The following is a 56,897-nucleotide window of genomic DNA, read 5'->3' as shown; positions in this document are numbered from 1 at the left end:
CGGCCCGGTGAGGCTCGGCGCGCCTTTGCGGATACGGATCTGCATCTCGGCGCCCAGGCTGAGGAGATCGCAGCCTCCGAACTGCAGCCGCTCGGATTGCGCGCGCATGGTGCCGGTGAACCCGTCGGTCAGCAGCCCCTTGCCGCGCAGGCCGAGCACGACCAGCCCCGCGTCGCTCGCCAGCCGCAGTTGCGCGTCCGCCACCTCCACGCTGAGCCGAGGCAGGGAAAAGGGTTTGCCCGACGCCGGCGGCATCAGCCGGTCGAGCGACCCGAACGAGACGGTGCCGCCGACGATGCGGCCCTTCAGGCGCACCGTCCCCGCCTTTGCGACCAGCAGTTCGGCGCGCCAGGGAGTGAGCGCCGTGCGCAATTCGATCCAGTCGGCAGTGAGGTCGGGATTGCGCGGGTCGCCGATCGAGACGTTGGTCAGCCGCTGACGCCAGGGGGAGAGTTGCTCGATCGTGTAGCGTGCAGCCACCCCCCGCTTTGCCAGTTCGCGGTCGACAAAGCCCTGCGCGATCGTGCGCCGCTGCAGCCACACCGTCGCCACACTCGCCGACACCAGGACGAGCAGCGCCACCGCGACGCGACGCCGTCGCTTCGCCCGCGCTGCTGCACTGCTCCGCCGCGCCTCGGCGTCGGTGTCGTCTTCGCTTCGGTTCACGCCCGCTCCAGCCGCCTGACCGTGCGGCCCCTAGCCATAGCTCTCCGATCCTGCAAAGGTTCCTTGGGTCGCGCGTCGCTCAGGCGAGGTCTCGCGTCATCTCCACCATGGTGCGGTGAAAGCCCGCCGACGCGAACAGCGCCTGTGCCTCGACATTGCGCTCGGCGGTGAACAGTACGAGCCGCGGCAGCGTGTGCGGGGCCAGCGCCGCCATCGCCGCGTCCAGCAGCGCACGGCCGATGCCCTGACGGCGATGGTCGGGCGCGACGATCAGGTCGTAGATTACCCCTGCCGGCCCGCGCAGCGCCATATAGTCGCTCCCTTCGACCCCGGCATAGACATAGCCGAGCACGGCATCGCCTGCGGCCGCCACCCGCAGCACGGATTCCGGACGATCGATCTGCCGGATGAGGAAGCCGCCATAGGCTTGGGGTGTTTCCGGCGTGGGCGCGATGAAGCGGCGCGCGTCGAAGGCGTGATGCACCGCGACCATCTGCGCGCCGAGCTGCCCAAGCTGCGCCCGGTCCGCGGCCAGTGCCGCGCGGATCGTGAAGGATGCTGGTTGCGGATCGGTCACGCGTCTTCTCCCGGGCCGCGGATTTCGGCACCCTCGCCCCCTTGGAACAACGCAGCAAGCTCCTCAAGATCGAGGTCCCGTTCCAAATTGTGGAGCACCTCGTCCTCGATCTCGCCTTGGCGGTGCAGACGGATCAGTTTCTTGCGCCCCGCCGCCACGGCCGCCAGCACGATGTCGAAATGGGCGCGAATGCCCGGCATGTAGGTACTCGCATCGCCGGCATAGCGTTCGGTCACATGATCGCGCTTGCGATATTCCTCGAGCAGGCGCGGGTGGGCCAGCTTGCCCTCCTCGTCATAAGCTCGCGCCTCCACCTCGGCGCGCTTGGCACGGGCAATCGCGGCCTCGGCCTGGACAAGCGTGACATTGGGCGGCGGATCGCGGTCCTTGGGTCCGATGGTCTTGATCACCCACCGCAAGCTGGCTCCCTGCAGCACCACGGTCGCCAGGATCACTGCGAAGGCGCTGACCAGCATCAGGTCGCGGCCCGGCATCTCGTTCGGCAGCGACAGCGCAACGGCCAGCGTAACGACGCCGCGCATCCCCGCCCAGGACAGGATCGTTGCCTGCCGCCAGCCGAGCGGCCGCACCTGCGAGACGCCGGTCCGCTTGAGCGTGCCGAGCAACAGCTCGCTGCCGAACACCCAGACGAAGCGGGTCAGCAGCACCGTGACGACGATGCCGATCACCGGCAGTGCCATCGAGGTGAATACCCGCTCCAGCCCGACGCGGTCGAGCACGCCGCGCAGCGAGAAGCCGATCAGGATGAACACCAGCGCCTCGAGGCTGAACACGAGGGTCCGCCAGAAGGCACTGCCCTGCATCCGCACCCGCGCGGGGAGCACTTCGTGCTGGTACCAGCCGAGCACGATCCCGGCAGCGACAACCGCGATGACGCCGGAGACGTGCACCGCCTCGCCGGCAAGATAGGCCGCCCAACTGAGCAGGGTCGCCGTGGCGACCATCAGCGTCTGATCCGGCAGGCGGCGCAGGACGAAGGTGCCGCCGAAGCCGACGGCGGTGCCGACGACCACGCCGCCGATCGCCAGCAGCAGAAAGCTCGTGCCCGCGTCGAGCACGTTGAAGCTCCCGGTGAGCGTCGCGGCGACGGCGAAGCGGAACAGCACCAGCCCGCTAGCATCGTTGATCAGGCTCTCGCCTTCCAGCAGCGCCTGCAGCCTGCGCGGCAGCTTCACCCGCTGCAGCACCGATCGCGCGGCGACTGCGTCGGGCGGCGAGACGATCGCCCCCAGCGCGAAACATGCGGCCCAGGGCAGCCCCGGCACCAGCAGGTGCAGCACCAGCCCGACGACCAGCGTGGTGAACAGCACCGCGCCCACGGCCAGCGAGAGAATGCCCGGCAAATGGCGCCGCAATCGTCCGAACGCGGCATAATAGGCGCCGTCCATCAGCAGCGGCGGCAGGAACAATACCAGTACCAGCTCGGGATCGAGCGACACCTTGGGCAGGTTGGGCAGAAAGGCGAGCGCCCCGCCGCCGAGCAGCAGTGCCGCCGAGGGCAGGAACGACAGCCGTTCGGCAATCCAGTGCAGCGCGATCACGGCTGCGAACAGCACGAGGACGAGTTCAAACGTGTCGACCGGATGCATCGTCTTCCCCCTGCGGTCCGCACCGCGGCCGGAACCTATAGCGACAGCGCGGCAATAGGTTCCGGCGACAAGGTTAGCCGCTGCATCTGCGGGCGGCAAATACGGGGCTCAGGCGGAAGCCGCCACCGCCCGCAGCCCCAGCCAGCGCCGCACACCCGGCAGGTGCACGAGCACCAGCCGCTCGACCGCCAGCACCGCGAGCAGGCTGATCCCCATGAGCGGCAGGAATAGCCCGAGCGCGATGACGAGCGCGAAGAACGCCAGCGCCGCCGGGCGGGCCTCACCGGCCCGCGGCGCGCCGAGCACGCCCTCGGGTCGCCGGCGCCACCAGAGCACCACGCTGCTCAGCGCGAGCAGGATCAGCCCCAGCGCCGTCAGCAAATTGAGCAGCTGGTTGAGCCAGCCGAATGCCTGCCCCTCGTGGATCGCCACGCCATAGCCGACCAGCCGGTCGACCAGCCGCCGCTGGGCGAAGTCCTTGCGCGAGAGGAGTTTGCCCGTCTCGCCGTCGAGCGTCAGGTCCGTGCGCAGCGGGCGGTTGGCGGCATCGGACTTGGCGGTCCAGGGCTGGCCGGGGCCGGTCGGCGGCGAGACCAGCACCGGCGTCGCCAGCCGCAGCGGGCCGAGCGTGGCGATCAGCCGGTCGAGCGGCACCAGCGAGACCGCCGGGTGCGCCATCGCCATGCCGTGATGCTCGGCATGCTCGCCCATCATCGCACGGGTGCCGGCATCGGCGGCGGCGCGCTGGCGGAGTTCGTCGGCGCGGCCGGTGGTCCAGTCCTGCTTGACCGGATGGCCCTCCACCACCCCGCGCACGGCCTTCAGATACCCGCCCCAGCTCTTCGCCCAAGGCAACCCCGAGATAAGCAGGAACAGCGCGAAGGCGGAGACCCAGAAGCCGGTCACCGCATGGAGATCCCGCCAGAAGCGCCGCCCGCCTGCGGTCAGCCGCGGATAGACGATGCCGCCCAGTCCTGCGCGGCGCGGCCACCACAGGAAAAGGCCCGAGAGCAGCATCACTATCGTCCAGGAGGCGGCCAGTTCGACTAGGTAGGAACCCAGCGTGCCGGCGAGCAGCTCGCCGTGCAGCCGGAACACCACCCGCATCAGCCGTTGGTCCTCGTCGACTGCCTTGAGCACCGCCAGCGTCTGGGGGTGGACATAGACGCGGGTCTCCGTCTGCCCCTTGCCGACGATGATCTGCACCGCCTCGCGATCGGTCTCGGGCAGCTGGTAGCGGTGGAGCACCGATCCCGGCACCGCCCGCACCGCCGCCGCCGCCTGGTCCGCCGCGGAGGCGCGCGGACCGGTGATGGCGAGGTTGGCATAGGGCGCGTCGATCAGCGCCTCCACCTGCGGGCGGAACAGATAGATCGAGCCGGTGACCGCCAGCCACAGCACGAAGGGAATGCAGAACAAGCCGGCGTAGAAGTGCCAGCGCCATACGGTTGCGGTGTTCGGCCAGTGCCGACGACGGGCGTGTTGCATGGTCCCCTCCCCCATCAGAACCGGGCCTTCACGCCGGCATAGACCGTGCGCGGCTGCCCCGCGTAGACCGAGCCGGTGGTGTTGGCGAGCACCGATGCCGGGTTCTCCGCGCCCGAGGCCGCAAGGCTGTTCGCGATCACCGAGGCGGCACCGACATAGGTGACGTCGAACAGGTTCTGCACCGATGCGTAGAAGCTGAGCCGCGATAGCGGACCGCCGCCCTTTGGCGGGTCATAGTGAAAGTTCAGGTTGACCAGCGTCGCCGAGGGCATCGCCAGCAGGTTGCTGTTGTCGACGAAAAAGCGGTCGCGGTAGGAAAGCTCGGCAAAGCCGCCCAGCCCGCGCAACGGCCCGGCAGGCTGGTCATAGCCCAACCGGGCGTTGAGGAAATTGGGGATCACCCCCGGGATCGCCTTGCCGTTGCGGTCGAGCAGCTTGGATACCGAACCGGCGGTCAACCGCTCCTGGAAGTCGGTATAGTACTGGTCATTATAGCTGTAGCTTGCATCGAACTTGGCGCCGGGGAGCAGCCCCGGCAGCGGCTTCCAGCTTACCCCCAGCTCGACGCCGCGATGCACCGAGCGCGGCACGTTCGACGTATAGGCGAGCAGATTCACCCCGGCCGACTGGCTGACCAGCTCGTTGGTGAACCATTCGTAATAGCCGGTCAGTTCGGCCTTGAAGTTGCTGCCGAGTGCCACCTCCGCGCCGAGATCGACGCCGGTGTTGCGCTGCGCCTTGAGGCTGGCGTTGTTGCCCGCAACGCCAGCCGGCGTGACGAACAGGTTGCCGGCTTGCGGGATGCCGTAGCCCGTCCCCACCCGCGCATGCAGCCGCACCGCGTCGAGCGCCTGCCAGAACAGCGCCGCCTCCGGCGCGACGTTGGTAAAGTGGCGATCGGCCGGGATGTAGGCGAGTACGGGGTTCGCGCCGACCGGGTAGGTATAGGCGGTCTGGCGCACATCGAGGATCGAGCGCTCGGCACCGATCCCCGCGATCGCCTGCAATCGGCCGGTGAGCTGCAGCTCTTCGCGGGCGCGCACCCCCATGTTGCGGACGTCGCCGAACACCGTCTGGGTCAGCGCGCCGAACCCGTTGCGACCGGCAGGCATCTTGTTGAAGCTGTAGCTCTGATTATCGAGGTAATTGTAGAAGACACCCAGGAAACTGGTCGACGCCATCCCCGCAATCCGGCCGTGATGGGTCACGTCCGAGGTGAGGTTGTAGCTGTCGAGCGTCCCCTTGAACGGCGTTGCGCTGGTCGGCTGGTTGACGACGCGGCTGTCGAAGGTCGCCTGGGTGCGCCAGGTGGTGTTCGGTCCGAGATCATGCTCGTAGCGGGTGCCGATGATCGTGCGTCGGTCGTTGCGGGCGAGATTGCCCTCGTCCGCGGTTTGGGCGACCCGCGCGCCGTTGATGCCGTTGACCAGCACCGAGATGGTCCCGCAGCCCGGCGCCGCGCTCGCCGCCGCCTGACAGCCCTGCTGATAGGGATTGGCGAGATACTGGTTGTACGACAGCCGGGTCGAGAGGCGGAAATCGCCTTCATTGTAGATCAGCTTCACCGCCACGCGGTCGCGGTCACCTAGCTCGAACCTAGCAAGCGCGTTGATCGTTCCGGTCTCGTAGCCGGTATGCCCCGTGGCGCCGTCGCCGCGGACATAGCTGCCGAACACCGCGATGTCGTGGCCGGAGGTCGCATGCCCGATCGTCGCAAAAAGATTGGCGTAGCCGTCGCCGCCCGCGTCGAACCCCGCCTCGACGCCCTGGATCTCGCGACCCGAGCGCGTGCGGAAATTGACCGCGCCGCCCAGCGCGTAATTGCCGTAGCGCGCCGAGGACGGCCCGCGCACCACGTCGACCGCGCCATATGCATGCGGATCGGTGAGGTCGAAGCGGGCCAGGCCGTCGGGCTGGGTGACGGGGAAATCGTCCTCGAACACCTGCAGGTTGCGCGCCCCGAAACCGTTGCGCGCATTCGACCCGCGCACCGAGACGCCCACGTCGCGCGGGCCGTTGCCTTGGGTGACGGCGATGCCGGGCGAGAGCCGAACGATGTCGGCGATGGTCGTGGCCGGCGTGTTGCGGAAGGCGGCGGCGTCGACCGTCGTCACCGTCTGGCCGCTCACCGCTGTGGTGAGGGACAGCGCCTTGCCGGTGACGAAGATTTCGTCGGTGCCGGGCGGCGCGACAGCCGCCGGTGCGGCGTGCGGCTTCGGTGCGGCTGCATCGAGCCTGGCCAGTTCGGCATCGATCGCCGCGCGCTGCCGGAGCAGTTCGGCACGGCGTGCGCCGTCATTGGTCTGCGCGGACGCGGCAGATGCGCAGAGGACGGCCGAAACGGCCGCCGAAAACAGATAGTTGGACATGAAATCTTCCTGATCCGAACGCGTCCGCGCAACGGCGCGAACGCTTGAAAGGGTAACGAGGGATCAGGCGGCGAGTGGTGGCCCGCGTAAGGGTGGGCGGAGATAGACGCGGACGATCCTGGGCAGGATCGTCGCAGTACGGATCGCGCGTTCAAGGACGAAGGCGATCGCCAGCGCGAGCAGGGCCGGATCGACCGCGGCGAGGCCCGGCATCGCGAGGCCGGCAAAGGCGCAGGGCATTTCGGTCTTGGGCTGGTGCTCGTCGGGGTTCGAGCGGTCGTCCTTCATCGGGATGGCCATCGGCATCGCCATCGGTTTCGGCCCGTATCCCGAGCAGAAACCGAGCACGATCGTGCCGCCCGACTGCATCGGCATGAACCCGGCCGGCAACACCGCCTTCATCAGCAGCGCGGCCGCGATCAGGCAGCCGCACAGCAGGCGATGCTCGAGCAGGAGGCGGCGCAGGACGGACACGAGGCTCGACCTATCGCGGTGCGATCAGTTTGTCGAACGCTTCCGGGTGAGCCCCGCAGTCCGCTGGGGACCAGGCGTCAGCCCTGACCGCCCGCCCTGCCCTCGATCCACGCCGCCGCCGCCGACAGGCGCGCGCGTACGCGCTCCGGCCCCATCACGGTCATCACCTCGAACAGATCCGGCGTGTTGGGCTTGCCGGCCAGCGCCAGGCGCAGCACGCCCGCGATGGCGCTAAACTGGCCCTGATAGCGCTCCGGCTCCGCCTTGTACGCCTTCCCGTTCGCCGCATAGCCATGCTTCTCGCCGATGGCGCGGACCCATTCCAGCCACGCATCGCGGTCGACCGCCGGATCGAAGCCTTCCGCCACTTCGCGCAGGATCGCGGCCAGGCCGGGTGCGAGCGCGTCCCACAGCGGCTGGTTGGCCTCGTCGCGCGGCACGAAGAGATCGTCGAAGAAATAGGCGGTGTCGCTCGGCACGTCGGACCATTTGACGATGTCCTTGCGGGCCCGCGCCGCGCCGCGCTCGATGCTCAGGATCGCCCGAACGTAGTCGGCATGCGCCGCCAGCCGCTCGGCGAAGGGCTGGTCGTGGACCTGCGCCCAGGCCAGCGCCGCGTCATAGACCTGCGCCGCGGTCATCGCACCGATCACCTCGCGGCTGATGCTCGACAGCTTGACCAGGTCGAACAGCGCGCCGCTGCGGTTCAGGCGCTCCACCTGGAGCGGGAAGCTTTCCGAATCCGCGGTCGGATTGGCCTTGCGCCAGTCCTCGAACTTGCCGTCGGCGAGGTTGAGCAGATACTCGATCACCGCCTGGCGCGGATAGCCTTCGACCGAATACCAGTCGACCGCCGCTTCCGGATCGTGGCGCTTGCTCAGCTTGCGGCGCGACGAGCCGACATTCTTCTCGATCGGCGCGATATGCGCATAGCGCGGCCGCTGCCAGCCGAGCAGGTCGAACAGCTGGGCGTGGACCGGATAGGAGGACAGCCACTCGTCGCCGCGGATCACGTCGGTGGTGCCCATCAGGTGATCGTCGACGACATGCGCGAGATGGTAGGTCGGCAGACCGTCCGCCTTGAGCAGCACGATGTCCTGGTTGTTCGCAGGCACGTTGAGCTTGCCGCGGATCAGGTCGGGCAGCTCGACACGGCCATTGCCCTCGGCCGCCGGGGCCTTCAGGCGGATGACGAAGCTGCGGCCCTCGGCCAGCGCCGCCTGCACGTCCTCGAGGCTGCGGTTCCGCCAGATCGCCCAGCTGCCATAATAGCCGGGCGGGATCTTGCGCAGGTTCTGCTCGGTGCGCATCGCCTCCAGTTCTTCCGGCGTCGCGAAGCAGGCATAGGCATGGCCGCGCACGAGGAGATCGCGCACCACGCTCTGGTACAGTTCCTGGCGCTCGCTCTGGCGGTACGGGCCGTAGGCGCCGGTCTCGGTGCCGTCCAGCGACGGGCCTTCGTCGAACAGGATGCCGAAGTCGTTCAGCGCGCCGAGGATCAGCTCGACGGCGCCGGGCACCTCGCGCTTGCGATCAGTATCCTCGATGCGGAGGTAGAACAGCCCGCCCGACTGGTGCGCGGTGCGCTCCGAGATCAGCGACACATAGAGGCCGCCGATATGGATGAATCCGGTCGGGCTCGGGCCGAACCGCGTCACGCGCGCGCCCTCCGGCAGCGACCGCGCCGGATAGCGCTGGTGAATCTCGTCCATCGACAGCGTGGCCGACGGAGTCAGCACCGCGAGGGGAAGCGCAGTTTCGGGAGTTTGATCGGTGGCAGAGGACACGCGGGAGACTTTCAAGAATTCGGTGGGGTCGTCAGATACATCGCCGAGGCGGCTGACGTCGACACGCCTCCTATCGCCTTCTCCATCGGACGGGAAGTACCTAGGGACGCCCGCCCCCTTCCCCGCTTTCGGCTGCCGTCGTCCATCCGCGTGGCGTTCGTGGCGCGCTCGACGCCACGGCCAATCTGATGCTGGTTCGCGCACGGATGCAGTTCGGCATTGGCGGTACCGCCGTGGCCTGGAGACCGAAGGACGCGGTTCCCTCGGCCAGGTTCTGCGTCCCTCTCCGGGCGACCAGCAAGCGCGGTGAACACCCTATTTCCGGCAATGACTTGCACCCCATTCCTGAAATTGACGAAGCGGCCCATGCTATTTGACAAAACGGTTTATGTATTCGATCACTGGCCGGCGCCAGCGGACGAACCGTCACGTTCAAAGGAACGGGCTCCCTTCCGCAGTGAAGCCGCAAGGAGAGGCCTGGGGAATGCTGCACGCCCGCTCAAAAACCGCCGTACGCCGGCATGCTGCGCGGATCGCGCTGATCGGCACTGCCGCCTGGGCAGCGTGGACGCCCACCACCCCTGCCGACGCCCCCCTGCTCTCGCCCAGGAGGAGCCGCCTTGTGCGCAGTCTGATCCACGCCTTCGCTTTGGCGGCCCTGCCTGTATCCGTCGCCGCCCAGCAGGCGTCGGCCCCGCGATCCGACGCGATCTATACCGGCGCCATCACGACCCGCTGGGGCGACGCAGTGACGCCCGACAATGCCTGGCGCAGCTATCCGCGTCCGCAATTCCAGCGAACCGACTGGCAGAACCTCAACGGCCTTTGGGACTATGCGATCACCCCCGCCGCCGCACCGCAGCCGATGCGGATGGACGGACAGATCCTCGTTCCTTTCCCCGTCGAATCCCGGCTCTCACGGGTGGCGCGCAAGGTCACGCCGGACGATCGCATCTGGTATCGCCGCAGCTTCACCGTGCCCAAGGACTGGGCCGGGCAGCATGTGATGCTCAACTTCGGCGCGGTCGATCACGAGGCGCGCATCTGGGTCAACGGCGGAATGGTCGGCGCCCACCAGGGCGGGTTCGACAGCTTCGGCTTCGACATCACCCCGTTTCTGAAGCCCGGCGCCAACGAACTCGTGGTGCAGGTCGCCGATCCGACCAGCGCCGGCAGCCAGCCGCGCGGCAAGCAGATCCTCGAGCCCGACGGCATCTGGTACACCGCGGTCAGCGGCATCTGGCAGACGGTTTGGCTGGAACCCGTACCCGAGCGCCGCATCGCGGATATCCGCGCCACCCCGAATATCGATAGCGGCACGGTCGACGTCGATGTCGCGCTCAGCGCCAGCGCGGCGGATACCGACGCGGTGCGGCTCAGCGTACGCTCGGGCGGCAGGACGATCGCGTCCACGATCGTGCGCGCCAACCGCCGGGCCAGCATCGCGGTGCCCGACGCGCATCTCTGGTCACCGGAAGATCCGTTCCTTTATGACCTCGTCGCCGAGCTGGTGACGGTGCGCGACCCCTATGCCGGCCAACCGGAGCGCGATCGCCGCGCCTATGATGCCCGCTTCACCCGTGGAGAGCTCGACACCTACGCCGCAGCCGCAGTCACCGCCCCCCCGCGCGACCGGGTGACTGCCTATTTCGCCATGCGCAAGATCTCGGTCGGCCCGGGTAGCGTCCCCGGCCAGCCGGCGCTGCTGCTCAACAACAAGCCCTATTTCCAGAACGGCGTGCTCGACCAGGGCTGGTGGCCCGACGGGCTGCTCACCCACCCAGCGAAGTCGCGATGCGCTACGACCTGGAGTTCCTGAAGAAGGCGGGCTTCAACATGGTCCGCAAGCACATCAAGGTCGAGCCCGCGCGATACTATTACGACGCCGATCACATGGGCATGCTGATCTGGCAGGACATGCCCTCGGGCGGCGGCGAGGACCAGTTCGTCACCGGGTCCAGCCAGAGCCAGGCGGTCCTCTCGTCGGAGGTGATGGCGCAGCAGCAGGTAGAGCTGTCGCGGATGATCGGCCATCTCCGCGCCTTTCCCTCGATCGTGCTGTGGGTGGTCAACAACGAAGGCTGGGGCCAGTATGACTCCGCCACCCTCGCCCGCTTCGTGAAGGGCATGGACCCGAGCCGACTGGTCAATGCCGACAGCGGCTGGCTCGACGTCGCGCCGGGCGCCTCGGACGTGTTCGACATCCACACCTATGAGGACGTGCCCCACGTCCCCACCCGCCAGAGCGAGCGCGCCATCGTGATCGGCGAATATGGCGGCGTCGGTCAACCGATCGAGGGCCATCTCTGGCGGAACGACAAGCGCTGGAGCTACCAGGTGACCAACGACTCCAGCGACTATCTCGCCCGCTATCGGCGCAAGTTCGAGGAAATCGTGCGCCAGGCCAGGGTCCATGGCCTCAGCGCCTCGGTCTATACCCAGACGACCGACGTGGAAGGCGAGATCAACGGGCTGCTCACCTATGACCGCGCCGTCGCCAAGGCGCCGGCCGAGGCATTCGCAACCATGGCGAAGCCGCTTCGGGACGCGTATCGCCCGGCGGCCGGCGCGGACGGCGAGAACCAGTAGCGGCAGATCGGTGCGGCTCGAAGCATGGGGGACGGAGGATCGAGGCGGCGACGACTGCCCCGCATCGCGCGGCGCTTGCGCACGGGGTCGGCAGGAGGACGGCGTGTTTCGCAGGCACCCCGTTTTGTCGGTGGCGGGGGCAGAGTCCGGCCGCCGCAGAACGCGCTTTCAGCTCCAGCGCATATCTCTGGTCGAAGGTTTCGGCCACGACGCCAAGGCTGGTCCGCGCTAGCCGTTGAACGCGCCCGCGCTACGCTGCAACCCCGTGCCCTGCCAGGGTACGAACAGATGCGCTGTCAGACCGACGGGGTCGACATGCTCCGGCCGATCGCGCGCTTCCGGATGGTCGAGCGCAAGCTGGACGAAGCGCAGCGTCTCGCGTTCGTAGAGATCGAGGGCTTTGGCGAAGAGGGCACAATTTGTCCCGGAATGCCGCATACCGGCTTGGGTTGGGGACGCCCGTCGCTTCGGTGCGTTCGGGGAGCGTTGCCCCTTCGTAGGCACGTCTGGCTGGCCACCATGTCCGTCTCATTGCGTCGCGCGCCACGGTCGCTGCGCGGGCTTCGGCAGAACCCGTGTGATCGCATCGACGTCCGGCAGGAATGCGATTAAACCGACACCATGAGACGCGAAGAACTAGTCGATCTGAGCGCGTTCATGGCGGTCGCCGAGGAACAGAACTTCACCAAGGCAGCCGCGAAGCTGGGAACCTCCCAGTCCGCGCTCAGCCACACGGTCCGACGGCTGGAAACGCGCCTCGGCGTGAAGCTGCTGACCCGAACGACGCGAAGCGTCGCACCGACGGAGGCTGGGGAACGGCTGCTGGCAACCTTGCGGCCGGCGCTGGGCGCGATCGGGGACCAACTGGCGGCCATCAGCGAACTTCGCGATCGGCCCTCCGGCACCATCCGCATCACGGCCGGCGATCATGCCGCGCGGACCGTGCTGTGGCCGGTGGTTGCGCAACTGCTGCCCGAATATCCCGAGGTCCATGTCGAGATCAGCGTCGACGGCGCCTTCGCCGACATCGTCGCGGAGCGTTTCGATGCGGGCGTCCGGCTCGGCGAGGCGCTGGCCAAGGACATGATCGCGGTCCGGATCAGTCCGGAGCTTCGCATGGTGGTGGTCGCGTCCCCCGCCTATCTCGCGCACGCCGGAACGCCGCGCACCCCGCAGGATCTCGCCCAGCATCGTTGCATCAACCGCCGCATGCTGGGCTCGGGGGGCCTCTATGCCTGGGAACTGGAGAAGGACGGACACGAACTCCGCGTGCGTGTCGAGGGGCAGCTGACGCTCAACACGAGCGATCTCATCCGCCGCGCGGCGCTCGCCGGCCTTGGACTAGCCTTTGTGATGGAGGACGAAATCGCAGGGGATCTCGCGGCCGGCACCCTGCAATGCGTGCTGGAGGACTGGTGTCCGCCCTTCCCGGGATACCATCTCTATTATACCAGCAAGCGCCAGCCTTCCGCCGCATTTTCGGTATTCGTCAATGCGCTGCGCGCGCAGCTTCGAACGCTGGAAACCAGCCGTTAGGCCGTGCGCGGCGGGGTGGCTTCGCGAGAAGCTGCCCCTTGCGGGAGTATGATCCTGAACACCGCGCCACTGCGGTCGGTCCGGTTCTGCGCGACGATGCTCCCGCGATGCGCCTCGACCAGCTTGGCGGTCAACGTCAGCCCCAGGCCGCTGCCCGGCTTGCCTTCCAGCCGGTCGGCGCGCGAGCGCCAGAAGGGGATGAACATCTGGCGGACGTCCTGCTCGGCAAAGCCGGGCCCCTCGTCCGCAACCTCGATCGTCACGCTGGTGCCGGTCACCGCGCTGGTAACACGGATCGTGCCACCGGGCGGGCTGTGCTTCACGGCATTGGTAAGCAGGTTGAGGACGATCTGACTGAGCCGCACGGGGTCGCCAAACACCCGCCCCCCGGCATAATGCTCGTCGAACCGGACGCCCGCTGCCTCCTTGCCGCCGCGCAGGTCGGCGACGCAGGCGCGCAGCACGTCGTCCACCGCGAGCATGCGCCGGTCCAGCGCCAGCTCGCCGGCATCGGCATGGGCGAGCGTTTTCAGATCCTCGACGATGCGGCCGAGATGCTCGACCTGCCGCAGCAGCCGCTGCGCCTCGGACGGGGTGGCGGGAATCATCTGGTCGGCGATGCCGTGCAGCCGGGCCTTCAGGATGGTGAGCGGCGTGCGCAACTCGTGGGTGACGCCAGCGGTGAAGATGGTCCGCTCGCGCTCATAGGCGTCGATATCGGACGCCATTCGGTTGAAGCTCTCGATCAGCTGGCCGACTTCGCCCGAGACGCCGCCCTGCTCGACCCGGATCGAGCGATCCCCCGCCGCCACCCCGGCCGCAGCCTCCGCAACGGCGATGATGGGGCGGCTGATCCGGCGGGCGAGCAGCACCGCGACCGCACCGCCGCTGACGATCGAGATCACCCCGATGCTGAGCACGAAACCGAAATCGCCCAGGTCCAGCGGCTCCCCGCCATAGCGTTCGAACAGCGCGAAATAGCGCGGGCTTCCCTTGAGCCCATGCGAGACGAGATCGAGCAGTTCCGCCTGCGCCTCGGGCGGCATGTGCTTCATCATCACGTGCAGCTGGAAATAGGCGGCGCCGTAATAGCCGATCAGCCCCACCACCATGGTGATGGCCGTCATGATGCCCGCGAGCATCAGCATCCGCGCGACGATGCTGTTCAGCAGTCGAGCCACAGCCGATACCCCACGCCGCGAACAGGCTCGATCATGTCGGCGCAGCCGGAGGCGGCGAGCTTCTGGCGCAGGTTGGAGACATGGCTGTCGACCACCCGGTCATAGGCCTCGCTGTCGGGCGAAACGGCGTCGAGCAGCTCCGCGCGCGAGAAGGCGCGGCGCGGGTGTCGGGCCATGTGCGCGAGGATGCCGAACTCGCTGGGGGTCAACTGCAGACGGTTTCGCACGTCGCCGTCGACAACCGTCCCGCTGCGCGCATCGAGATCGATCTCGAGCATCCCAAGCGTCAGCACCCGCCGCGCGGAAGCACCGCGCGCGCGCCGCAGCACCGCGCGGATTCGCTCGACCACCTCCGAGGGATTGAAGGGCTTCACCACATAATCGTCGGCACCGATCCGCAGCGAGGACAATTTGGTCACTTCGTCGTCCACCGCGGTCACCATGATCACCGGCGTGTCGACCTTGCGACGCATCGCCGTGAGCACCTCGATCCCGTCGCCGCCGGGCAGGCCGATGTCGAGCAGCACCAGGTCCGGCTGGAACTGGCCATGCTGGCGCAGCGCCTCCTGGAAGGTCGTCGCTCGCGCGACGGTGAACCCGCCATTTTCCACGTACAGCGCCAGCACCTCGGCGATCTCGCGCTCGTCTTCGACAATCAGGATTCGGTCGCTCATTTTCAGCCTCTCGGCGGCCTTATGGCACGGCCGTGTCGAGAAACGGTGAAGCCGGTCTCGATCGTTTCTCGATCGCTTGCGCAATTTCCCTTGATGCCCCGCGGCTAGAGCCAGGGCCGCAGCCGGCGCGCTTTCGCCGGTCCAACAAGGAAAACACCATGTCGCGTACCCTCCCCGTTCTCCTGCTTGCCGGCCTCGGCCTGCTGGCCGTCCACCCGGCACAGGCACAGGCGCAGGACGCCAAGGACAAGGGCATCTACGCCGTAGCCCGCGTCGGCGGCGTGATCCAGCCCGACCAGAAGCTGGATCGCAATGGTCTGCCCACCGTGACGATCGACGAGACGACCAAGTACAAGACCGGCATTACCGGGGAGATCGGCGCCGGCTACGACTTCGGCATGTTCCGCGTCGAGCAGACCGTCGGCTACACCAACCTCAAGCTCGACCGCGACAAGGCGCAGGACGGCGGCTTCAGCGCCAGCGGCCGGGCCAAGATGTTCACCGCGATGGTTAACGCCTATGTCGACATCCCGCTCAGCCGCACCTTCCAGCCCTATGTCGGCGGCGGCATCGGCGTGTCCCGCGTCGACGCAAACCTCTCCCGCGTCAACAACGCGACCCAGATCGGCAGCGGCTATTCGGGCAAGGACTGGGGCATGACCTGGCATGCCGATGCCGGGCTCGGCATCCGGATGAACGACAAGATGACCGTCGAGATCGGCGGGCGCTATTCGCGCACCGACAAGCTGGCGTTCAGCGGCCAGGCGGCAGGCGTTGCCACCACCTACAAACCGCAGCTCAACGCCGTCTCCGGCACCGTCGGCCTCCGCTACAAATTCTGAGCCCCTCCCCGGCGCGGGGCCTGCGCCCCTGCGCCTTTCCCTCGACGAAGGACTGCCGCATGAATCCCAACCTCCTGGGGCTCACCGCCCTCACCGCCCTGCTCGTTTCGCCTGCCGCGCTCGCCCAAGCCGAAAATTGTGGGCCGACCACCCCCAATGCCGTCCGCGGCGAGATCGTCGGTCTGAAGGACCGTTCCGGCCGTCTGCTCGTCGAGCTGTTCGCCCCTGCGGACGACGGCTTCCTCAAGGGCGACACCCGGTCGCAGGAGCACCCCAGCGCGCTGCGCCGCCTGTGGATCACGCCGCCCGCCGCCGGCCCGGTGACGGTCTGCCTCGCAGCCCCCTCGGCCGGCCGCTATGCGTTGCTGGTCACCCATGACCGCGACGGCACCCAGAAATTCAGCGTCGGCAAAGATGGCCTCGCCCTGCCCGGCAACACCCATCTCGGCCGCCACCGGCCGCAGTTGGCCGAGACGCTGATCAACGTGGACGCGGCCAGCCGACCGCTGACGCTGCGCATGCAGTATCTGAAGGGGCTGGCAGGCTTCGCGCCGGCATCCGACCAGTGACCCAGACCGGCGCCCGGCGCGTGCTGCTGGCACTCGTCGCGGTCGCCTTCTTCCTCGCGCTCGACAGCACGGTCCGGGCCGTGCTGCACGACGAAATGGTGAGCGCGATCGCCGCGCTCACCGCCTGCCTGTTGCTGATCTCTTTCCTGCGTCGGGGCAGATCCTCGGGCTAAGCGCGCTCGCCCAGGCGGCGGGCCTTGGTCGTACACCGCGCATCGAGCGGCCCGCCGCAATGCTGCCAGATCGAACCATTACGCATCCGTTGCATTTTCCGCAGCAGCTTCTTTCGGAACCCTCCTTCATGATCTCCTCGCCTTTGCGAACTGCTACCGTCTGTCTCACTGCCTCGCTGCTGGTCGGTACCGCTCTGCCCGCGCGCGCTGCCGCCACCGCATCGCCGCGGATCGATGCCACCTTCACGCCGCATGTCGGCGCGTCCGGCAAGGCGGACGGGGTCGCTATCCGCTACGTCGCCCAGGGACTGATCCCGGGCAAGCCGCTTGACCTGCAATGGGACCTGCTGGCGCCCTCTCCCGGGCGCTCGACCGACGAGGTGCAGGCCCTGATGGTCCGGGATCGCCGGGGCGTGCTGGCGCTGCACAGCACTACCGACGATGCCGCAGGGATGCGGCACTATGTGAGCGATCGCGCGCCGGTGGGCGCCGTCACTGTGCAGTATCGTGTGCCGGTGGCGATGGCGATTCCGCCGGACGGACGCGGACCGCACCGCGAGATGCAGGCGGCCGGCAACGGCATCACCACCAGCGGCGACGGCTTCCTGCTGCTGCCGGCGTGGAAGGGCACGATCACCCTGCAGGCGCACTGGAACCTGCCCAAGGGCTTCTCGGCATCGAGCAGCTTTGGCGACGGGGACTTCACCGCGACGCGCGACATCGCCGACATTCTCGACGCCTTTTACGTCGCGGGCACGCTGCGGCGCTTCCCCGGACCCGATGGCGCGCAGGGCTTCAACGCCGCGGGGCTCGGCCGGACCGACATCGACCTGCAGGCGCTGTTTAGCTGGTCGGCACAGGATTACGACATCGTGCGCCAGGCCTTTGGCGGGGCGAAAGGGCACAGCTTCCGCGCCTTCTACCGCAGCTATGACGGCGGCCGCCCGGACAGCGGCCGCGCAAATGGCGACGGCATCCTGCTTTACCTCATGCCGCGGCATACCGAAGCCGATGCGCTGTTCGACAAGAAATCGCTGATGGCGCACGAGATCGTCCATGTCTGGCAGCCGCGCATGGCGGCGGAAGACGGCGAAGACACGCTGTGGTTCACCGAAGGGTCGGCGAACTATTATGCCGCCGTCCTCCCGTTCGAACACGGGCTGATGACGGCTGCGGAATATGCCGTGCTGATCAACCAATATGCCATGGAATATTACGGGAACGCGCTGCGCAACATTCCCAACGCGGACATCCCGAACAAGATGTGGTCCGCACCCGATGCCTGGACGATCCCCTATGATCGCGGCGCGCTGTATTTCGCCGACCTCGATGCGCGGGTGCGCAGCCATAGCGCGGGCAAGACCACGCTGCTCGACTTGCTCAAGGCGTTCGCGGCGCTGCGCAAGGCCGGCAAGCCCCATGGGCCCAAGGCCTGGCGCGCGCTGGTAGAGGCCGAGGCCGGGCCCGAGGCGGCGGCAGCGTTCGACGCGATGCTGACCGGCAAGACGATCCTGCCTGCAGCCGGTGCCTTCGGTCCATGCGTGCAGGCTCGTGCGCTCCAGATCGGGGTGTTCGATCTCAACTATCGCAAGAAGAAGGGCACCAACGTCATCGAGACCGTCCTGCCCGGATCCAACGCCGAAAAGGCCGGGCTGCAGGTTGGCGATACGCTTGCCGGCAATGCCGATCTGGAGCCTGCCTTCACCGATCTGGACCGGGCGGTCGCCATCCCGATCCGTCGCAACGGCGTGAAGATGACGGTTCGTTACGTGCCGCGCTACGGCAGTGTCGAGGCGATGCGATGGGAACCGGTGAATACGCCGGCGTGCGCGGCGCGCTCGGTAGCGATCGGCGAAAAATGATGCAGCATGATTTCCATCGTCGCAGCGCGGTCGTGACCGGCGCAGGCTCCGGGATCGGCAGGGCGACCGCGCTGGCTCTCGCCTGGGCCGGCGCGAGCGTGGTGGCTGTCGACATGGCGGAGGCAGGGCTGGCCGCGGTAGAACGCCTGGGCGGCCCGGAGATTCATGCCCTTGCCGCAGACATCACCGATCCGGCGACACCGGCGCAGATCCTGGCGCGGGCCGGCGGGCGCGTCGATGTGCTGATCAACGTCGCGGGCATCATGGACGGCTTCCTCGCCGCCCATGAGGTCGACGACGAAACCTGGGACCGGGTGCTCGCCGTCAACCTGACGGCACCGCAGCGGCTGATGCGGGCGGTGCTGCCCGGCATGCTGGAGGCCGGGCGCGGCACGATCGTCAATGTCGCGTCCGAGGCCGGGCTGAAGGGCGGCTGCGCCGGCGCGGCCTATACCGCCTCCAAGCACGGCCTAGTCGGCCTCACCCGCAATACCGCCTTTCTCTATGCGACCAAGGGCATCCGGGTGAACGCGGTCGCGCCGGGCCCGGTGGCAACCGGGCTGCGGCCGGATTTCAGGTCCAGCCTCGCGGCCGAGCGGCTGCCCGACCTGATCAAGGCATCGATCAGCGGCATCGCCACGGCGGAGCAGATCGCGGAGGCGGTGCTATGGCTGGCCGGGCCGGCGAGCGGCAACGTCACCGGCGCGATCCTCGCCTCCGACGGGGGATGGTCGGCCGCCTGACCGACCTCCCCGCAACAAGAACGGCGCGCTTCCTGCGATGCGCGCCGCCCTTGCGACCCGATGGTTCGGTGTTCAGCCGAAATTGGCGAACTTGGTCACCAGATAGGCGTCGATGCCCTCGGTGCCGTTCTCGCTGCCATAGCCGCTCTGCTTGACCCCGCCGAACGGCGCTTCCGGCATGCCGAAATAATAGGTGTTGATGCCCACCATGCCGCTTTCCAGGCTGTCGGCCAGCTGGTTGGCGCGCGAGAGCGAGGCGGTGAAGGCGTAGGAGGCCAGGCCGAACGGCAGGCGATTGGCCTTCTCGATCGCTTCCTCGATCGTTGAGAAGCGCGAAATTATGGAGACCGGGCCGAATGGCTCGTCGTTCATGATCTTCGCGGTTTCCGGCACGTCGACCAGCACGGTCGGCTCCCACAGGAACCCCTCGCTGCCGATGCGCTTGCCGCCGGTGGTGACCTTGCCACCGTTGGCCACCGCGTCCCCGATCAGCCGCTCCATCGCAGCCAGACGACGCGCGTTGGCGAGTGGCCCCATGTTGGTTTCGGGATCGAAGCCGTTGCCGACCTTGATCGCGCTTGCGGCTGCGGTGAACTTCTCGACGAACGCGTCATAGACCGAGTCCTGCACGTAGAAGCGGGTCGGCCCGATGCAGCTCGCGCCGGCGTTGAAATATTTGTTCGGCACCGAGAAGGCGACGACCGCGTCGATATCGGCATCGTCGCAGACGATCACCGGGGCGTGACCGCCCAGCTCCATCGTCACCGGCGTCACATTCTGCGCGGCCAGCGCAGCAAGCTGCTTGCCGACCGCTTCCGGACCGGTGAACGACACCTTGCGGATGATCGGCGAGGAGATCAGCGTGGTCGAGATCATCCGGACTGGCAGGCGATCACCACACCCGATCCACCCGAGGCGATCACGTCGCCAAAGGTCTCCAGCAACACGGCCGTGCCGTAGAGATCGACCTTCAGGATGACCTCCGCGCTCGCCATCGACGGCGACACGCCTGCCGCATGGATAAGGCCCGTGATCGGACCCAGTGCGGTTGCTTGCTCGACCAGCGCCTCGATCGACGCCCGCGAGGCGATATCGACAACGGCAGTGCTGGCATCGAAGCCCGCGTCCAGAAGGCGTTCTGCCGCCGTGCTGGCGGTTTCCTCATGTACATCGGCCAGCAGCACATGCTTACCCGCGCCCACCCGGCGGGCGATCGCGAGCCCCAGCGGACCCGCGCCGACAACGGTGATGACGTCCTTCATTGCTCCACACCCTTCTGCCTTGCCGCCGGGCGGCCTTGAACATGGCCTTCTGAAAGGCCCTCCATCACGGGATCAAAGCGTGGAATCACCGCGGCAGCAGCCGCGTGCAGGCCAGGCTGCCCAGGCCACCGAGCGCCACGATCAGGCCCAGCGGCCAGGGCGTCCCGTCGGCCAGCACGCCAAGCAGCGCCGAGCCGACGATGCCGCTGCCGTAATGGATTGCACCCACCAGCGCCGAGGCGGCACCGGCACGCTCCGGCCAGGCGGAGAGCGCCGCCGCGAGCGAGTTGGCGACGATCAGGCCGTTGAGCGCGCAGAAGAGCAGCAGCGGCACAGCAAGGCCGGCAAGCCCGCCCCAGCCGGTAGCGGCCGTGATGGCCGCGGCGATGCCGGTGACGGCGGCGAGCCCCGCCCCCCAGCGCAGCAGCCGACCGCTGCCGAACCGAGGCGCCAGGCGTGCGTTGAGCAGGTTCACCGCCATGATGCCGAGGATCGCGGCGCCGAACAGCAGCGCGTAGAGCCGCGGCGGCACGTGATAATAGGTGATGAAGGCAAAGGGCGTGCCCGCGATATAGGCGAAGGCGCCGGCATAGAAGAAGCCGCCGATGCCCGCCGAGGCGATGATGCGACGATCGCGCAGCAGTTCGCCGTATCGCCCAATGGCGCGGCGCACGGCATCGGCATCGCGCTGGGCCGGCGCAAGCGTCTCCGGCACCGTGAACAGGGCAACGAGCGTGACGAGCCCGATCGCGACCAGCAGCCAGAAGATCCAGTGCCACGACGCGATCACCAGCAGCTGCCCGCCGACGAGCGGACCGACCAACGGCGCCGCGGCCATGATCACGATCAGCATCGACAGCTTCTGCGCCGCCTGCTCGCGCGGGAACAGGTCGCGGACCATCGCCCGCGACAGCACCACGCCGGCACAGGCACCGATCGCCTGCACCACCCGCCAGCCGACCACCTGCGGCGCGGTGGCAGCCATCGCGCAACCGGCCGAGCCGAGGATGAACAGCAGGATGCCGATGGCGATCGGCCAGCGTCGCCCGACCCTGTCGCTCACCGCTCCCCATAGCAGCTGCCCGAGGCTGAAGCCGACCAGATAGCCGGAAATGGTGAATTCCATCACGCCGGTGCCGGCGCCCAGATCGCGCGCCATCTGCGGCATCGCCGGCAGGTACAGGTCGGTGGAAATCGAGCCGAACGCCATCAAGGTCGCCAGCACTGCCATCACCCACAGCGACTGGCTGCGGGAGCGGGCGGCAAGCGCCGGCTCCATGCCGACGGTAGTCGACGGCGCAGGAGTGGAGGCGGAAGCGGGAGGCATGGCTTGTTCCTTCCATCGTCCCTATCGGGACCTGTTGCGGCCTTCCATCTAGGAGCTTGCGACGCTGTGAATTAGCCGCCGCGGACGGCAAGAACCTATACTGGCGGTTCATGAACGTGCCGAAACCACCCATCCTCGAGGTATGTGTTGGCCGCTGGACCCTATCCCCGAATCTGGTCCAGCCAGCCATTGACCGCGTTCAGGGTACGCCGCTCCTGATCGGCCTCCATCACGAAGGGCGGCTCGATCCGCGCACCCGCGGCATGTTCGGCCAGTACCTTCAGGCTGTTGCCGACCCCATAGCCGCCATGGGTGATGAACGGGCGTACCGTCTTTCCCGCCAGCGGGTGCGCCATCAAGAACGTGCGGATCGGCGGCGGCGTCGTTTCGCCCCAGATCGGAAAGCCGAGATAGACCATGTCATAAGCGGCGAGATTGGCGACGCGCTCGGCAAGCGGCGGCGCGTAGCCGCTGTCCCGCTCGCGCTGCGCCTGGGCGACGTGGCGTTCATAGTCCTCGGGATAAGGCTGCGCGGACCGAATCTCGAAGAGGTCGGCCCCGAGGGCACGCTGCAGCGTACCGGCAATGACCCGCGTGTTCCCCGACCGCGTCAGATAGGCGACCAGCGTTTTCGATCCGGGCATGACGGCGGCCCCTTCTTCCTCGGCACAGGCGGCAGTACAGGTGAACGCAAGCAGCGCGGGCACCGCCAATATCGCGCGTCGCGAAACCAGGTCCGCGACCTGCAGCGCATCTTCCCGCGAGGGACCGGCGGGCATGGCAGCCCGCCGGCGCGGGCTCAGATCTTCCGGGTGCCGAGCCATTTCACCATCGCCGGGTCGCGGTGGTCGAAGAAGCTGCTCTGCGCCTGGTCGAGCCCTGCAATCGCCTGCAGGTCGTGGGCGTCGAGGTCGAAATCGAAGATAGCGAAGTTCTCCGCCATCCGCTCCTTGCGCACCGACTTGGGGATGGCGACGATGCCGCGGTCGGTCAGCCAGCGCAGCACCACCTGGGCGATGCTCTTGCCGTGCTTGTCGGCAATCGACCGCAGCACCGGATTGCTGAACAGGCCGTTCTTGCCCTCCGCGAACGGGCCCCAGGCCTCGGCCTGCACGCCATATTCGCCGAGGACCTTCGCCGCGTCCTCCTGCTGGTGGAACGGGTGGATCTCGATCTGGTTAACGGCGGGCTTGACCTCGTTGTGCAGCACGAAGTCGACCAGGCGATCGGGATAGAAGTTGCTGACGCCGATCGCGCGGATGCGCCCCGCCTTGTGCAGTTCCTGCATCGCACACCAGGCGCCGTACACGTCGCCATAGGGCTGGTGGATCAGCCACAGATCGAGATAGTCGAGCCCGAGCTTGTTGATCGAGCGCTCGAACGCAGCCTTGGCGCCTTCATAGCTGGCGTCCTGAATCCACAGCTTGGTGGTGACGAACAGTTCCTTGCGATCGATGCCGTGGTTGCGGATGGCGGCGCCGACCGCTTCCTCATTGCCATAGGAGGCGGCGGTATCGAGCAGCCGGTAGCCGATATCGATCGCGTCGCGCACGCTGCGCTCGCATTCCGCCGGGTCCGGCACCTGGAACACGCCGAAGCCGAGGATCGGCATTTGGACGCCGTTGTTCAGCGTCACCTTGGGTACGGTGCTGGTCATGGTCCTGCCTTTCCTGCGAACGGTTCAGCGGTTGATCATGCGCTGCTGCGACGCTGCATAGCGCTCGCCGACGATTTCGATGGCATTCATCCCGTCGTGGAGGCGCGCCAGATCGTCCTCGGTCAATGCGAGGGTGGCGCCTCCCAGATTTTCCTCGAGCCGGTGGAGCTTGGTGGTGCCGGGGATCGGCACGATCCAGGGCCGCTGGGCAAGCAGCCACGCCAGCGCCACCTGCGCCGGAGTCGCCCCCTTCTCGCCGGCGATGGTGCCGATCAGTTCCACCAGCGCCTGGTTGGCGGCGAGCGCATCGGCCTGGAAGCGGGGCGAGGTGTTGCGGAAATCGCCGGCCGCGAACACCGTGTCGGCCGTCATCTTGCCGGTCAGGAAGCCGCGGCCCAGCGGCGCAAACGGCACGAAGCCGATGCCTAGTTCTTCCAGGAGCGGCAGGATTTCCTTTTCGGGCTCGCGCCAGAACATCGAATATTCGCTCTGCAGCGCGGTGACCGGCTGCACGGCATGGGCGCGGCGGATCGTCTCGGCCCCGGCCTCGGACAGGCCGAAATGCAGCACCTTGCCCTCGGCGATCAGGTCCGCGACGGCACCCGCCACCTCCTCGATCGGCACGTTCGGGTCGACGCGGTGCTGGTAGAAGATGTGGATGCGATCGGTGCGCAGGCGCTTGAGCGATGCCTCGGCCACCGCGCGGATATTTTCGGGGCGGCTGTCCAAGCCCTTGCTCGCGTCTCCGTGGGCAAACCCGAACTTGGTGGCGATCACCACCTGGTCGCGCACCGGCGCCAAGGCCTCGCCGACCACTTCCTCATTGACGAAGGGGCCATAGACTTCGGCGGTGTCGAAGAACGTAACGCCCTTTGCATGTGCCGCGCGGATCAGCCCGATCGCGTCCGGCCGTTCGATCGCCGGCCCATAGCCGAAGCTCAGGCCCATGCAGCCGAGCCCGAGGGCCGAGACTTCGGGGCCGGTGCGGCCCAGCGTGCGCGTGATCATCGTCTATCTCCTTCCACAGGGCGGAACGTTGCCCGCAACATCGAGGCAGGAAGATAGTCGCCAGGTTCAGGGGAGATTAGGTGCGAAAATGCGCATGGATCTATCCTTTGAGCTCATCAATGCCGCTGGAACCATCGGGACTTGCCGCCTCGTCCGGTGCCGGGCCGACGAGCGATCACATCGCCACGCTGCTGCGTATCCACTGATCGAGCTGGTCCACCAGACGGGCGACATCCTCGCCGGCAGCCGTCAGCCGATATTCGACGTGTGGCGGGACGACATCGTACATCGTGCGCGCCACGAGCCCCTCGCGCTCCAGGCCGCGCACGGTCTGGGTCAGCATCTTCTGCGAAAGGCCGTTGATCCGCCGGAGCAGCGCGCCGTTGCGCATCGCGCCGTCCCGCAACGCAAGCAGCACCAGCATCACCCATTTGTCGGCCAGCCGGGTCAGCAACGTCCGCGCGGGGCAGCTGGAATCGAAGGTGTCCGGCGAAAGAATTTGGTCCATGCCCCATAGGAACCAAAAGGTGTGTACTTGTCCACCAGTTCTTGCGGTCGCAGATGTTCGCCATCGAAACGAACATCAATGGAGACACGTGTGACGACTCATGGACAAGTTCTGGTGTATGGCGGCACCGGTCAGCAGGGGCGCCCGATCGTCGAGCGGCTACAGGCCGACGGCTACAGCGTTCGCCTGCTGACCCGCCAGGGTGCCGGCGAAGGACTGCCGGAGGGCGTAGAGACGGTCGCCGGATCGTTCGAAGACCCGGATAGCCTGGTTCGCGCGACGGCGGGCGTCCGCCACGTCGTGTTGCTGCTGCCGCTCGCCTTCGACGTCGAGGCCGCCGCCGGGTGGACCCGCAATGTCGTCAAGGCCGCCGACCAGGCGGGCGTGGAGCGCATCGTGTTCGACACCAGCGCGCCCGTGCCGGCCGCGCGCACCGGCGTTGCCGCCGTCGACGTGAAGGTCGCAGCCGAGGAAATCATCCGCGCCGCGACCGTGCCCTGGACCATCCTGCGCCCGACCATCTACCTGGGGAACCTCACCGCGCCTTGGTCGGCCCCCGGCATCGTCGGCAACCGGGTGGTCGCCTATCCGGTCGAGGCCGAGCGCGGCGTCTCCTGGATCAGCTGGGAAGATGTCGCCGTTGCGGTGTCGCGCGTGCTGGCGGATCCGGCCTTCGCCGGCCAGGCGCTGGACCTCGCCGGCGAGCGTGCGCTGACCGGCCCGGAACTGGCGACCGCGTTCGGCAACGTCCTGGGCGGCACGTTCGCCTATGCGCCCATCCCGCTCGACGGCTTCGAGGCCGGGCTGAACCACGCGTTCGGCGCGCCGGTCGGCACCGAAATCGCGCGGCTCTACGGATGGCTGGGCGGCGAGGGTCGTTCGCAGCTCGCACGGACGACGAGCGACAACGCGAAGCTGGGCCTGGAACCGATCGAGATCGAGCGCTGGATCGCAGCCCAGAACTGGTAAGCGGAGGCAGCGGCTCATCGGGAAGATCCGGCGAGCCGCTCCTGCAAGGATCGATGGCCGCCGACGAGGTGGCTCGATCGCGGCTTTCACCCGCCACGCACGGGGATATGCGGTGGGGAATGTTTCCCAGGATTGGCCGCTTCTGCCTCGGCTGCAATGGCCCCGCCCAGCGTCGCGCTGATCCTGATGCGGCATCGCGCCGCGGTTCGAAATCGAGGGCGGCGATGACTGGTCGATCTGCTGCTGCAGGATTCGATGGTCACAGGCAGCCGCACGTCCGTTCCGGTGAGGCTAAGGTCGGAATTCCAATTCCGGAAAAGTCGGAATACCCTCGGCGCCAAAGACGACAAAAGCCACCAACCCGGTGGGGTGGCGGCTTTTTGTTGGTTGCGGGGGCAGGATTTGACCGCTGTAGAACGCGCTTCCCTCTCCGGAGCCAGTTGGGGCCGTTGTAATTAGGCCTCCGTTCTCAATGTAGCCCGCTTTCTGCAGACAGTTTTCCCTCCAAATCACAATGCCCGGTAGCGAAATTGTCGGAAAGCAACTTTGCCATCGCCAGAAGCGAATAGGGCCGGCCGCAAGCTCAAGAGATCATCCATGGTGTTGGCGGTATAGCCTTCGACCTGGCTGCGCACCTCGTGGCGGGTCCAGGCCTGTCCATCGAGACTGTAATATTGAGTCACGATCTGATGATCGTTGACGATCCGCAGGTACATCTTGCGCGCCGGTGGCGCGGGTTCCTGCCAATAGGACGCCTTGCCGCCGCGGTAGCTAACCATCCGGCTGCCGTCGACCCCCATGCCCAAGAACAAACGGTTGTTGAAGAAGAGCAACAAACCGCCCTCGCTCGCGCCGCGCAGCTCCAGTTCCACGCTGATCTCGAACGCGCGGTCGCCCACCTGCTGCGTCAGCACCGATCCGTCTTGCGGGCCCTTGCCTTGCGCCTTCACGATCAGCGTGCCGGGCTCGAACTGGAGCCGATCAGGCGCGTCGGGCGAGCTTGCATAGAGGCTCCAGAGCCGCCCCATGTCCGCCTTGGCGAAGTCCGAGGAGCGCGCGATGCCGTGCGGCACCGCCGTGCCGCCAGGCTTGCGCAGCGGCCGCGACAGGTGACCGCCGGTGGCGTGGAACCAGCCGTCCGCTGTCCATTCGATCGGTTCGAGCAGCGTCTGGCGACCCAGCGTCAGATAGCCATTCTCAAAGCCGTGATAGACCATGAACCAGCGTCCGTCCGGCCCCTCGACGCAGGTGGCGTGCCCGCGCGACCACCAGCGTTCGTCTTCGGACCGGGTGCGAACGATCGGGTTGTGCGGGCAGCCCTCCCACGGCCCATGGATGGACCTGGAACGCGCAGCGACCACCATGTGCCCGGTCGCGGGTCCGGCGGTGCCGCCCACCGCGTTAACGAGGTAGAAATAGTCCCCCCGCCGAAACAGCTTGGGTCCTTCCGGCGAATAGGCCTCGGTGATCCAGTCGTCCGGATAGCGCCAGGCGGAATAGGCATCCTCGATCGGCCCCGCCGTCGAAAGGCCGTCCGGCGAGAGCCGCACGCGCTTCCCGCCGTTGAAGAACAGGTAGCGATGCCCGTCTTCGCCGACGACATGGCCGGGATCGATCAGCCCGCCGATCCCCATGTCAATCGGCGCGCTCCACGGCCCCGCCATCGACTCGGCATGAATGACGAAGATGTTTGCGAAACTCCTGAGATCCTTTGACCAGGGCGCCCGCATGAACGGAATGTAGATGTAGTAGCGGCCGTCATGTTTGGCGATGTCGACGGCAAAGCCGGTACCCAGCGGCTTTGTGAGCGCAGGGGCGAGCGGGCGCCAGTTCACCAGATCCCGGGAATGCCAGATCAGCAGCCCCGGCGCGGAATCGAACGAGGAGTGGGTGAGGTAATAGTCATCGCCGTCCTTCAGCACGGACGGGTCCGGATAGTCGCCCGACAGCACGGGATTGAGGTAACGCCCGTCGCCGAGATCGGCCTTGCGCTGACCCTCGACGCCGCGTGCCCATTGCGCGCCCGGCTGTCCCCACGCTTTCTCCCGCTCCGGCCCGGCACCTGATGCGCGCGGGGCGTTCTGCGCATGGGCACCCACGCCGCCCAAAACCATGGAGAGCGTGGACGCCTTCAGGAGATCGCGACGGCTGTTCATGTGGAGCTCCGGAACGGGGAAAGAATGTCGGGAGATCGGCCGCTCAAACCGCGTTTCGCTGGGCAATCTTGCCCAACACGGACGCGCTCGGTTTGGGCGTTCGCCGGAAGCTGGTGCGATCGACTTCGACCAACCCGAAGCGCGCCCGCTCGTCGCCGCCCCATTCGTAATTGTCGAGCAGCGACCAGTGGATATAGCCGAGCACCGGCACGCCCTCCGCCATGGCAGCCCGCAGATGCCCGAGCGCGGCGGGAATCAGGCTGGCGCGCTGGCGATCATCGGTGGTCGACACGCCATGCTCGGTCACCAGGATAGGCACCTTGGTCTCAGCATGGACATAGCGCACCGCATTGGCGAGCGAGGCGGGATAGATCTCGCTGCCGGCCACGTTCGTCGGCACGCCCTTCGGCGTCGGCAGCCTGCCCTTGGCGTCCCACACAGCGCGTTCGTAGTTCTGGACGCCGACATAATCGTCCTCGCGCGCACTGCGCAGCCAGGCACCATAGACGCGCTCGCGGTGCGCGTCGCGCATGCTGTTTGGCCCCGCGGCCTGGTCGTCTACCAGCGCCAGCGTGACGCCCACCGGCAGGTTCGAGCGGAGCGCCTTGATCGCCTGGCGTGCCATGCGGTGCGCGGCCAGCATGTTCCGCGTGGTCGCTTTCACATCCTCGGGCAACACCGTGTTGCCCACCGCGAATTTGGCGGACCCGCTCGCTTTAGCACAGGCGGCAAGGCTGGCGCGCAGCGCGCCGAAGAAGGGCGGCGGCAGCACCGTCTGGAGCAGCGGGCCGCCATTCGGCTCATTGAACGTGGTGCAATAGCGGATGCCGTCGCCGAGATGGCGGATTGCCCGCTCGCAATAGCGGGCGAACAGCGCGGGCGCACCGTCGTCGGTCCAGCCCCCGCGCGCGGCGAACCAGCGCGGCGTGGTGAAGTGGCAAAGCGTCACCACCGGCACCAGACCGCGCGCATGGCAACCTTCGATCATCGCCTTGTAATGATCGAGCATCGCGAGCGAGAATTCGCCCGGAACGGGTTCGATGCGCGGCCATTCGATCGAGAAGCGATAGGTGTTCAGACCTAGCCGCCGCACCAGATCCAGGTCCTCCCGCCACAGCGCGAAGCTGTTGCACGCATCGCCGGAAGGCGTGGCGGGCAGGCGCGGTTCGGTAGTTTCGAGCAGCCACTGGTCGGCATTGACGTTGTTGCCTTCGACCTGATGACCGGCCGTCGCCGCGCCCCACAGAAATCCCTTGGGGAAGCGCAGGCCCGATGCTTCCGCGGCCGCCGCTGCGAGCGGCTGTGCCGCAGCAATGCTCGCGGCGGAGGCAGCCAGCAATTCCCGGCGGTTCAAGCGCGACATTCCACCTTCTCCCCTTATCGCTTCGCCGGCTTCGTCAGACCCATGACGTCCAGCCACAGGAGGAACTGGTCGAGCCAGTGCGCCGTCGTGGTGCCGGGCTTGCCCGCACCGAAGCCGTGCCCGCCGTCACCGAACAGATGGAACTCCACCGGGCGCTTGGCCGCGCGATAGGCATCCACCAGCGGCAAACCTTTTTCGCGGTTGAGCAGGAAGTCGTCCGCGGCGACCGCGACAAACATCGGGGGCGCGTCGGCGGGCACCTGCATCGGACCCATATTCGGGTAGATCGGCGCGATGAAATCAGGGCGTTCGGCGCCGCCCTTCTCCACCAAGGTGCGGGCGAGGAAGCCACCGGCCGAGAAGCCCATGAAGCCCACCCGACGCGGATCGATGCCATAGGCAGCGGCATGCTGACGCACATAGCGCAGTGCGGACAGCCCGTCCGCCAAGGCTTCCGGCGGCGTGTCGGAAGGGGCGCCAAAGGCAGCGGGCTTGCCCTGGATCATCTTGGTCAGTTCGGCCAGAAACACCTTCTGATCCGCCGGGGTAGGCAGCGTGCGATATTTCAGCACGAACGCGGTGATGCCATGGCTGGCCAGACGCTTGGCTACCGCCCAGCCCTCCTTGTCCATCTCGAGCCCGAGAAAGGCGCCGCCCGGTGCCACGATCACCGCGGCACCATTCGCCTTGCCGGCGGCACGAAAGACGGTGATCGTCGGGCGCGTGACGTTGCGTACCGCCAGCACGCCGGCGCTGCGATGCCACACCTCGCGGTCGGGCTGATCCGGCGCCGGAAGCGGGATCGCGTCGGGCTGCGCCGGGGCCGCTTCCGCGACAGGCGAGATTTCCGATTGGGCATGGGCTGCGGGCGTCAGTGCGACGGTTGCAAGCAGCGCCGCTAGGAACATGGAAAGGCGCATGAATATCCCCTTGATGCGGGAGGGAGCGGTTCCGCCGCCCCCTCGTCCGGCTTAGAAGTCGAAGCCGAGCCGCAGCCCGATCGTGCGCACCGAATCGTAGCTGAAGCGCTGGTTTAACGTCAGCACCGGCGGCCCCTGCACCGGGTTGGCGTCGCCGCCATCCGAACCGATCGAGATCGGCCGGGCCTCGTTCGTGCAGTTCTTGCAGAACAGGCTGGCGGACCAGCGCTTGCTCTTCAGGCCTAGTCTCAGGTCGAACGTATCCCAGGTCGGGATGAAGAACGGCGTGCCCAGGGCCGAGGATTGCGGCGAGCGATGGTAATAGCCGATGCCGAACTGCGCATCGAGCTTCTCGGTCAGCGGTTGGCTATAGTCAGCACCGAGCGTGGCGGTAAACTTCGCCGAGAGCGGGAGCTGATAGCCCGCGGCGTTGAACGTGCCGACATAGCCGGGGGCGTCCGAACGGAGATCCGCACGGCAGCCGTTGCTGGTCTGCCCGGTATAGCATTGCGCGCCGGGGAAGTTGTCGAACTTGGCATCGACATAGGATGCCGAGCCTGACAGGGTCAGCCGTGTGGTAGGCCGCGCCTGGAAGGAGAAGTCGACGCCCTCGGTGGTCGCCGTCGCCGCGTTGCTGAGCACGAAGGTGCGTAGGGACGTGATCCACGACTGGACCTGCAGATCAGTGAACCGTGTGTGGAATGCCGAGACCGAATAGGTGATCTTGCCGTCGGCGAGGCGTCCCTTGATGCCGATCTCGCCGCCGCGCGAGATTTCCGGCCGCACCGCCAGCTTGGCGCCCGGCGCCGGCGAGGTGTTGGAGAAGCCCGGCCCCTTATAGCCTTGGCCATAGAAACCGTAGAGCATCGTCGACGGCGTCACCTGCCAATCGGCACCTAACTTGAAGCTGAAGTTGGTAGCGTCCGTCGACTCGACGGACCGATTGTTCGGCACGCCCAGCGTTACGAAATACTTGCCCACATTCTCGAGCAGGTCGATCGTGCCCTTGTCGTAGGTGACACGGCCGCCGGCGTTGAGCTTCAGCGTGTCGGTGACATGGTAGCTGAGCTGCCCGAAGCCGGCATAGCTGTTCTGCTTCAGGTTGTACTTGTAGTCCTGGCCCAGGAAGCTGGCGTTGCTCACCGGGCAGGCAGCGGGGGGCGCGCCGAGCTGGGTGGCGCCGACGCAGAAGGGGAAGGTGGGCAGAAGGAAGCCGGGGAAGCCGTTATTGCCGCCGCGGGCACCGACCACCGAACCTACCGAGCGATAATAATATAGACCAAATTGCCCGGAGACCTTGTTGCCTTCGGGCAGCGCCAGCCGCAGCTCCTGCGACAGCTGGTTGTAGACCTGCCGGCTATAGTTCGTATTGAAGAAGTTTACCGGCGTGTTGTCTGAATCGAACTGATAGGAGACGACAGCATTCTTCCAGGCGGTGATGCTGGAGATCTCCATCCCGTTGGACAGCGAATAATTGATGTTGGCCTGCAGCCCGCCGGTATCCGCATCGCGATAATTAGGCGCATCGCTGTTGTAGCGAAGGTTGTCGGCGCCGGACGGATAGCCCAGCCCGGTATAGGCACTGCCCGCGCCGATCTGCCGGAAGGTGATGTCATACCGGCCCGAGATCCCGCGCTGACGATTATACTCGCCGATCACATAGATGGAGAGCGCATCGGTGGGCTGGTACAGATATTTGCCCCGCAAGCCCAGGTTGCGCAGGCCGAAGTCGTTGCGCACGGCGCTGTTCACCGTCGGATACGTGACCGAATCCTGGCCGCTGTAGATGGCGTTTAGGCGCAGCGCGCTGTTGGTGCCGATCGGCAGGTTGACGGTCGAGCGGACCTGGATGCCCTGCCCGTTCTTCACCGGGCGGTCGCGCTGCACCGCTTCGACGTCGCCGGAGACGCTGGTCTGCCCCAGCACCGGCCGGTTGGTGGTGATGTTGACGAGGCCCGCCGAAGCGTTCTTGCCGAACAGCAGCCCCTGCGGCCCGTTCAGCACCTCGACGCGCGAGACATCGTAAAAGGCGTTGGCGGCGAACTCCTTGTTGCCAATGACCACATCGTCGAGCACCTGCGACACGCTCGCTTCAACCGTGGTAGCAAAGGTACCCGTGCCGACGCCTCGCACGGCGAAGGTGTTGTCCTGGGCCACCTGCAGGCTGGGCGCGAGCTTGGTAACCGCAGTCAGATCGTTCGCGCCGCGCTGCAGAAGCTCGTCTGCGCCTACGACGGTAACGCTGAGCGGCACCTTAAGGACATTTTCGCTGCGGCGCTGCGCCGTCACGATGATCTCGCCGACGCCGCTTTCGTCCTGTGCGGCGGCTGCCGCGGGTTGCGGTGCCGCGGTCTGCGCGAATGCGGCGATCGGTGTCACGCTGGCCAGCACAGTGGTCGCCAGCAGAATCTTTTGTACCTTCATTTTCACTCCTCCCCAACATTTGTGGTTGGTTGCCTCACCCGCCGGACGACATCGTTTGTTTCTGATCGCCGCGGCCACTCTGTGCCGAAACTAGGGACCCGTTCGGGGCTCCCGGGGTTCGGCCACCCGTTGTTCGATCGCACCGAAAGGTTGCGCTCCGGTCGCATCGATGCCGGCCATCCGGATCATGTCACCAAAGCTCAGGAAGGGCGTCTCCGGTGCGCCCTTCGTGATGATCTCGATCGCGCGGCGCTCCGAGATACAGGCGGAGCCCAGCGTCGCATAATCGCGGTTGGAGACCGTGCCGGAGCCGATGATCGTGCCCGCCACCAGATCGCGCGTGCGGGCGGCATGGGCAACCAGTTCGGGGAAGGAGAAGGCCATCTCGCGGCCGTTTACCTGCCCAAAGCGTTCGCCGTTCCACGCCACCGCCAGGTCCAGGCACACGCGGCCATCCTGCCAGCCTTCGCCCAGCGCGTCCGGGGTCACCGCGAAGGGCGCCATGCTGCACGCGGGCTTGGCCTGCACCCAGCCAAAGCCGGTCTTCATCTCGATCGGCGCCACCGCGCGCAGCGACCAGTCGTTGATCTGGACGACCAGCTTGATGTGCCGCGCCGCCGCTTCCGCGGAGACGCCCATCGGCACCGCATCGACGATCACCCCGAACTCGCCCTCGAAGTCGATGCCCAGGCTTTCGTCCGGGAACGGGATCGGATCGTTCGGACCGTAGAAGCGGTCCGACATGCCCTGGTACATCAGCGGGCGGTCGCTATCGATCGGATCGAGCCCGAAGGCGATCTGCATCAGCTCGCCATGGTTGGCGAAGGCCGAGCCGTCGAGCCATTGCCAGGAGCGCGGCAGCGGTGCGCGCAGCGTGGCTGCGCCCACCGGCTCCCCCTGCCCTGCCGTCAGCCGTTCGGCCAGCGCCGCAAGCGGGCGCGCGACGGCGTCCCAGCGCTCGATGGCCGCGAGTAGATTGGGCGCGATGCCGTCCGCCGACAGGCAACGAGTGCCGTCGGCGGAGACGACGACCAGGGCGCCGTCGGGCGTACCGTTGGCGCGGGTAGCGAGCCGCATTGCTCAGTCCTCCAGGATCGCGACGGCGCGCGTCCAGCCGGCCGAGGCGCCCTTGATCTTGTGCGGGAAGCAGCTGACCGTGAAGCCGTGCGGCGGCAGCGCCTCGAGGTTGTGCAGCTTCTCCAGGTGGCAATAGCCGATGTCGCGGCCGGCCTTGTGCCCTTCCCAGATCAGCGAGGTATCGCCGGTTTCCTTCACCTTTTCGGCAGTATAGGCAAAGGGTGCGTCCCAGCTCCATGCGTCGGTGCCGGTCACCCGCACGCCGCGCTCGGTGAGGTACATGGTGGCTTCATAGCCCATGCCGCAGCCGATATTGACGAAGTTCGGGTTTCCGGCCGCGCCGCCGGCGGCGGTGTTGACCAGAACGATATCGAGCGGCTGGAGATCGTGGCCGATCCGCGCCAGCTCCGCCTCCACGTCCGCCGCCGTGACGACATAGCCGTCGGGGAAATGGCGGAAATCGAGCTTCACACCGCGCTGGAAGCACCATTCGAGCGGTACTTCGTCGATGGTGATCGCGCGCTTGCCGCCGTCCATCGTCGGGTGGAAATGCCAAGGGGCGTCGAGATGGGTGCCGTTATGCGTGGTCAGCGTTACCCATTCGGCTGCCGCGAAGCCGGCGCCGTCGGGCGTCTGGTCCTGCGTCACGCCGGGAAAGAAGTGACCGAGCTCGCCCACCGTCTCGGCATGGGTCTGATAGGTGATCTTGGGCCGCATGAAGGGCGGATCGGTGATCACCTCGTTCTCGAGGGTGATGGACAGGTCGATGAAGCGGCGGGCCATGGGTGGTCTCCGGGAAGTCAGGCGGTGTGGCCGCTGAGGGTTTCGGCGAACCAGTCGGCGATGTAGTCGCGGCCGTACGCCATGTTGTCGGCGCCGACATGCTCGACGCCGCCTTCGCGCGCGGTGAAGATCTTCAGTTCGCGCTTCGGGCTGTTGACCAGCTGGTCGTAGCAATCATGCGCGTACTGGACGCTAATCTGCCGGTCGTTCGCGCCGTGCGTGACGAGGAAAGGCACCTTCACGCCGTCCATATGGCCGTTGAGGTTCATGTCCTCCGCCTTGGCGAAGAAGTCGTCCATGTCCCTGGCGCCGAACGCCCACATGACGTGCGCCCAGTAATGCGGCACCGGATTCTCGCCCTCACGCTTGAGGCGCTTCTGCTGCACCTCGGCCCAGTTGTGGTTGGCGCCCCAGCAGGCACCCGAGGCGAAGCGGGGTTCGTACGCCACCGCGCGCGGCGCGAAATGGCCGCCCAGCGAAATGCCGGTCATGCCGATGCGCTTGGGATCGACGTCGGGCTGCTGTTCGAGCCAATCGACGGCCTTCGAGGCCCAATGCTCCGAATGGGGATCGACGGGCAGGTTCTGCAGCCGCAGCGCCTCGCCCGAGCCGGGCTGGTCGACGCAGAGCGTGGAGATGCCGCGCCGGGCCAGCGCCTCGGGCAGGCGCGACCAGTAGAGCAGCTCCTTGCAGCTATCGAGGCCGTTGCAATAGACCACCACCGGCTTGGGCCCCTCGCCCGGCGCGCGGGTGTAGAGCGCCGGCATGGTGCCTTCGCCGAGCGGGATTTCCACCCGCTCGCGGTTGATCTTGCCGAGTGCGGTCGCCTTGTCGAAGGCGCCCCGCGCCTTCGCATAGGTTTCCTTGCGGCCGGGATGGCCATGGCCCTGCATCCGCTCGGCGGTGAACAGGTAGAGCGCGGCGCGTTCCAGCTTGGTGGAAGCGGAGAAAGCGCGGCCCTTGGCCTCGTCCTCGGCGGCGAGGTCAATCAGCTTGTCGCCCATCGCCGCCCATTGCGCCATGAACTGCGGCGTGCCGGCATCGGCACCGCTCGCCGCCGCATCCTTGATCGGCTGGCACATGTCGACGATTTCGCCGATCTGCCCGCCGCTCTCCATCGCGATCGCGACCGAGAGATTCCAGATGTAATTGGGGAAGACTTCGAACAGCGCCACGGCTCAGGCCTCCACGGCCGTGAACAGGCCGGGGTTCGGCGCCGGGTGCGGCAGCGTCTGCGGGCCGCCGGTGCCGATGCCCCACTGGTCCATTACCAGCGGTGCCGGCACATGGACCTTGTGCTGGTGCGTCTCGAAATCCACCTCTTCCAGTTCCGAGGTGTATTCGGCGACGAAGCCGTTCGGCGTGACGAAATAGCTGAAGGTGTTGTTGCCCGCGGTGTGGCGGCCCGGCCCCCAGCCGATGCCGGTACCGTGCTGCTTCAGGCGGTGGGCGCCGCGCATCATGTCGTCCACGCTCAGCATGTCATAGGCGACATGGTTGAGGCAGGGCGGCCCGGGCAGCAGCGCGATGCGATGATGCGCGGAGTTGCAGCGCAGGAAGCACATGAAGTCGCCGAGCCAGTCGGACACCTTGAAGCCCAGCACGTCGGTGAAGAACTTCACCGCCGCCTGATGGTCCGGCGAGTGCAGCACGATGTGGCTGATCTTGAGCGGCACGCCTTCCCAGCGCGCGAGTTCGCGCTTCGGGCTGCGCGCCACGTCGCTCGACACTTCGAACAACAGGCCGTCGGGCGAGAAGAAGCGGAAGCCATAGCCGCCGCCCGGGCTGGTCAGATCGGCGGGTGCGCTGACGATGCGGCAGCCTGCTTCACCCACCTTGGCGTGGAGCGCATTGACATCGGCGCGGTTGTCCGCCGCAAGCGCGATCACGTCGACGCGGTTCTCGTCGGCGGCGCGCAGGCGGACGACATGATGTTCGTCATGCCCCTGGGTCTTGAACCAGGCCATGCCGTCGTCGCTCGGCACCGGCTCCAGGCCCCATTGCTCGGTATAGAAGGCGCGCTCGGCGTCGAGATCCTGCACGCCATAGCCGACATAGCGGATTTCAGTGACACGGCTCATTTGGGTATCCTCAGATCGGCTGGGCGGTGACGGCGAACATCTCGGCCGTCGCCTTGTGGTTATCGATGGCCGGGCCCTTGCCGAGCTGGCCCATGCAGATGGCGAGGCTGGCATTGACGATATAGGCGCAGCGTTCGTAGCGGCGGGCGCGATAGGCGGTGAAGGCGGCTTCCACACTGTCGGCCTTGGCCAGCTCGTCGGCAAGGACGAGGCTGTCCTCGATCGCCATGCCGGCACCCTGCCCCAGATGCGGCGTGGTGGCGTGCACCGCGTCGCCCAGCAAGCCGATGCGGCCCTTGTGCCAGGGGCCGGTGACCAGCATGCCTTCGAGCGGGCGATAGACCACGCCGTCATCGTCGGTGATCTGCTCGGCGAGGTCGCGGATCGCGGGCGCGCACTCGGCCAGCTTGGCGCGCATGGTCGCGGCGAGGCCCTCGCGCGGATACCAGGGGTTCCCCGGCTCCGGCGTGGTGACGAACATGTACATCAGGTCTTCGCTGATCGGCACGAGCCCGAGCCCGGTGCGACCGTTATAGACCTGGAGCGCGTCCATGCCGGCGGGGCGCGGGAAATTGTACCGCCACACCGCCTGGCCAGTATAGTCGGGCTTCTCCGCCTCGGGCAGGATCGCGGCGCGCGTCTGCGAATAGACGCCGTCCGCGCCGATCACCATGTCGTAGATGCCGCTGGTGCCGTCCGAGAAGGTCACCGCGACCCGCTCGCCGTCATCGACCATCGTCTCGACGGTGATGCCCAGCTGCACGTCTGCGCCATCGGCGAGCACGCGGTCCCCGAGCACCTTGTGCAGCGCCGGGCGGCCGATGCCGACATTGGCCGGATAGCCCTCGGCGAGCTTGGGTGCGGGCACGCGGGCGACCTTGGTGCCGTCCGGCGCGAAGATCTCGACCGCGTCGAAGCCGACGCCGGCCGCGATATATTCGTCCAGCACGCCGAGCTGCGCCACTGCGCGCACCACATTGGCCTGCTGGATGATGCCGACGCCGTACACCGACCATTTCGGATCGCGCTCGATCACCGTGAGCCGGTGACCTTGCGGCGCCAGTGCGATGGCGGCGGTAAGCCCGCCGATCCCGCCGCCGATAATCAGAATGTCAAGCGGCGGCATCGGCTGCCTCGCCCACCGACACGCGCTTGGTGTCGCTGTTGATCGACGGGAACGGCAGATAGGAGACGCGCAGCTGCTCGGTCAGCGACAGTTCGTGTTCACCGGCGGGGAAGCCGCCGGGATGCTCTACCAGAATCGTCGCCCTGGCGCCGAACGCCCAACGCCGGTCATAGGCGGTTTCCATTGCGTCGAGCGTGAGCGGCCCCTGCCCCTCGTCGAACCGCACCGCCTCGCGCGGCAGCAGATTGCCGTCGATCGACACGTCGAGCTTCTCGATCATCGACAGGCCGATACCGCGATAATAGCCGAGCTTGGCTTCGAAGGCGAAACCGGTCGGCGCCTCGGCCGGGCCGGTGTTGCGCAGGCTCTCGGCCTGGATCAGATACTTGTCGAACATCAGGCGGGTTCCTTCTCGGCGCCGAGCGCGGCTTCGGCCTGGGCGATCAGGCGATCGAACATCACATGCTGGCGGCGGACCTGCTCGCGGCTGTCCACGTCCATCACGTCCTGGATCCAGCGATTGCCTTCATATTCGCTGGAAAGCGTGCCTTCCCAACCGCACTTCACCAGCTCCGGGATCACCTCGTCATAGGCGATCGCCGGATCGGTGCAGTCCTCGTTCATTTCGTAGAACTTGGCCTGGATGTGCCGGAAGTAGGGCGCATAGTCCTTGAGCCGCTTCGGGTTCGCATAAGGCGCGTGGCGCAGCGTCTCGGCCATCGCGATCTCGGCCTTGTTGCCGCCGCGCTTCACCGCGACTTCGTAGATCGTGTATTCGGCCATCACCTTTTCCTCGTGCTGATCCACGATGAACTGGGTGATTTCCGGCCGCGCGCCCTGGCGCTCGAAGCGGGCGCGGAAGGCCGGCGGGTAATGCTTCATGAAGATGCCCATGTCGGGCAGGATGCCGAGATGGCGGGTGTTCAGCCGATCCGCGACCTCGATCGTCCGCAGGATCCAGGCATGTTCGATATGCCAGGGCGCATGGACTTCCACGCCCATGTGCACGTCCATCTCCTCGGCATAGGGCACGCAGCGCGCGAGAATGTCGGGGCGCACGAACACCAGCACGCGCATGTTCTTGATTCCGAGCCGGTTGCACAGCGTAAGATCGCGGCGGATGCTGGCGACCTGCTCGTCATCCGACAGCAGCTCGCCCTTGCGCAGCTTCGTATCGAGGAACATGTCGTAGCAGGTGAAATGCGCGCCGTGCCGGGCGAGCATTTCCTGCCAGCGGGCAACTTCCGCATCGTCGATGTTCGGGAAGCTCGGCATGTTCTGCTCGGGCAGGATCTCGATGCCCCTGGCGCCAAGCGACACCGCATGCGCGATCGCGTCCTCGACCGTCATCTGGCCGAGGAACATCTCTTCCTGGTAGCTGTAGAGGCTCACGCCCCGCTGGATTTTGGACACGATGGCTCCGTGAATTACAGGCGGCAAAGGGCGGCGCCCTGCGCCATGGCGAAGGTCCAGGCACGGGGATCGGCAAGCGTGGAAGGCAAGAGCGACGTGGGACGCGCCAGTGCAGGTGCCGGCGCAGACTGCGAACGTGACCGTGCGTGCAGCATCTCGAAGCTCCTCTCATGCAGAGCGACCTGTGACCCGGCGTAGACCGTGACCGTCGCTTCTTAAGGCTAGTGTACGCCGCGAATGCAGAATGCTGGAAATCGATTGTTTTTATAGCAATCGATCCATATTTATTATTGGAAACGGATTACATATCCGTATTTTCGATCGACCGTTATCCATACAATAGATTTTTAAAGTTCTCGGAAGAGCGCCAGAAAGCGGGCGGGCTCGACAAGAGGCTCGGTTGGAGAGAGGACATGCACGCACGCAAGTTGCGGGCTCGAAGCGGAATCCGCAGATCACGAGGCAGCGCCTGATGCGGCGGCTTCGGATGGGGCTGATCGGAGGCGGTCCGGGCGCGTTCATCGGGCCCGTGCACCGCATCGCGGCGACGCTGGACAACGAGATCGAACTGGTCGCCGGTGCGTTCAGCCGTGCACCTGAACGCTCCCGCCAGGCCGGCAAGGCCTATGGCATTGCCGAAGAGCGCAGCTATCCGAGCTGGACGGCCCTGATCGAACAGGAACGTGTCCGGCCCGATCGCATCGATTTCCTCACCATCGCGACGCCGAACGACACGCATCTGCCGATCGCGCGCGCGGCGCTGGCGGCGGGAATCGCGGTGATGAGCGACAAGCCGGCCACCGCCACGCTGGCCCAGTCGCTGGAGCTGGCAGAGTTCGTCCGCAAGGCAGATTGCCCTTATGCCCTGAGCTACACCTATAGCGGCTATCCGCTGGTGCGCCACGCCCGTGCGCTGATCGCGGCGGGCGGATTAGGAACGATACGCAAGGTTGTCGTCGAATATCTCCAGGGCTGGCTGGCGGCGCCCATCGAGCGCGCCGGCAACAAGCAGGCCGAATGGCGCACCGACGCGGGCAAGTCGGGCGTCGGCGGCGCGGTCGGCGACATCGGGGTTCACGCCTTCCACCTTGCTGAGTTCGTGACCGGCTTGCCGGTCGAGGCAATCAACGCCGATCTTGCCGCCGTGGTGCCTGGGCGTGCGCTCGACGACGATTGCAGCGTGCTGCTCCGCTTCGCCGGCGGTGCCCGCGGGGTGCTTCTCGCTTCGCAGATCGCGATCGGCGAGGCCAATGGGCTTACGCTGCGCGTCTATGGCGACAAGGCATCGCTGGCGTGGCACCAGGAGCGCCCGAACCAGTTGATGATCCACCATCTGTCGGGGCGCAGCGAAGTCGTCACCGCCGGCGGCGCGGGCATGTTGCCGGCCGCGACCGCGGCGACTCGGCTACCTGCAGGCCATCCCGAAGGCTATCTGGAAGCGTTCGCCAACCTCTACCGCGATTTCGCCCGCCGCCTCCGCGGGCGGCCCGCGCCCGATCTCCCCGGCATCGAAGAGGGGGTACGATCGCTGCAGTTCATCGAACAGGCCGTTGCGGCGAGCCGCGACAATTGCGGCTGGGTGCCGCTTGACGAAGCGAAGGAATACGCATGACGAGCATCGCCGCGCCTGCACCGCACGCAACCCCGATCCGGGGCGAGACGGGCAAGGGCATCACACTAATCGCAGCGCAGATCCTGCCGGTCATGGCAGTCGTCTCGCTGTTCCCGGCCATTCCGCGCCTTTTCGCCGAATTCGGCGGACATCCCCAGGCGGGGCTGCTGGTGCCGATGATCGTGACCATGCCGTCGCTCTGCGTCGCGCTGTTCGCGCCCTTTGCCGGCGCGATTGCGGATCGCTTCGGTCGGCGGCCGAGCTTCCTCCTGGCGCTGGCGGTCTATGCCCTGGCAGGTCTTGCGCCGCTGGTGCTGAGCGACCTGTATCTGGTGGTGGCGAGCCGCGGCGTCCTCGGCCTTGCCGAAGCGGTGATCGTCACCAATTCCAGCGCGCTGATCGGCGACTATTTCGGCTCGCAGCGCCATCGTTGGGTATCGTGGGTCGGCGTGTCGATCTCGGTGGCGGGCACCCTGCTCGTCGCCGCGGGCGGCGCGCTGGCGGACGTAAGCTGGCGCGGCCCCTTCGCCATATATGCGCTGGCGATCCCCACCCTGCTGCTCGCCTTGCTCTACATCGAAGAGCCCACGCGCCGCGACACCGCCAAAGCCGCCCCGCTCGGCTTTCCCTGGGGTCCGGCGCTGGTGATCGGCGCCGTCACCATGGCGACCTCGATCCTCTATTATGTCGAGCCGCTGCATGTCGCGAGCGTGCTGATGGCTAAGGGCGTCGGCTCCTCCACCGCGGTCGGGCTGATCCAGGCCTGCACATCGCTCGCCTATATCGCCGGCGCGTTCCTGTACCGGCGAATCCACGCCCGGCCGGTCGGCGTGCTGCTCGGGCTCGCCGGGATCCTTACCGCGATCGGCCTTACCATGATCGGCCTTGCCGACCAGTATCCGCTGGCGATCGCGGGCGCCGCGATCCAGCAGTTCGGGTCGGGGCTGGTGATCCCTGCGCTGATGGCTTGGGGCCAGGCGATGCTGCCGCTCGAGCAGCGCGGCCGCGGCATGGGCATCTGGGCCACCGCCTTCTTCGCCGGGCTGTTCGTCTGCCCCCCGCTGGTCGGGCTCGGCCAGAGCGCGGTCGGCAGCCTCGACCATGCGCTGCTGCTGTTCGCCGCGATCACCCTTGTGCTTTCCCTGGTCTCCGCGCTGTTCTTCCGCACCAGCGCCGCGCGCCACTGACGAGATACGATCCATGACCGATACTCAAACCACTTTCGACTATATCATCGTCGGCGCCGGCTCTGCGGGCTGCGTGCTTGCCGATCGCCTGAGCGCAGACGGCCAGGCGCGCGTACTGCTGATCGAAGCGGGCGGCGACAACGAGACCGAACTGGTCAACATGCCACGCGCCTTCATGAAGATGTTCGGCAACCCGACCTATTTCTGGCACTTCCCGATCACCGAGCAGGAAGGCCGGCCTTCGGGCGAGACCTGGTCCTATGGCCGGGGACTCGGCGGATCGAGCTCGACCAACGGCACCTGGTATCTGCGCGGCGAGCCGGCCGACTATGACGGCTGGGCGGCGCAGGGCTTCGGCGAATGGCGGTGGAGCGAGATCCAGCGCTGTTTCCAGGCGATGGAGAGCTATCGCGGCGCCGGTGCCGATACCAGCCGCGGCCGCGACGGCCCGCTCCAGGTCACCCAGCTTCCCTTCCGCTCGCCGGCGATCAACGCCGCGATCGAGGCGGGCGCGCAGATCGGCCTCAAGAAGGTGGCCGATATCAACACGCCGGGAACCGGCCGCATCGGCTATACCCAGGCGACCGTGTCGCGCCGCGGCCGCCGCGCCTCAAGCTATCAGGCCTTCCTGAAGCCGGCAATGCGCCGACCGAACCTGACCGTGCTGCTCGACACGCTGGTCGAGCGCGTGGAGATCGCGGACGGCCGGGCAACCGGGGTGCGCGTCCGCACGGCCGAGGATTCGCGTTCGATCACGGCAACCCGCGAGGTGATCCTGTCGGCCGGCGCCCTGCAGAGCCCCAAGCTGCTCCAGCTTTCGGGCATTGGCCCTGCCGATGTGCTCGAACGCGCAGGGGTGCCGGTGGTGCAGGCCCTGCCGCAGGTCGGCCGCAACCTCGCCGACCACCTGATGTTCACCATGTCGTGGCGGCTGCACAAAGATCCGGGTGCAAACCGCGAGTTTTCCGGGTGGCGGCTGACCAGCCATGTGCTGCGCTACTATCTCACCCGCACCGGCATGATGGCCTATACCTCGCCCGAGGTGACCGCGCTGCTTTCGATCGACTCGTCGCCCGACTGGCCCGACGCGCAGTTCGGCGTCGGCCCCTATTCGTTGCGCACAACCGAGGAAATGAAGGCCGATCCCGGCCGCGGCGCGCTGGAGAACAAGCCCGGCATCAGCGTCAACGGCATCGCGCTACGCCCCAAGAGCCGCGGCACCGTCGCCATCCGCTCGGCCGATGTCGCCGATCCTGTGGACGTGCATGCCAATTGGTGGGGCAATCCCGCCGACAAGGCCTTTCTGGTCAAAATGGTGCGCCTCGCCCGCCACTATATGCGCCAGCCAGCGCTGAAGGATTTCGTCGGCGAGGAGCGCGTGCCCGGCGAGCGCTTCCAGAGCGACGAGGATATTGCCAAGCAGATGGAATGGCTCGCCAGCCCAGGGCTGCACAGCACCGGCACCTGCCGCATGGGCACACCGGAGACCGGCGTTGTTGACGGACGGCTCCGCGTGCACGGCATACAGGGCCTGCGCGTCGCCGATTGCTCGGTGATGCCGCTCCAGCCCGCGGGCAACACCAACGGTCCTGCGATGGTCATCGGCTGGCGGGCCGCGGAGCTGATCCAGGAGGATCATGCTGGCTGATCCTCGGTTTGCAGGGAGCGCCATCGATCGATAGCATCAATGAAAACAACAAAAATGCCCTGCGGAGAGGAATGCGATGCGGTTCAAGGGTCTCGATCTGAATCTGCTCGGCGCGTTTGATGCGCTGCTGGAAACCCGCAGCGTCTCGGCCGCCGCGCGCCAGCTAAACCTCAGCCAGCCCGCCATGAGCGCGGCGCTGATGCGGCTGCGTGCCTTTTTCGGCGACGAACTGCTCATCGCGCAGGGCAAGCGCATGTACCCGACCGCCTATGCCGAAGCGCTGGTGCCGCAGGTGCGCGAGTGCCTGCATGCGGTGGAGTCGATGCTGGTCACCTCCGGCCGCTTCGATCCGGCGACGAGCCAGCGGCGCTTCCGGCTGATTCTCTCCGACTATGTAATGACCGCCGTGCTGGCCCCCGCCCTCCAGATCGTGGCGTCGACGGCACCGGGCATCCGGCTGGAGATCACCCTCCCCAGCCCCGAGGCGAGTACGGAACTGCGGGAGGGCCGTGCAGACCTGTTCGTCGCGCCTGAGCAGTTCGTTTTCAGCGACCACCCCAGCGAGTTGTTGTGCGAGGAGCGCTATGTGGTGGTCGGCTGGGCGGATAACCCGCTGTTCGACGACGTCTTGACGCTCGAAGATTTCAGCGCCGCCGGCCATGTCGCCGTGCGGTTGGGCGGTCCACGCGATTATTCCTTCGCCGATCGCCAGATCCGGCAATTGGGGATCGAGCGGCGGATCGAGGTGGAGGCTCCTTCTTTCACGGTGGTGCCCTGGCTGCTCGTCGGCTCGCAGCGGCTGACACTGATGCAAGAACGGCTCGCCCGCCGCGTCGTGACCACCTTCCCGCTGCGCATGGCGCCGATTCCCTTCCCGTTCCAGCCGATGCGCGAGATGATCCAGTATCATAGCAGCCGAACGAACGACGAAGGGTTGCGCTGGATGATCGAACGCCTACGCGAACCGGCGGCGCTCGCCTGATCCGGGCAGCCTAAGGCGAGACCAGCAGCCGTACCGGCCCCATCAGACCCGAAGGGCGCAGCGGCGCATCGGGGCGATAGACGTCCTGCGAACCACCCTTCGACGTGCCGATCAGCCGGTTGACCCAGAGATTGGCGACTTCCACCTCGACACTGTGTGTGCCCGGGGTCAGCAGCCGAGTGACGTCGAGCCGGTACGGCGGCTTCCAGGCGATGCCGGCGTCCCGACCGTCGATCCGCACACGGGCGACATCGCCGACCGCGCCCAGTTCCAGGGTGAGCCTGCTGCCGGGCGCGATCGTCGCCGGAACCTCGACGTCGCGTCGATAGGTCGCAGTGCCTGAATAGTGGTGGAGCGCTGCTTCGGGCGCCTCGGTCCACGAGCGTGCCGGTAGCTGATAGTTGCCGAGGCCGGGAAAGGCGACGTCCCAACTTCCCTCGATGGCCAGCAGCGGCTGCCATTGCGGCGCCGGCACCACCCGCGACAGCGTATCGGCACGCCCGCGTAGCACCACTAACACCGCGTCCCCCGGCGCAAGGTCCAGCGCCACCGTCGTGCGGCCGCCCTCGATACGATAGCTCACCGGCCGGATCTCGCCCGTATCGGCAAACCAGAGGGACGGCACCAGCCCGGCGACGCGGAGCGACATCTCGCCCTGCACCGGCCGGGCGCCATGGTTGGCGATGAAGTACAGATGCCCGTCGGCGAGCTGGCGGTGGACCACGCCCAGCGCCGCATCGTCCGCGCCGGACAGGCTCCAGTCGCGGGTGAGGCCACGGGCGCGCATCGCCGCGGCGCGATCGGTCCAGACATGCGGGCCTGCGCCGCTCGACCAGAGCCGGTCCGCGAGTGCGGTGAAGCGGGCGGGATCGTCCGCAAGGCTCGGCGACCCGCGCGGCCGGGCGCCGATTACGGTCGCACCCTGCTCGACCAGTGCGGCGATCCGCTCCAGCGCCGCGAGCGTCATGCCTGCCGGGCTGTCCCCGCCTAGTTCGAGCAGCGCGTAGCGAGCGCCGCCTCTGGTCACCAGCGTCCCGTCCCCGGCCACCGAAAGGCCCCCCAGAAGCATGTCGCGGCTGATGAAATCGAAGCCATGGCCGGGCGGCAGCGCTACCGGCGTCTCGCCGTAAAGGCCGGTGATCGGCGCCTCTTCGCCGGCAAAATAGGCGATGTCCGCCACCGGCCGCCCCTGCTGGAGCAGATAGGCACTGCGCGCCAGATAGTCGGTCCAGCCTCGCGCCATCTCCGCCCAGGTCTCGTGCCGGCTGAAATACTGGCCGAGTTGCGGCGCGAGCGACATGCCGGGCTTGTCCTCGGTCGGCTGGTGCGGCGAGGTGTGGATCATGATGCGGTTGACGCCCAGCGCAAAGGCCCAGTCGGCGGTCGCCTTCAGATCGCGCGGCGCGAACGCCCAGGGTGCGCCGAAGGCGGTAAAGGTCTCGGCGGCGACCAGCGGCTTGCCGAGCGTATGGGCTACCGAGGCGGCGCCCTGCAGATCGGCAACGAAGGTCTGGCGCGGGGTGCCGCCGGGCGGCACCGTCCAGAGGGCGCCCATCGGTACGTCTGCCGGCGCCCGCATCGCCAGATCGTCCCCCAGTTGCGGGCGATGATCCTCCAGCGCCTCGGCATAATAGGTCATGCCCTCCGCCCGCGCCGCCGCCGCCAGCACACCGTAATGGTTGCGGGCGAGCAGTTCGGCAATGGTCTGGCGGAAATCCCAGAGGAAGCGGTCGGTCTTCTCGGCGCTCTCGACAATGCGTCCGGTCAGCGCGGGCAGCCACGGCACGGCATCATAGCCGCGCGCCTGGCGGAAGGCCGCGAGCATCTCCGGCGTCCAGTTCTGCGGCCCGGACTCGATGCTGTCGCTGAGCAAGGCCGTGACGCCGGCGCGCCCGAAGCGATCGGACCCGACGGCGCCGCGATATTTGGCGAAATAGGTCTGCGCATAGCCGCGCACGGCGCCGGCATCGAGCTTGTCGACTTCCAGCCCCGTCGCCTCGGCCGGGGCAGGACCGTTCCGATGGCCGGTCAGCGCATAGCCGAGGCGGAGGATGGTCCAGTTGCCGGCGGGTGGCCGCCAGTCGAGCGAGCCATCGGCGCGCAGGCGGGTGGTAAGATCGAGCACCCGGCGCGTCTGGATGGGGGCGTCGCCAGCCGCGGGCTCGGTTGCGATCGCGGCATAGCGATCGGCCGCTGCAAACCCGGCCTTCTCGGCGGCGTGGTCGACCCGGCCATGGGCGAACAGCGCGAACTCGGACAGGGCAACGCTCGTCGGCTGGGGTGGTGCCGGCATCGGCGTGACGCCCGGTGCGGCGGGGGGAAGCCCCGCCCCGGAGGGCACCGTAAGCCGCACCCGGAAATAGCGCGCTGAAACGGGCCGAAAGGCGGCGGTACGCACCTGCGCGCTTCCTCCCGGCAGATGCGCCACAAAGCGATAGGCCTGCCCCTCGTCGCTCGCCTCCAGCACCGCGTCAGCAGGCGGCGGTGCACCGAAGCCGCGACGGCCGGGCACCCCCAGCGTCACCGATCGGACCGTCACCCGGCGGCCGAAATCCTGCACCAGCCGAGCCTCGCGCGAACCGGGCAATAAGGCCAAGCTCAACGCATCGCCGAACCTGCCGTCAATCAGTCGGCCAGTATCGATCGCCGCCGCGCCGGACTGCGCCGCGACCGGCCGCAAGCGATCATCGGCCTCCGGCACCGCGAGTACCGCCACGTCGCGGTAGAAGGGCGCGAGCGGCGCGGCATCGGCAATGTCCTGAAAGGAGCCCGCGACCGCCGGCGGCGGCGCCAGTTTGCCGTCAAAGGGACGCCCGCCGATGATCCGCGTTTCGCTCCACACCAGCTTCTTCATCGCCTGCTCGGGCTGGACGAACGGCGCGCCGGTGGCGCTCCAGCCGGGCGAGGCCGCGATGCCGAAGCGCAGGCCGAGCCGATCCGCGATATCGGCGCTGCGGCGTAACGCGGCGGCCCAGCCGGGGCTTCCCCAGGCGAGCCGCTGGGGCACCGTCTGCGGCGTGCTGAGATCGCCCTCGAACAGCTGCACGCCGCCGATGCCCGCCCGCGCCATCCACGCCATGTCGCGCGCGATTCCGTCCTCCGTCACATTGCCGTTCATCCAGTGCCACCAGACGAACGGCCGCGCCTCGGTCGGCGGCGTGCGAAACCCGGCTTCGAGCGGGTCGCCCTGCTGCGCGAAGGCAGTGCCCCCGAGGATCATGGGGGCGATCGCCCCCGCGGCGCAGCGGAGCAACATGGTCGCGCGATGCTTCGGCTTCACGATGGCGGCATCCTCTTCCCCGGTTCTTCCCGAACCTTCCCCCCCCCTCTGCCACGGCCGGTATCGTCAGGAAAATCGATGCTTTGGATGGACACGATCCATCGGACAAATCGACCGAAGGGTGCCGCCGCTTACAGCACGATGGTCACTTCCCGCGCATCGCGCATCGGCACGGGCCAGAATTGCGGCGGGAAATATGGGTGGCGCATCCAGATGATCGTCTCCACCCGGTGCACGCCCGGCAGCAGGCCGCCGGGCCGATCGATCAGCACGTCGATCGTCTCGCCCACCGGCCAGCGCGTCTCCGTTGCGGCGTCGAGGTCGGCGAGGCCGTAGGTCTGCCCCTGGAACAGCACGCGGTTGCCGGCGGCGGCAAATTGCTCGCCGTCCACCACCACGTCGACGCCCTCGATCAGCGACAGGCGCATGCCCCGGTAGTTGGGCTGACGCAGCCGCAGGCGAAAGCCGTTGCGTGCGCCCTCCGGGCCCAGGTTGGAAAAGCCGCTGCTCTGGATCGTGCCGCATTCAAGCATGGGTCTGCTCCCCGCTCTGGGTCTGCGCGTCATGGGCGCGTTCGAGGTTCCGGATCAGCGCGTGCTGGCGCCGCACCTGATCGATCGCGAGCCAGGGATCGCGCACGCCCTCATATTCGCTGGACAGCCAGCCGGTATAGTTGAGCTTCTTCAGCGCCGGCACGATCCGCTCCCATGGGATGTGGTGATCGTGCAGCTGCGCGTCGATATTGTGGAACTTGGCTTGGATGAAGACGACATGGTCGATCACCTCGGCCAGATGCTCCACCGGCACCTTGATGCCGTTCAGGAAGCTCATCGCGTTCTCGCGCATCTCCGGTGTCTCGCCAGGCCAATAGGGCAAGGGTCGATCCTGGAAGATGCCGGTATCGATCAGCAGGCCGAAATGCTTGGTGCCGGTGCGCTGGATGAAATCCACATAGCCTTCCACCACCGGATGGCGGATCGGCGTGGGCGCGTGGATCTCCGGGCAGATCACCACATCGAGCTGGGCCGCCAGATCGAGCACGCGCTCGACGGCGCCTTCCCACACCGGGTGCGGAGTCAGCTCATCGTCGATGACGCCGAACTTCGGCCGCACGAAGCGAAAGCCCAGCCGGTGCGCCAGTTGCAGGTCCCGCGCCAGCAGCGCACTCGCTTCCTCGGCGGTGAGCACGCGCTGCTTCTGCACGCAGGTATCGACCCAGCAGCCATAGTTGGTCGGCTGGAGCCCATAGCGCTCGACGAGCCCGAACCAGCGATCGAACCATTCGGACGGCGGCTCGGGATAGTTGGCCAGATGGGTCTCGCCCAAGATCTCGATGCCCGACGCGCCCGCCTCGGCGACATGGTAGAAGGCGTCGTCGAGCGTCAGCGCCGTGCCGAAATCATCGGTATAGCTGTACAGCGATACCCCGTACTGAAACGTCATACCGCGGCCTCCTTGCGCCGGTGGACGGGAACGTAGGGCGCCGCGTCCTCGATCTCGGCGAGTTGCGCCACGATATGCGACGGCATGTCGTCGCCCACCATCTTCTGGAGGAACGGCGTGTGATCGAACACCAGGTCGCGGATCGGACGAAGCGGCGCCGGCAGATGGTGGAACATGCGGCCGGTGTGATAGGCCCCTTGCGTCACCTGCGCGGTGTGCGGCTTGCGCCGATCCTCATAGCGCTGGAGCGCCGCCTGCACCGCCGCCGTATCGGCGATATCGACCGCCGCCAGCTCCCGCGCCAGGAAATAGCCGTCCTCGATCGACATGCCCGCGCCATAGGCGGCATAGGGCGAGGTCGGGTGCGCGGCATCGCCGACCAACGTCACCCGCCCCTTCGACCATTGCGGCAGCGGCGGCCGGTCGCGAATCTCCCAGCGCTGCATATGCGCCAGCGGTGTGGCAGCGATCAGTTCCTGCACCTTTGCCGGGAAGCCCGCCGCGCGTGTGCGGCAGAAGCCGATCAGGTCGGTCGGCGGCGGCGCATCGGGGTCGCACGCCTCCAGCACCCACCATTCATAGCCCGACTTTCCTTCATGACGGATCGGCGTATAGCTTACCTGGGTGGTGCGGTTGTGCGAGAGCACGCCGATCCCGTTCGGCGCTTCGTCCAGGAATAGATAGCCGCCCACCAGATGCAGCCGCTGGTGCCGGATCGGCTGATCGCTCCAGAGCCGCATGCGCACCATGGATCGCAAGCCATCCGCGCCGATCACCACATCCGCTTCGGCCGTGGCGCCGTTGGCGAAGGTAAGCCGCACCGAATCGCCGATATCGCGCATGTCGTGCAGCTCATGCCCCAGCTTCAGCACGCCAGGCGGCAGTGCCGCGAGCATCCGCTGATACAGCCCCCAGCGCAGCAGGCCGATAAAGCCGCCGCCATATTCGCGCACCACCGCTTCGGGCAGGTTCACCACCGCGCGATTCTTGCCCTTGGCGTTGCGGAAGAAGACCTGGCACGGCGCGCCGAGATCCTCGGTATCGACACCGATCAGCTTTAGAACCTTTTGGGGCGGCGGCCACAGGTTCAGGATGTTGCCGGCGGCCTTCACTTCCGCGGCGCGCTCATAGAGCGCCACATCGAACCCGACGCGGATCGCCGCAAGCGCGGCTGCCATGCCGCCCGGACCCGCGCCGATCACCGCGATACGACCTGATGCCATCCGTATGCTCCTCATCCCCATCGCGATCTTCCGCCGCGGTCTGATCTGATTCGTGATTAGATCTTTGTTTAAGCGGCGCTTAGATTGTTGGCAAGTGGCTCGAGCGCAGGTAAGCGGGGCCTGGAGGTTCCGGAGCCATGGCAGCTGAGCCCGCCGAGCGGCGGCCTTATCATCGCGAAGATTTGCGCCGAGAGTTGCTCGAGGCGGCGCTGGCCCATGTGCGCGACCATGGCCATCATGGCTTATCGGTGCGCACGCTGGCGCAGGCTGTCGGCGTCTCTCCGGGGGCCCCCTATCATCATTTCAAGGATCGTCGCGAGTTGCTGCTGGCGATCGCGCTGCACGGCTATGGGGAACTTGGCGCTGCAGCCGCTCGGGCGGCGGCCTCTGGTTCAACCGCGAAGGAGCGGCTTCTCGCGCTCTGCATCTCCTTCGTCGACTACGCCCAGGCGAACCCACGGCTTATGGAATTGATGTACGAAAGCGAACTGACGAGCCCGACCCCTGATCCGGCGCTGCTGGAGCACCAGCATGCCGGCCGCGCTGCGCTCCAAGCGCAGTTGGAATGGGCGCTGCCGTCACTGAGCGAAGACGCGCGCACGTTGCGGCTGCTCTCCTTGTGGTCGACGGTCTACGGCTTCGCGTCGCTTCGCAACAAACATCTGATTGATCCATTCGAGCCGGCGGGAAGCAATCCCGATCAGATCGCACGCGGTACGTTACGCCTCGCCGTCGAGGCGGCGGTACGTCAACCGACGGATGCGCTTGCGCCTTGAACTGCCGCTTAACGCGCAATGATGTCGTCGCTCCCGCCCTCCAAACGGATTTAAGACCAACGAAATGCCCTCATTTACGAAATGGGGAAAAATATAGAATGTCGCGAGCTATCTTTTAAAGGCGCCTTTTCAAATCCGCGGCGAGCTTCTTTCGAGCAGAGCGACGCTCGTTATTCACCTGCTCGTTCCACCAATCAATTTTTTCGAGAAGTGGTTCAAAATAATATTTCAGGATGTGGTAGCGGCTGGCGGCGAGGCTCCCCGCCTCGTCATCATCACCTTCCAGATCCGGGATAAGCGCCTGCAGTGCCGCCTCGAACCGGGCGATCTCGGCTTCGAGCGATGCGGTATCCTTGATCAGCTTCGCCTTGCCGTCGACGGTCGTGATGGTGAGCGCAGGCGCGCCAGCAGGACATCGCCAAGGCCGAGCATGCCTTCGAGACGGCCCGGGCCCAGGCCGACCGACTGAAGACCCTGCGCGCAGAACTCGACCTTGCCCGCGACCGGCGCGATACAGCGATGCGTGAGCATCGGCAGTTCGATGAGGCACTGACCGAAGCCCGTCAGGTGACGGAGGAAAGCGGGGCAGTCACCCGCCGTCGGGAGGATGCGGTAGCGCGCCGTCGGGCAACCAGCGAAGCGATTGCCGCCGCACAAGCCGAGATGGAAGCGGCCGAGGCGGACGAGATCGCCGCGCGCGACCTGCTCCAGCTGATCGAGAACGCAGAAAAGGCCCGCAACGCAGCCGAACGACGACAGGAGCTAGAAGACCGGCTGCAACATGCGGAGAGCGTCCGCGCGACGATCGAGCACTGTGACGCGCAACTCGCCGGACTTCGCCTGCCGAACGGGGCGCTGGAAGAACTAGCGGATCTAGACGTGGAGATTGCCCGCATCCGCGCTGTGCAGGATGCAGGCCGCCCGTCCGTGGTGGTCGCCTATGAAGATGTCGCTGTCGCGAACCTCACCATGGGCGGCATCGCCCTAAAGCACGGCGAAGAGCGCAGCTATGACGGCCACGCGCAACTTGTTGCGCCCGGCATTGGCACGATCACCTTGCGATCCAACGTTGAAGATCGCGATAGTGATCGCCTGGAGAGGGCAGAATCGCATCGACACACGCTGCTCGCTTCTATGGGCGTGCCCGACCTGGCGGCCGCGCGCGCGCAGCAGATCCGCGTGCAGAAGCTAGAAGCGCAGGGGAATGAAGCGCGCGCGCAACTCAAGGTCATTGCCCCGGAAGGGCTGGACGAGTTACGCAAGGTCGTTGCTGCAATGGCCGATATCGACCTGGCGCCAATCGAAGTGAAGGCGGATCCCGTCTTGACGCGAGCCACCTGCGAAGGCGCCGAACAACGCCGCCGCCATGCGATGCAGACGATCCGCACGACAGAGCCGGTGCGTGCGCATGCCGATGAAGCATTCATTGCGGCGGAAACGGCACTCGCCAGCCTGCGCACGCGGGAAGAGAAGATCGCGGCTATTCTGGGCCCAGCGGAAGAGCATCAGCCTCGACTGGAATTGCTGCAGGCGGCCCTGGCCGATCGGGAGGCTGCACTGGCGGAAGCCCAGCGGGTACATGATGCCGAACATGCAAGCGCGCTCGATCTGGATGCGGCAGAGTCGGCGCTTCGTCGCGTTCGTTCGGTCGAACAGGCGGCAGCGAACGAGATCCAGCAGCTGCGGGAAACTATCGCTGGCCTGAATGCTCGCATTGTCGTCCGATCCAACGACGCGGTCGAGGAAAAATGGCGTGAGCAAAAGGAAGCGCTGGAAGCCGCGGAAGCGCGTGTAGCCGCCTTCGGGCACGAGGTGGCGGTACTGACCCGTCTCACCCAGGCGCTGGAGTCGGCACGCTCGGACGCACGCGACCTCTATTTGAAGCCGGTAATGACCGAGCTTCGGCCCCTGCTCGGGCTGTTGTTCGACGATGTGGAAATCGCGTTCGACGACCATAGTCTGCTTCCGCAGACGATCATCCGCAGGGGCCAGGAGGAGGATGTCGAACGTCTGAGCGGCGGCATGCGCGAGCAATTATCCGTTCTGACCCGTCTCGCCTTCGCCCGCCTGCTGGCCCGCGACGGGCGCCCGGCACCGGTGATCTTGGACGACGCACTTGTCTACTCCGACGACGACCGCATCGAGCGCATGTTTGATGCACTCCATCGGCAGGCACGCGATCAACAGGTCATCGTATTCTCGTGTCGGCAACGGGCGTTCCAGAAACTGGGTGGAAACGCTCTCAGAATGGCGGATTGGCAGCCGTAAACCTCGGCGATTAGACGTTTTATGAATAACGGCCATGCGCGCGCCTGGTTGTCAAGCCCCGCTTAGCGGGCTGCATTCACGCGCCGGGCTGCGGAAAAGATCAGACATCTGCTGCCCATCCTTCGGCACTGTTTTCCAAATCGAAACGACCGGTGGCAACGTCCATCAATACCGGATGGTCGAAGATGACGCGACGGTCCTCCTTCACAAGGTTGAGGTCCTCCGGGTGCCAGGTGAACACAGCGGATCGTGTGATCTGCCCGCGCTCGATGCGGGACAACTGCGATGCGGAAAGGCCGCTGCGCCGGGCGAGCTCTGCCAGCGTCCAGCCAAGCTCCCGCCGCTCTCGCCGGAGAGCGGCGCAAAGGCTTGCCTGTTGTCCCTCCTGCCAGGTGTTTGGCGTTCTCGGATGCGGGCCAGGATTGTCCCCTCGCTCCGCCACCACCGGCCAGTCGATCTCGAACGCATCCATGATACGGGACAGCGTCTCGGGCCCCGGCCATGCCCGCTCATTTTCTATCCTTGATAATGCGCCCCTGCTGATCCCGATGTCATTGGCGAAGACTTTCGGGGGGATAGGATCTCCCATGCCCCTCTCCCCGCGCCGATAGGCTCGGATGATCGCACCAAGGTCATCGCGAAGGCAGCGATAGCCGGCAGGCAATCGCATGCGACAGGGCTGTCGTTCTCGACGCATTCCCTGCATCTAACAAAATTGTAACGTTGGTGCACGCCCCGAAGGCGTCATCCCAGAACGGCTGCATGGCCGTTGTCCGTATCAAATGGGTGGAAGACGAGAAGACGCAGCAGGCGCTGGCGGAGCTCGTTCGGCTGCTCGCCCGAGAGGCAGCGCGACGCCATCACGAAAGGACGCGGGATTCCCGCAAGCTCGAAGGTGTGAAACAATAAGCCATGCTCCCCAACGCTCCTCGCCGCATCGCGCTTTACGGCCGTCACTCCACCACGCTGCAGACCGTCACCTCCAGCGCGGATCAGGTCGCCTCGTGCTCGAACCTCGTTGCCTATCTGGGTGGGACCGTGGTCGGGACCTGGCTGGACCCCGAGGTTTCGGGGTATCGCCGCGACCGCGAGGGCCTGAAGGGTCTGCTCGCGGCAGTGCAGGCGGGTGAGGTCGATACCATCGTCTGCGAGTCGCTCGACAGGCTCGCGCGCGACGCAGAAGATGTCGCTTGGCTGGGCAAGAAGCTGTCGTTCCACATGGTTCAGCTCCACACCATCAGCGAGGGTCATGTCGACGAGATCAAGTTTGCGGTTGCCGGCCTCCTCGGTGCGATCTTTCTAAAGCACCTGGTCGACAAGACTCTGCGGGGTATGCAGGCGGCCATCCTCGCCGGCCGCACCGCCGGTGGCCGGGTTTATGGCTATAAGCGGGTAATCCGGCTCGGCGCGGACGGCGAGCGCATTCGTGGCCTCATCGAGATCGACGAACGCCAGGCAGCTGTCGTCCGGCAGATCTTCGAATGGTTCGCGTCGGGGCTCTCTTCGATCCAGATCGCCAAGCGGCTGAATGAGGAGGGCGTACCTGGTCCGCGCGGCGGTCAATGGAATGCATCGACCGTCCGCGGCGATCCCGCGAAGCTGGTCGGTATCCTCAACAACCCGCTTTATGTCGGCCGGCTGGTCTGGGGTCGTCGTCACTGGCGGCGAACCCCTGACAGCGAAAAGCGGGAACGCCGCTACCGCTTGCGGGACCCGTCGGAATGGGTCGAGATTGCGGTGCCCGATCTCCGCATTGTCGATGACTCGCTATTCGAGGCCGCTCAGGCGGAGATCAGAAAGCGCAAAAGGGCGCCGTCGGCAGCCTCCCCCGCCGGACAGAACCGCGCGAAGCACCTGCTGTCCGGCCTCATCCGGTGCAGCCGTTGCGGGTCCAACTACACCATCAGCGGGAAGGACTATTATCGCTGTGCGGGACAGAAAGAGCGCGGCACCTGCGGGAACCGACTCTCGGTGCGCAAGGGCCCGCTCGAGACGGCAACGTTGGCCATTCTCCAGGAGCATCTGCTGACCGATGACCACGCCCGGCTGTTCGCCGAGGAGTTCGAACGCGAGACGCGTCGGCTGGGGCAGCGGGATCGCTGCGACCAGAATGCCGCCGAGGGGCGTGTGAAGCAGCTCGAGACCGAGCTCGCCAATCTCTACCAGAACCTGCTCGCCGGCCTGGCGAGCCCTGCCCTTCGCTCGATGATTGCCGATCGCGAGGCGGAGAAGGCACGGCTGGAAAGCAGCGGCGGGCCTGTCCCGAAGGGCAACACGGTTACTCCGGTTCTCCCGCCGCACGGCGAGCTGCGCAAGCAGTTCCGAGCGAAAGTGGCGGATCTGCGGGCGTCGCTCGATAACGATGCCGCACGACCGGAAGCTGCGGAGCTTCTGTCGCGGCTGATCGAAAGCGTCACGATCTACCCGGACGAGCCGGACGGCCCGCAGGCGGAAGTGGTGGCGAGGGTGGAGGATCTGGTGGGGTATGCCACAAACGACAACGCCGCCCGTGAGGGCGGCGTGTGGCGTTCTGTAGCGGTGGTTGCGGGGGCAGGATTTGAACCTGCGGCCTTCAGGTTATGAGCCTGACGAGCTACCGGGCTGCTCCACCCCGCGCCAATGCTGGTGCCTCGCAAGGAGGCAGAACGGGGGACATGTGAATGGGTTTTGGTTTTCCGTGCTTTGCCTACACCGGCTTCAATGCCTGGCGGCGACCTACTCTTCCATTGCTTGAGCAATAGTACCATCGGCGCTGTCTGGTTTCACGGCCGAGTTCGGGATGGGATCGGGTGGGTCACAGACGCTATGGCCACCAAGCAATGAAGCCGGTGTGGGCGAAAGGGAAACGTTTTTCAAATCGTGCACAAAGGCTGGACGTTCATCCACCCTGCATTGCGACAACCCAGGGTTGTCGATGGGGGTGTGAAACTCTCAAGCGCGAAAAGAGCAATTAGTATCGGTTAGCTCCACGCGTTACCGCGCTTCCACATCCGATCTATCAAGGTCGTGGTCTTCGACCGCTCTATGAAATCTTATCTCGAGGGAGGCTTCCCGCTTAGATGCTTTCAGCGGTTATCCCGTCCATACATAGCTACCCAGCTGCGCTCCTGGCGGAACGACTGGTACACCAGAGGTATGTTCAACCCGGTCCTCTCGTACTAGGGTCAACTCCTCTCAAATTTCGACGCCCACGGCAGATAGGGACCAAACTGTCTCGCGACGTTCTGAACCCAGCTCACGTACCACTTTAATTGGCGAACAGCC

Annotated in this window: 50 protein-coding genes, 1 tRNA gene and 2 rRNA genes (1 of these 53 running past the window's edge); 16 read left to right on the top strand and 37 right to left on the bottom strand. The window is 66.7% G+C overall.

The window, feature by feature from the left end:
- The 7 genes from QZ670_RS08435 to QZ670_RS08405 form a co-directional block, all read right to left on the bottom strand.
- Positions 1-666, bottom strand: the beginning of a protein-coding gene (locus QZ670_RS08435) for a YdbH domain-containing protein (protein WP_294253863.1). 2,496 nt of this gene lie to the left of the window's left edge; only the first 666 of its 3,162 coding nucleotides appear in the window; the start codon lies at positions 664-666; the stop codon falls past the left edge of the window.
- A gap of 79 nt (positions 667-745) precedes the next feature.
- Positions 746-1,243 (bottom strand): GNAT family N-acetyltransferase, encoded by a 498-nt coding sequence (locus tag QZ670_RS08430; protein WP_294253861.1) that lies wholly within the window; start codon positions 1,241-1,243, stop codon positions 746-748.
- The gene (locus tag QZ670_RS08425; protein ID WP_294253859.1) at positions 1,240-2,853 is read right to left on the bottom strand and encodes a Na+/H+ antiporter; all 1,614 of its coding nucleotides are present in this window, start codon (positions 2,851-2,853) and stop codon (positions 1,240-1,242) included. The genes QZ670_RS08430 and QZ670_RS08425 overlap by 4 nt, the downstream gene beginning before the upstream one ends.
- A 108-nt stretch (positions 2,854-2,961) precedes the next feature.
- The gene (locus QZ670_RS08420; RefSeq protein WP_294253857.1) at positions 2,962-4,341 is read right to left on the bottom strand and encodes a PepSY domain-containing protein; all 1,380 of its coding nucleotides are present in this window, start codon (positions 4,339-4,341) and stop codon (positions 2,962-2,964) included.
- 14 nt (positions 4,342-4,355) lie between these two features.
- Complete coding sequence (locus tag QZ670_RS08415) at positions 4,356-6,710, bottom strand: TonB-dependent receptor (protein WP_294253855.1); 2,355 nt, start codon at positions 6,708-6,710, stop codon at positions 4,356-4,358.
- Positions 6,711-6,773: 63 nt separating this feature from the next.
- On the bottom strand, positions 6,774-7,184 hold the full coding sequence (locus QZ670_RS08410; RefSeq protein ID WP_294253854.1) for a DUF2946 family protein: 411 nt from the start codon (positions 7,182-7,184) through the stop codon (positions 6,774-6,776).
- A gap of 77 nt (positions 7,185-7,261) precedes the next feature.
- Positions 7,262-8,923: a glutamate--tRNA ligase gene (locus QZ670_RS08405; protein WP_294253853.1), complete on the bottom strand. Its 1,662-nt coding sequence runs from the start codon at positions 8,921-8,923 to the stop codon at positions 7,262-7,264.
- 670 nt (positions 8,924-9,593) lie between these two features.
- On the opposite strand from QZ670_RS08405, the gene QZ670_RS08400 reads away from it, so the two are divergent.
- Complete coding sequence (locus tag QZ670_RS08400) at positions 9,594-10,790, top strand: sugar-binding domain-containing protein (protein ID WP_294253852.1); 1,197 nt, start codon at positions 9,594-9,596, stop codon at positions 10,788-10,790.
- Positions 10,766-11,560 (top strand): glycoside hydrolase family 2 TIM barrel-domain containing protein, encoded by a 795-nt coding sequence (locus tag QZ670_RS08395; RefSeq protein WP_294253851.1) that lies wholly within the window; start codon positions 10,766-10,768, stop codon positions 11,558-11,560. Before QZ670_RS08400 ends, QZ670_RS08395 begins: the two co-directional genes overlap by 25 nt.
- Before the next feature lie 228 nt (positions 11,561-11,788).
- Here the strand turns inward: QZ670_RS08395 and QZ670_RS08390 are convergent, their stop codons facing one another.
- The gene (locus QZ670_RS08390; RefSeq protein WP_294253850.1) at positions 11,789-11,998 is read right to left on the bottom strand and encodes a hypothetical protein; all 210 of its coding nucleotides are present in this window, start codon (positions 11,996-11,998) and stop codon (positions 11,789-11,791) included.
- 183 nt (positions 11,999-12,181) lie between these two features.
- Here QZ670_RS08390 and QZ670_RS08385 point away from each other — a divergent pair, with 183 nt between their 5' ends.
- Positions 12,182-13,096: a LysR family transcriptional regulator gene (locus QZ670_RS08385; RefSeq protein WP_294253849.1), complete on the top strand. Its 915-nt coding sequence runs from the start codon at positions 12,182-12,184 to the stop codon at positions 13,094-13,096.
- On the opposite strand, the gene QZ670_RS08380 is transcribed toward QZ670_RS08385, so the two are convergent.
- Together QZ670_RS08380 and QZ670_RS08375 are read right to left on the bottom strand one after the other, a co-directional pair.
- A complete protein-coding gene (locus tag QZ670_RS08380; RefSeq protein ID WP_294253848.1) occupies positions 13,093-14,277 on the bottom strand; it encodes a HAMP domain-containing sensor histidine kinase in 1,185 nt (394 codons plus the stop codon). The genes QZ670_RS08385 and QZ670_RS08380 overlap by 4 nt on opposite strands.
- A complete protein-coding gene (locus QZ670_RS08375; protein WP_294253846.1) occupies positions 14,262-14,951 on the bottom strand; it encodes a response regulator in 690 nt (229 codons plus the stop codon). The genes QZ670_RS08380 and QZ670_RS08375 overlap by 16 nt, the downstream gene beginning before the upstream one ends.
- Positions 14,952-15,109: 158 nt before the next feature.
- Here QZ670_RS08375 and QZ670_RS08370 point away from each other — a divergent pair, with 158 nt between their 5' ends.
- The 5 genes from QZ670_RS08370 to QZ670_RS08350 all read left to right on the top strand — a co-directional run bounded on the left by QZ670_RS08370 (position 15,110) and on the right by QZ670_RS08350 (position 19,140).
- On the top strand, positions 15,110-15,793 hold the full coding sequence (locus QZ670_RS08370) for an outer membrane beta-barrel protein (protein ID WP_294253844.1): 684 nt from the start codon (positions 15,110-15,112) through the stop codon (positions 15,791-15,793).
- Between the two features lie 59 nt (positions 15,794-15,852).
- Positions 15,853-16,362, top strand: a complete 510-nt coding sequence (locus QZ670_RS08365; RefSeq protein WP_294253842.1) for a DUF2141 domain-containing protein — start codon at positions 15,853-15,855, stop codon at positions 16,360-16,362.
- A complete protein-coding gene (locus QZ670_RS08360) occupies positions 16,359-16,535 on the top strand; it encodes a hypothetical protein (protein WP_294253841.1) in 177 nt (58 codons plus the stop codon). Before QZ670_RS08365 ends, QZ670_RS08360 begins: the two co-directional genes overlap by 4 nt.
- A gap of 143 nt (positions 16,536-16,678) precedes the next feature.
- Positions 16,679-18,397, top strand: a complete 1,719-nt coding sequence (locus QZ670_RS08355; protein WP_294253840.1) for a hypothetical protein — start codon at positions 16,679-16,681, stop codon at positions 18,395-18,397.
- The gene (locus QZ670_RS08350; RefSeq protein WP_294253838.1) at positions 18,337-19,140 is read left to right on the top strand and encodes an SDR family NAD(P)-dependent oxidoreductase; all 804 of its coding nucleotides are present in this window, start codon (positions 18,337-18,339) and stop codon (positions 19,138-19,140) included. The genes QZ670_RS08355 and QZ670_RS08350 overlap by 61 nt, the downstream gene beginning before the upstream one ends.
- Positions 19,141-19,212: 72 nt before the next feature.
- Here QZ670_RS08350 and QZ670_RS08345 read toward each other — a convergent pair whose 3' ends face one another.
- The 7 genes from QZ670_RS08345 to QZ670_RS08315 all read right to left on the bottom strand — a co-directional run bounded on the left by QZ670_RS08345 (position 19,213) and on the right by QZ670_RS08315 (position 24,902).
- On the bottom strand, positions 19,213-20,016 hold the full coding sequence (locus QZ670_RS08345) for an aldehyde dehydrogenase family protein (RefSeq protein ID WP_294253837.1): 804 nt from the start codon (positions 20,014-20,016) through the stop codon (positions 19,213-19,215).
- Positions 20,013-20,402 (bottom strand): SDR family NAD(P)-dependent oxidoreductase, encoded by a 390-nt coding sequence (locus tag QZ670_RS08340; RefSeq protein ID WP_294253835.1) that lies wholly within the window; start codon positions 20,400-20,402, stop codon positions 20,013-20,015. Before QZ670_RS08340 ends, QZ670_RS08345 begins: the two co-directional genes overlap by 4 nt.
- Before the next feature lie 85 nt (positions 20,403-20,487).
- The gene (locus tag QZ670_RS08335) at positions 20,488-21,729 is read right to left on the bottom strand and encodes a multidrug effflux MFS transporter (RefSeq protein WP_294253833.1); all 1,242 of its coding nucleotides are present in this window, start codon (positions 21,727-21,729) and stop codon (positions 20,488-20,490) included.
- 161 nt (positions 21,730-21,890) lie between these two features.
- Positions 21,891-22,508 carry a flavodoxin gene (locus QZ670_RS08330; RefSeq protein ID WP_294253832.1) on the bottom strand — a complete coding sequence of 206 codons (618 nt, stop codon included), beginning with the start codon at positions 22,506-22,508 and terminating at the stop codon, positions 21,891-21,893.
- Between the two features lie 20 nt (positions 22,509-22,528).
- Entirely contained in the window at positions 22,529-23,386 is an 858-nt protein-coding gene (locus QZ670_RS08325; RefSeq protein WP_294253830.1) for an aldo/keto reductase, read from the bottom strand.
- A 24-nt stretch (positions 23,387-23,410) separates the two neighbouring features.
- Entirely contained in the window at positions 23,411-24,394 is a 984-nt protein-coding gene (locus QZ670_RS08320; protein ID WP_294253828.1) for an aldo/keto reductase, read from the bottom strand.
- A 175-nt stretch (positions 24,395-24,569) separates the two neighbouring features.
- Positions 24,570-24,902 (bottom strand): helix-turn-helix domain-containing protein, encoded by a 333-nt coding sequence (locus tag QZ670_RS08315; protein ID WP_294253827.1) that lies wholly within the window; start codon positions 24,900-24,902, stop codon positions 24,570-24,572.
- Positions 24,903-24,992: 90 nt separating this feature from the next.
- Between QZ670_RS08315 and QZ670_RS08310 the strand changes: the two genes are divergently transcribed.
- Positions 24,993-25,871, top strand: a complete 879-nt coding sequence (locus tag QZ670_RS08310) for an NmrA family NAD(P)-binding protein (RefSeq protein ID WP_294253825.1) — start codon at positions 24,993-24,995, stop codon at positions 25,869-25,871.
- Between the two features lie 509 nt (positions 25,872-26,380).
- Here the strand turns inward: QZ670_RS08310 and QZ670_RS08305 are convergent.
- The 11 genes from QZ670_RS08305 to QZ670_RS08255 all read right to left on the bottom strand — a co-directional run bounded on the left by QZ670_RS08305 (position 26,381) and on the right by QZ670_RS08255 (position 39,214).
- Positions 26,381-28,093 carry a family 43 glycosylhydrolase gene (locus QZ670_RS08305; RefSeq protein ID WP_365894619.1) on the bottom strand — a complete coding sequence of 571 codons (1,713 nt, stop codon included), beginning with the start codon at positions 28,091-28,093 and terminating at the stop codon, positions 26,381-26,383.
- Positions 28,071-29,390: a family 1 glycosylhydrolase gene (locus QZ670_RS08300; RefSeq protein WP_294253824.1), complete on the bottom strand. Its 1,320-nt coding sequence runs from the start codon at positions 29,388-29,390 to the stop codon at positions 28,071-28,073. The genes QZ670_RS08305 and QZ670_RS08300 overlap by 23 nt, the downstream gene beginning before the upstream one ends.
- A 14-nt stretch (positions 29,391-29,404) precedes the next feature.
- Entirely contained in the window at positions 29,405-30,310 is a 906-nt protein-coding gene (locus QZ670_RS08295; protein ID WP_294253822.1) for an alpha/beta hydrolase fold domain-containing protein, read from the bottom strand.
- 51 nt (positions 30,311-30,361) lie between these two features.
- Positions 30,362-32,734 carry a TonB-dependent receptor gene (locus tag QZ670_RS08290; RefSeq protein ID WP_294253820.1) on the bottom strand — a complete coding sequence of 791 codons (2,373 nt, stop codon included), beginning with the start codon at positions 32,732-32,734 and terminating at the stop codon, positions 30,362-30,364.
- A gap of 90 nt (positions 32,735-32,824) precedes the next feature.
- On the bottom strand, positions 32,825-33,811 hold the full coding sequence (locus QZ670_RS08285) for a fumarylacetoacetate hydrolase family protein (protein ID WP_294253819.1): 987 nt from the start codon (positions 33,809-33,811) through the stop codon (positions 32,825-32,827).
- A gap of 3 nt (positions 33,812-33,814) precedes the next feature.
- Entirely contained in the window at positions 33,815-34,594 is a 780-nt protein-coding gene (locus tag QZ670_RS08280; protein ID WP_294253818.1) for a cyclase family protein, read from the bottom strand.
- 17 nt (positions 34,595-34,611) lie between these two features.
- Positions 34,612-35,769, bottom strand: coding sequence for an alpha/beta fold hydrolase (locus QZ670_RS08275; RefSeq protein WP_294253817.1), 1,158 nt, complete (start codon positions 35,767-35,769; stop codon positions 34,612-34,614).
- Between the two features lie 3 nt (positions 35,770-35,772).
- Positions 35,773-36,675 (bottom strand): VOC family protein, encoded by a 903-nt coding sequence (locus QZ670_RS08270; RefSeq protein ID WP_294253816.1) that lies wholly within the window; start codon positions 36,673-36,675, stop codon positions 35,773-35,775.
- A 10-nt stretch (positions 36,676-36,685) separates the two neighbouring features.
- The gene (locus QZ670_RS08265) at positions 36,686-37,801 is read right to left on the bottom strand and encodes an FAD-dependent oxidoreductase (RefSeq protein WP_294253814.1); all 1,116 of its coding nucleotides are present in this window, start codon (positions 37,799-37,801) and stop codon (positions 36,686-36,688) included.
- On the bottom strand, positions 37,788-38,198 hold the full coding sequence (locus QZ670_RS08260) for a DUF6379 domain-containing protein (RefSeq protein WP_294253812.1): 411 nt from the start codon (positions 38,196-38,198) through the stop codon (positions 37,788-37,790). The genes QZ670_RS08265 and QZ670_RS08260 overlap by 14 nt, the downstream gene beginning before the upstream one ends.
- Positions 38,198-39,214, bottom strand: coding sequence for a TIM barrel protein (locus tag QZ670_RS08255; protein ID WP_294253809.1), 1,017 nt, complete (start codon positions 39,212-39,214; stop codon positions 38,198-38,200). The genes QZ670_RS08260 and QZ670_RS08255 overlap by 1 nt, the downstream gene beginning before the upstream one ends.
- Positions 39,215-39,686: 472 nt before the next feature.
- Between QZ670_RS08255 and QZ670_RS08250 the strand changes: the two genes are divergently transcribed.
- From QZ670_RS08250 to QZ670_RS08235, 4 genes are all read left to right on the top strand, one after another.
- The gene (locus QZ670_RS08250; protein ID WP_294253808.1) at positions 39,687-40,826 is read left to right on the top strand and encodes a Gfo/Idh/MocA family oxidoreductase; all 1,140 of its coding nucleotides are present in this window, start codon (positions 39,687-39,689) and stop codon (positions 40,824-40,826) included.
- On the top strand, positions 40,823-42,013 hold the full coding sequence (locus tag QZ670_RS08245; RefSeq protein ID WP_294253807.1) for an MFS transporter: 1,191 nt from the start codon (positions 40,823-40,825) through the stop codon (positions 42,011-42,013). The genes QZ670_RS08250 and QZ670_RS08245 overlap by 4 nt, the downstream gene beginning before the upstream one ends.
- A 13-nt stretch (positions 42,014-42,026) precedes the next feature.
- Positions 42,027-43,661 (top strand): GMC family oxidoreductase N-terminal domain-containing protein, encoded by a 1,635-nt coding sequence (locus QZ670_RS08240; protein ID WP_294253806.1) that lies wholly within the window; start codon positions 42,027-42,029, stop codon positions 43,659-43,661.
- Positions 43,662-43,737: 76 nt separating this feature from the next.
- The gene (locus QZ670_RS08235; protein WP_294253805.1) at positions 43,738-44,643 is read left to right on the top strand and encodes a LysR family transcriptional regulator; all 906 of its coding nucleotides are present in this window, start codon (positions 43,738-43,740) and stop codon (positions 44,641-44,643) included.
- Positions 44,644-44,653: 10 nt separating this feature from the next.
- On the opposite strand, the gene QZ670_RS08230 is transcribed toward QZ670_RS08235, so the two are convergent.
- From QZ670_RS08230 to QZ670_RS08215, 4 genes are all read right to left on the bottom strand, one after another.
- Positions 44,654-47,923: a glycosyl hydrolase gene (locus QZ670_RS08230; RefSeq protein WP_294253804.1), complete on the bottom strand. Its 3,270-nt coding sequence runs from the start codon at positions 47,921-47,923 to the stop codon at positions 44,654-44,656.
- A gap of 131 nt (positions 47,924-48,054) precedes the next feature.
- Positions 48,055-48,456, bottom strand: coding sequence for a DUF6379 domain-containing protein (locus tag QZ670_RS08225; RefSeq protein ID WP_294253802.1), 402 nt, complete (start codon positions 48,454-48,456; stop codon positions 48,055-48,057).
- Positions 48,449-49,366 (bottom strand): TIM barrel protein, encoded by a 918-nt coding sequence (locus tag QZ670_RS08220; protein WP_294253801.1) that lies wholly within the window; start codon positions 49,364-49,366, stop codon positions 48,449-48,451. The genes QZ670_RS08225 and QZ670_RS08220 overlap by 8 nt, the downstream gene beginning before the upstream one ends.
- A complete protein-coding gene (locus tag QZ670_RS08215) occupies positions 49,363-50,589 on the bottom strand; it encodes an NAD(P)/FAD-dependent oxidoreductase (protein ID WP_294253799.1) in 1,227 nt (408 codons plus the stop codon). The genes QZ670_RS08220 and QZ670_RS08215 overlap by 4 nt, the downstream gene beginning before the upstream one ends.
- 137 nt (positions 50,590-50,726) lie before the next feature.
- On the opposite strand from QZ670_RS08215, the gene QZ670_RS08210 reads away from it, so the two are divergent.
- Positions 50,727-51,365 (top strand): TetR/AcrR family transcriptional regulator, encoded by a 639-nt coding sequence (locus QZ670_RS08210; RefSeq protein ID WP_294253798.1) that lies wholly within the window; start codon positions 50,727-50,729, stop codon positions 51,363-51,365.
- A 115-nt stretch (positions 51,366-51,480) separates the two neighbouring features.
- On the opposite strand, the gene QZ670_RS08205 is transcribed toward QZ670_RS08210, so the two are convergent.
- Entirely contained in the window at positions 51,481-51,915 is a 435-nt protein-coding gene (locus QZ670_RS08205) for a hypothetical protein (protein WP_294253796.1), read from the bottom strand.
- Between QZ670_RS08205 and QZ670_RS08200 the strand changes: the two genes are divergently transcribed.
- Positions 51,885-53,633 carry a hypothetical protein gene (locus tag QZ670_RS08200; RefSeq protein WP_294253793.1) on the top strand — a complete coding sequence of 583 codons (1,749 nt, stop codon included), beginning with the start codon at positions 51,885-51,887 and terminating at the stop codon, positions 53,631-53,633. The two genes, QZ670_RS08205 and QZ670_RS08200, sit on opposite strands and share 31 nt — an antisense overlap.
- A gap of 100 nt (positions 53,634-53,733) precedes the next feature.
- Here the strand turns inward: QZ670_RS08200 and QZ670_RS08195 are convergent, their stop codons facing one another.
- Positions 53,734-54,222, bottom strand: coding sequence for a helix-turn-helix transcriptional regulator (locus QZ670_RS08195; protein WP_294253791.1), 489 nt, complete (start codon positions 54,220-54,222; stop codon positions 53,734-53,736).
- Positions 54,223-54,545: 323 nt separating this feature from the next.
- Between QZ670_RS08195 and QZ670_RS20070 the strand changes: the two genes are divergently transcribed.
- The gene (locus tag QZ670_RS20070; RefSeq protein WP_365894622.1) at positions 54,546-56,216 is read left to right on the top strand and encodes a recombinase family protein; all 1,671 of its coding nucleotides are present in this window, start codon (positions 54,546-54,548) and stop codon (positions 56,214-56,216) included.
- Here QZ670_RS20070 and QZ670_RS08180 read toward each other — a convergent pair.
- From QZ670_RS08180 to QZ670_RS08170, 3 genes are all read right to left on the bottom strand, one after another.
- Positions 56,173-56,249 (bottom strand) — tRNA-Met (locus tag QZ670_RS08180). The genes QZ670_RS20070 and QZ670_RS08180 overlap by 44 nt on opposite strands.
- Before the next feature lie 86 nt (positions 56,250-56,335).
- Positions 56,336-56,450 (bottom strand): 5S ribosomal RNA (gene rrf / locus QZ670_RS08175).
- A gap of 114 nt (positions 56,451-56,564) precedes the next feature.
- Positions 56,565-56,897 (bottom strand): 23S ribosomal RNA (locus tag QZ670_RS08170); the annotation flags it as partial.

The organism is uncultured Sphingomonas sp. (genome assembly GCF_913774285.1).
GTDB lineage: Bacteria > Pseudomonadota > Alphaproteobacteria > Sphingomonadales > Sphingomonadaceae > Sphingomonas.
This window is presented reverse-complemented; position numbering and strand designations above follow the sequence as displayed.

Excerpts from the sequence above, each read along its gene's own strand:
- QZ670_RS08425 (WP_294253859.1), bottom strand. The coding sequence starts at position 2,853 with ATGCATCCGGTCGACACGTTTGAACTCGTCCTCGTGCTGTTCGCAGCC.
- QZ670_RS08420 (WP_294253857.1), bottom strand. The coding sequence starts at position 4,341 with ATGCAACACGCCCGTCGTCGGCACTGGCCGAACACCGCAACCGTATGG.
- QZ670_RS08415 (WP_294253855.1), bottom strand. The coding sequence starts at position 6,710 with ATGTCCAACTATCTGTTTTCGGCGGCCGTTTCGGCCGTCCTCTGCGCA.
- QZ670_RS08395 (WP_294253851.1), top strand. The coding sequence starts at position 10,766 with ATGCGCTACGACCTGGAGTTCCTGAAGAAGGCGGGCTTCAACATGGTC.
- QZ670_RS08390 (WP_294253850.1), bottom strand. The coding sequence starts at position 11,998 with ATGCGGCATTCCGGGACAAATTGTGCCCTCTTCGCCAAAGCCCTCGAT.
- QZ670_RS08385 (WP_294253849.1), top strand. The coding sequence starts at position 12,182 with ATGAGACGCGAAGAACTAGTCGATCTGAGCGCGTTCATGGCGGTCGCC.
- QZ670_RS08375 (WP_294253846.1), bottom strand. The coding sequence starts at position 14,951 with ATGAGCGACCGAATCCTGATTGTCGAAGACGAGCGCGAGATCGCCGAG.
- QZ670_RS08370 (WP_294253844.1), top strand. The coding sequence starts at position 15,110 with ATGTCGCGTACCCTCCCCGTTCTCCTGCTTGCCGGCCTCGGCCTGCTG.
- QZ670_RS08365 (WP_294253842.1), top strand. The coding sequence starts at position 15,853 with ATGAATCCCAACCTCCTGGGGCTCACCGCCCTCACCGCCCTGCTCGTT.
- QZ670_RS08350 (WP_294253838.1), top strand. The coding sequence starts at position 18,337 with ATGGGAACCGGTGAATACGCCGGCGTGCGCGGCGCGCTCGGTAGCGAT.
- QZ670_RS08345 (WP_294253837.1), bottom strand. The coding sequence starts at position 20,016 with ATGATCTCGACCACGCTGATCTCCTCGCCGATCATCCGCAAGGTGTCG.
- QZ670_RS08340 (WP_294253835.1), bottom strand. The coding sequence starts at position 20,402 with ATGAAGGACGTCATCACCGTTGTCGGCGCGGGTCCGCTGGGGCTCGCG.
- QZ670_RS08335 (WP_294253833.1), bottom strand. The coding sequence starts at position 21,729 with ATGCCTCCCGCTTCCGCCTCCACTCCTGCGCCGTCGACTACCGTCGGC.
- QZ670_RS08330 (WP_294253832.1), bottom strand. The coding sequence starts at position 22,508 with ATGCCCGCCGGTCCCTCGCGGGAAGATGCGCTGCAGGTCGCGGACCTG.
- QZ670_RS08325 (WP_294253830.1), bottom strand. The coding sequence starts at position 23,386 with ATGACCAGCACCGTACCCAAGGTGACGCTGAACAACGGCGTCCAAATG.
- QZ670_RS08320 (WP_294253828.1), bottom strand. The coding sequence starts at position 24,394 with ATGATCACGCGCACGCTGGGCCGCACCGGCCCCGAAGTCTCGGCCCTC.
- QZ670_RS08315 (WP_294253827.1), bottom strand. The coding sequence starts at position 24,902 with ATGGACCAAATTCTTTCGCCGGACACCTTCGATTCCAGCTGCCCCGCG.
- QZ670_RS08300 (WP_294253824.1), bottom strand. The coding sequence starts at position 29,390 with ATGTCGCGCTTGAACCGCCGGGAATTGCTGGCTGCCTCCGCCGCGAGC.
- QZ670_RS08295 (WP_294253822.1), bottom strand. The coding sequence starts at position 30,310 with ATGCGCCTTTCCATGTTCCTAGCGGCGCTGCTTGCAACCGTCGCACTG.
- QZ670_RS08290 (WP_294253820.1), bottom strand. The coding sequence starts at position 32,734 with ATGAAGGTACAAAAGATTCTGCTGGCGACCACTGTGCTGGCCAGCGTG.
- QZ670_RS08285 (WP_294253819.1), bottom strand. The coding sequence starts at position 33,811 with ATGCGGCTCGCTACCCGCGCCAACGGTACGCCCGACGGCGCCCTGGTC.
- QZ670_RS08280 (WP_294253818.1), bottom strand. The coding sequence starts at position 34,594 with ATGGCCCGCCGCTTCATCGACCTGTCCATCACCCTCGAGAACGAGGTG.
- QZ670_RS08270 (WP_294253816.1), bottom strand. The coding sequence starts at position 36,675 with ATGAGCCGTGTCACTGAAATCCGCTATGTCGGCTATGGCGTGCAGGAT.
- QZ670_RS08265 (WP_294253814.1), bottom strand. The coding sequence starts at position 37,801 with ATGCCGCCGCTTGACATTCTGATTATCGGCGGCGGGATCGGCGGGCTT.
- QZ670_RS08260 (WP_294253812.1), bottom strand. The coding sequence starts at position 38,198 with ATGTTCGACAAGTATCTGATCCAGGCCGAGAGCCTGCGCAACACCGGC.
- QZ670_RS08250 (WP_294253808.1), top strand. The coding sequence starts at position 39,687 with ATGCGGCGGCTTCGGATGGGGCTGATCGGAGGCGGTCCGGGCGCGTTC.
- QZ670_RS08245 (WP_294253807.1), top strand. The coding sequence starts at position 40,823 with ATGACGAGCATCGCCGCGCCTGCACCGCACGCAACCCCGATCCGGGGC.
- QZ670_RS08240 (WP_294253806.1), top strand. The coding sequence starts at position 42,027 with ATGACCGATACTCAAACCACTTTCGACTATATCATCGTCGGCGCCGGC.
- QZ670_RS08235 (WP_294253805.1), top strand. The coding sequence starts at position 43,738 with ATGCGGTTCAAGGGTCTCGATCTGAATCTGCTCGGCGCGTTTGATGCG.
- QZ670_RS08225 (WP_294253802.1), bottom strand. The coding sequence starts at position 48,456 with ATGCTTGAATGCGGCACGATCCAGAGCAGCGGCTTTTCCAACCTGGGC.
- QZ670_RS08220 (WP_294253801.1), bottom strand. The coding sequence starts at position 49,366 with ATGACGTTTCAGTACGGGGTATCGCTGTACAGCTATACCGATGATTTC.
- QZ670_RS08215 (WP_294253799.1), bottom strand. The coding sequence starts at position 50,589 with ATGGCATCAGGTCGTATCGCGGTGATCGGCGCGGGTCCGGGCGGCATG.
- QZ670_RS08210 (WP_294253798.1), top strand. The coding sequence starts at position 50,727 with ATGGCAGCTGAGCCCGCCGAGCGGCGGCCTTATCATCGCGAAGATTTG.
- QZ670_RS08200 (WP_294253793.1), top strand. The coding sequence starts at position 51,885 with ATGCGTGAGCATCGGCAGTTCGATGAGGCACTGACCGAAGCCCGTCAG.
- QZ670_RS08195 (WP_294253791.1), bottom strand. The coding sequence starts at position 54,222 with ATGGGAGATCCTATCCCCCCGAAAGTCTTCGCCAATGACATCGGGATC.
- QZ670_RS20070 (WP_365894622.1), top strand. The coding sequence starts at position 54,546 with ATGCTCCCCAACGCTCCTCGCCGCATCGCGCTTTACGGCCGTCACTCC.